Source organism: Streptomyces sp. NPDC052042 (assembly GCF_044548345.1).
GTDB lineage: Bacteria > Actinomycetota > Actinomycetes > Streptomycetales > Streptomycetaceae > Streptomyces.
Map to the genome: position 1 here is coordinate 1 of NZ_JBIUBU010000028.1, position 57,263 is coordinate 57,263.

Consider the following 57,263-nt stretch of genomic DNA (forward strand, 5'->3'; position numbering starts at 1 on the left):
CGGTCGAAGCGGGTTTCCCGACTTCCAGATCCACGCTTTCGCGTTTCCCTTTCCGTCGAGTCCGACTCTATCAGATCCTTTCGGGCCTGATTCCCGGTCAGCGGGATTCGCCTTCCCGACCGTTGGGCCGTTCCGACGAGCGAGACTTTAGCGGAATCACGGGCCCCGACGCTAATCGGGGTCGCGTTCCCAGGAACGCGGATTCCTCATTTCACACATACACACAAAAGGCATGACGACAGATGTCGTCGACCGAATGCGGTTACTGCGGAATGGCTGTCCGGGGACCGACCGTGTCGGAGCTCGCGTCGGACAACTCGGAGCACCTTACGGATGTGGGCGTGCCATGTCAACCCGAGGCTGGTCAAGGCTGTGCGGGAGCCCGGTGGGCTTCCCGTTCGTACCCGATGGGGCTCCTGTGGTGAGTGCACGGCGGCCATCGAAGGGCCCCGCCTGGGCCGGGGTCAAGGCCCCGCCGGTGGGGACCAACGTTGGCTACCGCCCTGGTACGTCCCTGGTACGGGCGTGGACAGCCGACGCGGGCCCACCGCCGTGCGACGACACGGTGGTGGGCCCGAGAGGGTGGTGCGCGAAGCGCGGAGTTGACCGAGACGGCCGGTCGGCGGTCAGCCGTTGCCCGAGGCGAGTTCGCGGCTGCGGTCGCGGGCGGCTTCGAGTGCGGCGATCAACGCGGCGCGCACACCGTGGTTCTCCAGTTCGCGGATGGCGCTGATGGTGGTGCCGGCCGGGCTGGTGACGGCCTCGCGGAGCTTGACCGGGTGCTCGCCGCTGTCGCGGAGCATCACCGCGGCGCCGATGGCGGCCTGGACGATGAGCTCATGAGCCTGGGCGCGGGGCAGGCCGAGCAGGATGCCGGCATCGGTCATCGCCTCGACGAGGAAGTAGAAGTAGGCCGGGCCCGAGCCGGAGAGGGCGGTCGCCGCGTCCTGCTGGGACTCCGGGACGCGCAGGGTCTTGCCGACACCGCCGAAGATCGTCTCGGCGGCCGCGAGGTGCTCGGTGGTGGCGTGGCTGCCCGCGGAGATGACGGACATGCCCTCGTCGACGAGGACGGGGGTGTTCGGCATGACGCGCACGACGGGAGTGTTCGGGGCGAGTCGGTCCTCGATGAACGCGGTGGTGATGCCTGCCGCGGCACTGATCACCAGGTGTTCGGCGGTGACGTGCGCGGCCAGTTCGTCCAGAAGCCGGCCCATGTCCTGAGGCTTCACCGCGAGGATCAGGATGTCGGCGCACTTGGCGGCCTCGGCGTTGCTGACGGAGTCGACGCCGTAGCGGTCATGCAGTTCCCGGGCGCGCTCGGAGCGGCGGGTGGTGACCAGCAGGTCCATCGGACGCCAGCCCGCCCGGATCATGCCGCTGAGGAGGGCCTCCCCGATCTTTCCGGTGCCGAGGACGGCGACTGTCTGGGTCATGTGGTTCACCCTCCGGGCTGTGCTCGCGGTGCTCATTGCGTTCGTCGGTGCGGTGGTCGGTGGCCGTGATGGTCCTGGCGTCATCCTCGCACCGTGAAGGGGATCCGTTACCGGCGGACCGCCACGACCAGCTCGACCACGTAGCTCTCCTCGACCGTGCCGTCCGGGAAGAGCTCCGAGAGCCGCTCGTGCTCCTCGTCGAGGAACCGCCGCGCGGCCTCGTCGCCGAGGACGAGGAAGGCCGAGTGGGTGCTGAGGTTGGCGAGGTGGGTATCGAGGGAGACCGTCCGGGCCCAGGGCACCCGGCGGTGTACCTGCCCGAACGCGGGAGGAAGTCCCGGGGATGGGTCCGGAGAACCGTGGGCGCTCGTATCGGCGCCGAGGAAGCGGCGGAGGCGGACGTCCTGCTCGGCGATCCACGGGACGGAGTGGTCGGAGGCGTTCCACCAGAGGGCCAGCGCACCGCCGGGACGCAGGACCCGCAGCGCCTCGGCGGCGGCCGGGGCCGGGTCCGTCCAGTGCCAGGACTGGGCGTACGTGATCAGGTCGGCGGTGGCGGCGGCCAGGGGCAGGCGGTTTCCGTCGCCGCGCACGACCGGGATGTGCGGGAGTGTCCGGCGGAACTGGCCCGCCATGCCGGGGCCCGGTTCGACGGCGAGGACCCGGGCACCCCGGTCGTGGAGCAGCCGGGTGGCGATGCCGGTGCCCGCGCCCACGTCGACGGTGCGGGCACCGCGCAGTGGGCGGCCGGCCAGTTCCTCAACGGCGTCGAAGAGGGCGGGCGGATATCCGGGGCGGGCCGCGGCGTACCGGGCGGCGGCGCGGTCGAAGGAGAGTGCGCGGGGCGGGGCGGCGCCCTCGGCGTTGTCCGCGGAGGCGCCCGCGGTGTCGGAAGGCTGCATGGGGGAATCGTGACCCACTCGGACCTCTTCCGTCCGGCAATGACGGGGGGACCGGGCCGTGACCGGGACTACCTGCGCTTCGGGCGCTTGCCCTTGGCTCCCTTGCGGGCGGCCGGGTTGCCGGTGCGGGCCGAGCGACGCTTCGCGAAGCGGGCCAGGGCCTCCTCGTACTCCGTGCGGCGCAGCCGCTCGCCCGGCGCCTCCACGAACGTACGGAGGAAGTACGCGAGCAGCGAGCCGGCGAAGCCGATCATCTTCAGCCCGCGCAGGCTCGCCTCGCGCGCCGGATCGGCGGGCCGTCGGCTGAACCCCTCCCAGGTCTTGCGGAAGGCGATGGCGCTGCAGATCGCGAACATCACGACCACCAGGATCCCGACGGCGTTGCCGACCTCGGCGATCGCCAGCCCCTGGTAGGCGAAGCGGAGCACGAAGCAGGCGGCGACGGTGGCCGCGAGCGAGCCGACCGCCGCACCGGCCCGCCGCAACCCGTAGCCCCCGTCGTGGTCGACCCAGGTCGTACCGAAGAACGGCAGCGGCTCGGGCTGCGGGCCGGGCGGGGTGGACGCGGCGGGGGCGGCTCGGCCGGAGCCACCGGACCTGGTGGCTCCGTCGGCGCCGGGTGCTTCGCTGTTGTCGCTCACGGAATCGATTATCCCCGGGCCGGTTCCGCCCCCGCCCCGCCGGTCGGGCCCGGGTCCCGACCGGCCCGCGAGCCCGGTCGCCGCCGGCCCTGTTCCGGGGCGCGGCGCCGGTCGCGGCCCCGGTCAGTCGCAGCGCGGGGCGATGTAGCCGTCGCTGCCGGTGCGGACGTAGGCGTCCGACACGAACTGGCCGTTGGCGATGTTGTTCCAGATGTTCGAGGTGCCGTACGGACCCGTCACCCGCTCCCCCGCCTTCTGGCAGTAGACCGGAACCCTCATTCCGTACGGGAGCGTCCGCACGATGCCGTACTGGGTGCCCGGCCCCCTGCGGACGTTGACGCGGTATCCGGGGGCGATGGGATAGCGGGGGACATCGTCGCCCGCCAGCGTCGCCACGTCCTCGGCCACGCCCTCGGCGGCGACGGTGTCCGTGGTCGTCCCGGTGTGTTCTTCCGTGTGCTCTTCCGCGGCCATGTGGCCCTCCCCCGTCGAGAATCGGTGTGTACGACGTGTACGACGCGCAGGCTACAAGGCCCCACCCTTGTCGCACGCGCCATCGACTAGGCTCCGTGCGTCGCGCTTGCGGACGAACACACGGGGGTGGGCGATGCCGCCGCTGCGAGGTGCCGGCGCCGATCCGGAAGCGGAACATCCGGAGTACGCCGGCCAGTACCGACTTGAGGCACGTCTCGGCGCGGGCGGCATGGGCGTCGTGCACCTGGCGCGCTCCGCCTCGGGGCTCCAGCTCGCCGTCAAGGTCGTGCACGAACACTACTCCGCGGACCCCGAGTTCCGGGCGCGTTTCCGGCAAGAGGTCGGGGCGGCGAGGCGGGTCAGCGGGGCGTTCACCGCACCGGTCGTCGATGCCGATCCGGACGCCGCGCGGCCGTGGATGGCCACGCTCCACGTGCCCGGCCCCACGCTCTCCGACCAGGTGAAGCGGAACGGCCCGATGGTCCCCGCCGAACTGCGCAGGCTGACGGCGGGTCTGGCCGAGGCGCTGCGCGACATCCATCGGGCCGGGGTGATCCACCGTGATCTCAAGCCGAGCAACGTCCTGCTCTCCGACTCCGGGCCCAAGGTCATCGACTTCGGGATCTCCCGCCCGTACGACAGCGATCTGCACACCGAGACGGGCAAGCTGATCGGCTCGCCGCCGTACATGGCGCCCGAGCAGTTCCAGCGGCCGCGCGAGGTCGGGCCCGCCGCCGACGTGTTCGCGCTGGGGGCGGTGCTCGTCCACGCGGCGACCGGGCGGGGGCCGTTCGACTCCGACAGTCCGTACCTCGTGGCCTACCAGGTGGTGCACGACGAGGCCGACCTGGCGGGGGTGCCCGCGGATCTGGCCCCGCTGGTCGCCCGCTGTCTGGCGAAGAACCCCGCGCAGCGACCCACCCCGGGCGAGGTCATGGCGGCGCTGCGGCCTCCCTCGTACGAGCCCGCCGCGTTCATACCCTCGCAGCGGCGCCGTACCGGGGACCGGCCGGAGGAGGCCGGGGAGGGAGAGGCCGGCGGCTCGGCAGCGGGGCCGTGGGCCGGGCCCGGCGAGGCCGGTGCCGGCGAAACCAGGGCGGGTGCCGACGACGCCGACACGCACGTGAGCGCGCGTTCGACCGGACGGGACGGCTCGACGGCCACGCGTGGCGGGACCGGGCGGCGGTGGCCGGTGGCGGCCGTCGCGCTGGCCGTCCTGGGCGCCGGTGGGGTGTGGGCGGTCGCCGCGACGGGCGGGGCGGATGACCGGGCGGACGACGCGAAGGCCCCCGCGGTGGCCGTGTCCGCGCCATGGCGGACCCCGCTCTCGGCCACGCCCCCGGCCAAGGGGGGCGGTACCACGCCGGTCTGCCACGCGGCAGGGGGCGGCGAGCCCCCGGCGAAGGACGGCGACGCGGAGAACTCGGGCCCGTCCACCGCGCTGTACTGCGCCGCGGACGGGCTCGCGGCGGCCCGGCTGGCCCCCGAGGACGGCCGGGTGCTGTGGTCCCGCCGCTCCGCCAAAACCGCCCCGCCGGCCTCCGCGCTCTCGGTCTCCGGCGGTCTGGTGCAGACGGCGGTGCCGGGCCGGAAGGTCCGCGCGTACGACCCCGCGAAGGGCGAGCCGGTCTGGGAGGCGGACCTCTCCCCGTACCTCGGCGTCCCCTTCGCCGCGGGCGACGTACTGCTGCTGACCGCGGAGGACGGCACGACCGAGGCGCTCGACTCCGCGACCGGTGTGTCCCGCTGGCGTCACCCGATCGCGGGCCACCGGCGCCCCGACTACGCGCTGTACGACGACGGGCCGGGACTGGCCTATGCCTTCGAGCACTCGGCCTACGGCTCGACCACGCTCGTCACCGCCGTCGACCCGAGGACGGGGCGGGCCGCGTGGCAGCGGCGGCTGGACGGCATGCTCACCCCGGTGGGGGTCGCGGACGGTGCGCTCGTGCTGACGTCCATGAACGGAGACGCCCAGACGGTCGGGCTCGTCCGCTACGAGCCGGAGCGCGAGCGCGTGACACGGGTGGAACTGCCGTTCCGGATGAACGAACCGGAGGCCGTGGTGGGCGGGGACACCGTCTATCTGCTGGCCCGCGGCGGAACGCTGGTCGCCGTCGGCCTGCGTCCGGACGACGACGGCAGCGGTCGCGGCGGAACGGTTCGCTGGCAGCTGGAGACCGCGGCGGGGCGTACATCGGTCCCCGTCCTCGCCACCGGTGAGGGGAAGGACCGGCCGGACCGGTTGTACTTCTCCGCGGCCGACGGGCGGCTGCTCGCGGTGGACGCCGAGCGGGGCAAGCTTCTGGGGCAGACGGGGCCCCGGCTGCGGAACGGCACGCTCACCTACGCGTCGGAGCTGCCCGCGCCGGTCGCCGTGGGCCGGACCGTGTTCGGCACCGCGCCCGACGGGTCCGTGTTCGCCGTCGACGGCGAGGACCCCGCTCGCTGGTGAGAGCGGGGTCCTCGGGGCTCTTCGGGTGTCCGACCGACGCGCACGTGGGCGCGGGTGCGTCCCACAGGTGCGCGGACGCGGGCGACGGGTGTGCGGACGCGGGCGAACGCCCGCGGGTACGTACGCGCGGGCGGCGTACCGGTGCCGGACGGTGCCCGGCTCAGCCGAGCTTGGACACGTCCCGCACCGCGCCCCGGTCCGCGCTCGTCGCCATCGCCGCGTAGGCCCGCAGCGCCGCGCTGACCTTGCGGTCCCGGTCCCGCGGCGCGTACACACCGTCGAGCGCCTCGCGGCGGGCGGCCAACTCTGCCTCGGAGACAAGGAGTTCGATCGAACGGTTGGGGATGTCGATCCGGATCCGGTCGCCGTCCTCGACGAACGCGATCGTGCCGCCGGACGCCGCCTCCGGGGAGGCGTGCCCGATGGACAGGCCCGACGTACCGCCCGAGAAGCGGCCGTCGGTCACCAGCGCGCAGCTCTTGCCGAGGCCGCGGCCCTTGAGGAAGGACGTGGGGTAGAGCATCTCCTGCATGCCGGGGCCGCCGCGCGGACCCTCGTAGCGGATGACGACGACGTCGCCCTCCTTGACCCGCTTGTTGAGGATCTTGTCGACGGCCTCCTCCTGCGACTCGCAGACGACCGCCGGGCCCTCGAAGGTCCAGATCGACTCGTCGACGCCCGCCGTCTTCACGACACAGCCGTCCACGGCGAGGTTCCCCTTGAGGACCGCGAGGCCGCCGTCCCTGGAGTACGCGTGCGCCAGGTCGCGGATGCAGCCGCCGGCCGCGTCCAGATCGAGCGACTCCCAGCGCTCGGACTGCGAGAAGGCGGTCGCGGAACGGACGCATCCGGGGGCCGCGTGCCACAGCTCGACGGCCTCGGGGGACGGGGAGCCGCCGCGGACGTCCCAGTCCTTCAGCCATTGGGCGAGCGAGTCGGAGTGGACCGCGTGCACGTCCTCGTTGAGCAGGCCGCCGCGGTGCAGTTCGCCGAGGATGGCGGGGATGCCGCCGGCCCGGTGCACGTCCTCCATGTAGTACGTGCCGCCGGGGGCGACGTTGGGCGCGACCTTCGAGAGGCAGGGGACGCGGCGCGAGATCGCGTCGATGTCGGCGAGATCGTAGTCCAGTTCCGCCTCCTGGGCGGCGGCCAGCAGATGCAGGATCGTGTTGGTGGAGCCGCCCATGGCGATGTCGAGCGCCATGGCGTTCTCGAACGCGGCACGGCTGCCGACGGAGCGGGGCAGGACCGACACGTCGTCCTGCTCGTAGTAACGCTTGGTGATCTCGACGACCGTACGGCCGGCCTTCTCGTACAGCGCCCTGCGGGCGGTGTGGGTGGCGAGGACGGAGCCGTTGCCGGGGAGGGAGAGGCCGAGGGCCTCGGTCAGGCAGTTCATCGAGTTGGCGGTGAACATGCCGGAACAGCTGCCGCAGGTGGGGCAGGCGTTCTCCTCGATGCGCAGGATGTCCTCGTCCGAGACGTTCTCGTCGACGGCGTCGCTGATCGCGTTGATCAGGTCGAGCTTGCGGACCGTGCCGTCGACGAGGGTGGCCTTGCCGGCCTCCATCGGTCCTCCGGAGACGAAGACCGTCGGGATGTTGAGGCGCATCGCGGCCATCAGCATGCCGGGTGTGATCTTGTCGCAGTTGGAGATGCAGATCAGCGCGTCCGCGCAGTGCGCCTCGACCATGTACTCGACGGAGTCGGCGATCAGGTCGCGGGAGGGCAGGCTGTACAGCATTCCGCCGTGCCCCATCGCGATGCCGTCGTCGACGGCGATCGTGTTGAACTCGCGCGGCACGGCGCCCGCTGTCTGGATGGCCTCGGAGACGATCCGGCCGACCGGAGCCAAGTGGGTGTGGCCGGGGACGAACTCGGTGAAGGAGTTGGCGACCGCGATGATCGGCTTGCCGATGTCCTCGCTCGCTACGCCCGAGGCTCGCATAAGGGCGCGGGCGCCCGCCATGTTGCGGCCGTGGGTGACCGTGCGGGACCTCAGCTGGGGCATCGTCTCTCGCTCCTTCGACATGAAAAGACTGTCTCCGAGCGTACGCCCACGACTCCAAGATCTGGACATTCCGTCCGCTATACGGGACGGCGTGCCCGCCGGGTGTCACCGGCTCACGGGCGGAGCGGCGGCCGGGTGGCCCGGCTTCAGGGCCGGTGGGGCGGTTCGGTCGACGAACCGTGCGGCGGTTCGGTGGGGAGCCGGTGCGGCGGTCCGACCGGGGCCCCGTGCAGCGGCTCGGCCGAGGGCGATGCCAGGTGAAGCCGGGTGAAAGCGAGCGCCTCCGCCAGATCGGCCTCGCGTTCTGCGGAGGACATGGCCCGGCGGGTGTTGACCTCGATGACGACATGGCCGCCGAAGCCGGTGCGGGCCAGGCGCTCCAGGAGTTCGGCGCAGGGCTGGTCGCCGCGTCCGGGCACCAGGTGCTCGTCCTTGTTGGAGCCCTTGCCGTCGGCGAGGTGGACGTGGGCGAGCCGGTCGCCCATCCGCTCGACCATGGCCATGCCGTCCGCGCGGGCCGTCGCGGTGTGCGAGAGGTCCACGGTGAAGTGGCGGTAGTCGTCGTTGGTGACGTCCCAGTCGGGGGCGTACGCGAGCATCTCGCGGTCCCGGTACCGCCAGGGGTACATGTTCTCGACGGCGAACCGCACATCGGTCTCGTCCGCCATGCGCCAGACCCCGTTGACGAAGTCACGCGCGTAACCGCGCTGCCAGCGGAAGGGCGGATGGACGACGACGGTCGTCGCCCCGAGACGCTCCGCGGCGGCGCGGGCGCGCTGGAGCTTCACCCAGGGATCGGTGGACCAGACGCGCTGCGTGATCAGCAGACAGGGCGCGTGGACGGCCAGGATCGGTACGCCGTGGTAGTCCGAGAGCCGCCGCAGTGCCTCGATGTCCTGGCTGACGGGGTCGGTCCAGACCATGACCTCGACGCCGTCGTAGCCGAGACGCGCGGCGATATCGAAGGCCGTCGACGTCGACTCCGGGTAGACGGAGGCCGTGGACAGGGCGACCTTCGCATCCGGGACGCGCACCACTGGTTCTGCCACTGGGACAGCGTACGGGCACGGGCACGCCCGGCCGAGGGTCCTCGGCGGAAAGTGACGCGGTACATGGCCGAGGGGCATGGCGGAACGCGGCGCACGTCCCGGGCCCCTCACCCGGCCCGGGCGGACCGCCCGCTGGCTCCGGGCCCACCCGGCCCCCGGTCCGGATCGGCCCACCCGGCTCCCGGTCCTCCGCCCGTCCGGCTCCCGGCCCGGGGTGGGCGGCCTAACCGGCTTCCGAGCCCGGATCGGCCGCAGCTCCCGGATCGACCACCGATCCCGGATCGCCCCCGGCAGGGATCAACCGGAGCCCTGGCTCACCGCTCCCGGCCGGGCCCGTCCCCCGGCCCGGCGCGCCGCCGGGCCGGTTCAGCGCGGTGCGTTCCGCCGGCAGATGGTCCAGACGGCGCAGGATGACGCCCTCGCGCAGCGCCCACGGGCATATTTCGAGCTCGTCGATCCCGAACAGGTCCATGGCGCCCTCCGCCACGAGCGCCCCGGCCAGCAGCTGCGGGGCCCGGCTCTGGGAGACACCGGGCAGGGCGATGCGCTGCTCGACGGTCATCTCCGCCAGCCGCGGCACCCACTCCTCCAGCGCCTTGCGGGTGAGGCCGCGCTGGACGTACAGGCTGTCGGTGGAGCGCGCGGACCCCGCGATCCTGGCGAGCTGCTTGAACGTCTTGGACGTGGCCACGACATGGTCCGGGCGTCCGAGGCGAGTGAATTCCCCCACACTTCGGGCGATGCCGGTCCGTACGTGGCGGCGCAGCGCCTTCACGTCCGCCGGGGATGGCGGATCGCTCGGCAGCCATCCGGCGGTCAGCCGGCCCGCGCCCAGCGGCAGCGACACCGCCGCGTCCGGCTCCTCGTCGAGGCCGTACGCGATCTCCAGCGAACCGCCCCCGATGTCCAGGACCAGCAGCCGGCCCGCCGACCAGCCGAACCAGCGGCGCGTGGCGAGGAACGTGAGCCGCGCCTCCTCCGCACCGCTGAGCACGGTGAGGTCGACGCCCGTCTCGTCCCGCACCCGGGCCAGTACCTGGTCGGCGTTGCTCGCCTCCCGCACCGCGGACGTGGCGAAGGGCAGAACGTCCTCGCACCCCTTGTCCTCGGCGGCCTGGAGCGCGTCGCTGATCGTGGCCACCAGCCGGTCGACGCCGCCGGGGCCGATCGCCCCGTCCTCGTCGAGGAGTTCGGCCAGGCGCAGTTCCGCCTTGTGCGAGTGCGCCGGCAGCGGGCGGGCGCCGGGGTGTGCGTCCACCACCAACAGGTGCACTGTGTTCGAACCCACGTCGAGGACTCCGAGTCTCATACCAGGAACGCTACCGGCAGTGCGGACTTACCCTGGGCGCGTGCCAAAGACGAAAAAGGCGAAGCCGGGCAAAAACACGAAGCCTAAAAACGCGAACAAGCAGGACACGAAGCGTCAAGGAACGAAACAGGAGCTGCGGCGGCAGGAAGCGAACGAACCGGTCCGGTCCGAGAGCGGGGCCCGGACCGAGGGTGAGGTGCGTCCCCAGGACGAGGTCGGCCTCGACTTCGCCCGCGCCTGGGTCGAGTTCCCGGACCCCGGCGACGACGAGCAGGTCTTCCGCTGCGACCTGACCTGGCTGACCTCCCGGTGGACCTGCGTCTTCGGCAGCGGCTGCCAGGGCATCCAGGCGGGCCGGGCGGACGACGGGTGCTGCACGCTGGGCGCGCACTTCTCGGACGAGGAGGACGAGGAGCGGGTGGCGGGCCACGTCGAACGGCTGACCCCCGAGCTGTGGCAGTTCCACGACATCGGCACGGGGACCGGCTGGGCGGAGGTGAACGAGGACGGGGAGCGCCAGACCCGGCGCTGGAAGGGTTCGTGCATCTTCCAGAACCGACCCGGCTTCGCCGCCGGCGCGGGCTGCGCGCTGCACATCCTGGCGCTGCGGGAGGGCCGGGAGCCCCTGGAGACCAAGCCGGACGTCTGCTGGCAGCTCCCGATCCGGCGTACGTACGAGTGGATCGACCGGCCGGACGACACCCGTGTCCTCCAGGTGTCGATCGGCGAGTACGACCGCCGGGGCTGGGGGCCGGGCGGGCACGACCTGCACTGGTGGTGCACCTCGGCGACATCGGCGCACGGTGCCGGGAAGCCGGTGTACGTGTCGTACCGCCCGGAGCTCACGGAGCTGATGGGCAAGGCGGGGTACGACCGGCTGGTGGCGCTGTGCGAGGAGCGGATGGCCTCGTCGCTGCCGATGGCACCGCACCCGGCGGACCCCGTGGCCCCGTGACCATGGCGGACCGGGCAGACCGGGCCGACCGGGCCGACCGGGCAGACCGGGCCGACCGGGCAGACCGGGCAGACCGGGCCGACCGGGCCGACCGGGCCGACCGGGCCGACCGGGCCGACCGGGCCGACCGGGCAGAACCGATGGACCGGGCCGACCGGGCCTGACGGCCGCCGCCCCGGCCGGGCCGACCGGCCGGGGCGGGGACCGCCACGGGGCACCGCGGGCCCGGCGACCGAGGCAGACCGGATCCGTCGACCGGGGCGGGAAGCGGCGGACCCGGGCGGGCCGCTCCGGGAACCGTCCGCGCCGAGCTGCGCCGGGGCGGACGGGAGGGAACATGCGGGGACAGGCGGGCAGTCCGGGCGGCCCAGGATGCTCGTCCCGCCCCGTCCTCAGCGCCTCCGCGCGGAGGCGCCCGGTTCGTCGGGCGGCGACGCGTCGGAGGGGTCGGGGGACGGCCCGGGATCGGTGGGGCCCTGATCCGTCGGTGACGGCGCGGGGTCGGTCGGTGTGGGTGACGGATCGTCCGGCGGCGTGGGCTCCGGCGAGGCCGAAGGCTGCTGCGGGGGTGCGGACGGGCCGGAGGGGTCGGGCCGATCCGGACGGCCGGGGCGCACCGGGCTGCCGGGCGACGTCGCCGTCGTCCCGTTCCCCCGGATGGCCACGACGGAGCCCGACGGGGCGAGGGCCACGCGCGCGCTCCAGCGCCCGGGGGGTTCCGTGAGCGGGTCCACCACCACCCGTACGGTGACGCTCTCGCCCGCGGCGAGGGTGCCCGAGGAACTGCTCAGGCGCAGCCAGGAGACATCCACGCGGGCCGACCAGTCGACCGCGGATCCGCCCGAGGCGGTCAGGCGGATCAGCGTCTTGGTCCCGGACGAACGGGCTTCGACGGTGAGCCCGCCGCCCCGGCCCGGCGTCCGCCCGGAGCTGATCACCTCGGCCGAGAGTTCGGCCGCGCGACCGCCGTCGGATCCGGGAAGGGGCCGGGGCCGGGCGTTGCCCGCGTTCTCGTAGCGGCCACGCGGGGCGTCGAGTTCGTGGCGCAGGTCCGTCTCGGTCGCGGCGACCGAGGAGCCGTCGGCCGCCTCGCCGGTCTGCGGAGCACCGCGGTAGGCCGTCCACAACGCGATCACCGGGGCGGCGACGACCGTGGCCACCACCGTCGTCGTCACGACCCTGGCTCGCAGCCGGTCGCGGCGGGCGGCGTGGTCCTTCGGGTGCAGGGGGAAGCCGGACCGGTCGAAGCGGGGTCCGCCGAACCGGTTCCGCCGGGCGTGAACCATCGCGATGTATGCGGAGGAGCGGGGCGCCGGAACGACCGGCAGCGCGGTGGCCGGGGTGACCGCCGCGCCGGGCCAGGGGCCGTCGGCGCCGACCCGCTCGGCGGCCCGGCGGCAGCGGGGGCAGTCGTCGACATGGCGGACGAGCTCGCGGCGCAGGGTCGCCGAGAGCAGGACGCGATGGCCGCCGGTGAGCCGGGCGACGGTGGGACAGTTGCCGGACTCGACGACGGCGAGGGCGGCGCGGGTGCGCTCCACCTCGCAGGCGGCGGCGGCCAGGAGTTCGCGCGCGGTCGCCGGTTCGAGCCCGAGCACGGAGGCGACGGCGCTCGGGGCGAGGCGGTGGCGCACGAGGAGTTCGAGCGCCTCGCGCTGTTCAGGGGTGGTGCCCGCAGCCTCGGGCCAGGCCAGTTGGGCGAGTTCACGACGGTGCGCCTCGGCGGCGGCCCGGGAGTCGGCGGCGCCCCCGGCTTCGACGACGGCGCTGGAGTCGTCCGCACGCTCGGCCTTGGCGGCGCGCTCCCGGCCCGCCGGCGCACCACCCGGCGCGAAGGCATCGGAAACAGGGTCGGGGAAGGGGGTGGCAAGGGCCTCGGGCGCGGCAGCCGTCGCGACGACGGCAGGGGACGTACGGCGCCCGGCGCGCGCCCCCTGGCCGGTCGGGCCGTCCGGCTGCTTGCCCGGAGGGCCGCCCGCCCGCTTCGTCTCCCGCCGCACCTCCCGTCCGCGCCTCGGCTCCTGCCTCGCGGACGCCTTCCCGGCCTTGCGCTGGTGCGCCCGGTGGCCCTGCCTCCGCTCGGCGAGCATGCGCAGGCACATCCATCTGGCCAGCGCGTACAACCAGGATGTACGTTCCTCCTCCCCCTCCGGACACCGCCCTTCCTGCCGTTCCGCGATCGCCAGCACACCGCCGAGCGCCTCCGTGGCGGCGTCGTGGTCGCAGAGCACGGAGAGGCAGTAGGTGAACAGACCGTCGAGATGCGGCTCGTAGCGCACGGGGGGCCGCTGCGGCACAGGCTGCGTCGAGGAGTGGGGCGCACGGTACTGCAACCGGTGTGCGCCGGTGGTGTGCGTGGGGGGCTCCAGCCTGCTGCTCGTCATTCGGTGACCGTAGGCAGCAGAGAGCACCCCTTGGCATTTCTTCAGCACATTTACCCCTTACGGGTGAACGTATCGCTCAAAAGGGGACAGGAATCCCTGATTCGGCGCGCTGGAACCTGATATACCGCCAGCCGTGACGCCCAGGCTGGTGAGCGCACGCCCGCGCACACCGCGCTTCCCGGATCACGCCGGTCGCCACCGGTCGCCGGTCTCCCGCGGGGCTCCGCCGGACGGGGCCGAAGGTCCGCCCCCGAGCGCTGCCGCATCCGGCCCGACGGCCGCCCCGAGCACCGCCCGACGGCCGCCCCGGGGCGGCCGTGCACCGATGCCCGGGGCCGCGAGGCGACCCCCCGGCGCCGCGGGCCGGACCGCCCCCGGCGGCGTTGTCGTACCCCGCCTATACGGTTGGCGTCATGGCTGCCCGTACGAAAACCGCCAAGGACCGGCCGTCCTACCGCTGCACCGAGTGCGGCTGGACCACCGCCAAGTGGCTCGGCCGCTGCCCCGAATGCCATGCGTGGGGGACGGTCGAGGAGTTCGGCGGCGCCCCCGCCGTGCGGACCACCGCGGCCGGACGGGTCAGCGCCGCCGCACTGCCGATCGGCCAGGTCGACAGCAGACAGGCCACCGCCCGGTCGACCGGCGTCGGCGAGCTGGACCGGGTGCTCGGCGGCGGGCTCGTCCCGGGCGCCGTCGTCCTGCTCGCGGGCGAGCCGGGCGTCGGGAAGTCGACGCTGCTGCTGGACGTGGCCGCCAAGGCGTCGAGCGAGGACCACCGCACGCTGTACGTCACGGCCGAGGAGTCCGCGAGCCAGGTGCGTCTGCGCGCCGACCGGATCCGGGCGATCAGCGACCATCTGTACCTCGCCGCCGAGACGGACCTCTCGGCGGTCCTCGGCCATCTGGACGCCGTCAAGCCGTCGCTCCTCGTCCTCGACTCCGTGCAGACCGTCGCCTCCCCCGAGATCGACGGGGCGCCGGGCGGTATGGCACAGGTCAGGGAGGTGACCGGGGCGCTCATCCGGGCGTCCAAGGAGCGCGGCATGTCGACGCTCCTGGTCGGCCACGTGACCAAGGAGGGGGCGATCGCGGGGCCTCGGCTGCTGGAGCACCTCGTCGACGTGGTGCTGTCCTTCGAGGGCGACCGCCATGCCCGGCTGCGGCTCGTACGGGGCGTCAAGAACAGGTACGGCGCGACCGACGAGGTCGGCTGCTTCGAATTGCACGACGAGGGCATCACCGGCCTCGCCGACCCGTCCGGGCTGTTCCTCACCCGCCGCGACGAACCGGTGCCCGGCACCTGCCTGACCGTCACCCTGGAGGGCAAGCGCCCGCTCGTCGCCGAGGTCCAGGCGCTCACGGTCGACTCGCAGATCCCCTCGCCCCGGCGCACCACCTCCGGGCTGGAGACGTCCCGGGTGTCGATGATGCTGGCCGTGCTGGAGCAGCGCGGCCGGATCAGCGCGCTCGGCAAGCGCGACATCTACAGCGCGACGGTCGGCGGCGTGAAGCTCTCCGAGCCCGCCGCGGACCTCGCGGTGGCCCTGGCACTGGCCAGCGCGGCGAGCGACACCCCCCTTCCCAAGAACCTGGTGGCGATCGGCGAGGTGGGCCTCGCGGGCGAGGTCAGGCGGGTCACGGGAGTCCAGCGCAGACTGGCTGAGGCGCACCGCCTGGGCTTCACACATGCCCTGGTTCCGACCGATCCGGGGAAGGTTCCGACCGGTATGAAGGTCATAGAAGTCGCCGATATGGGGGATGCACTGAGAGTCCTCCCCCGCCGGTCTCGCGCACAGGCCCCCCAGGAGGAGAACGCACGCCGGTAGACTTTGCCCTGGTCTCGCCCGTCCGTACGAACGGTATGAGGAACGTAAGGGCACCGCCAAACCGCGACCGGAGGAGTGCAGTGGCAGCCAGCGACCGGGCAACATCGCCCGGAAAGTCCGGCCAAAGCACCGGTGGCGAGTCGCTGATGCGCGCCTCGCTGTCCGCCGTCGCGCCCGGAATGGCGCTGCGCGACGGCCTGGAACGCATCCTCCGCGGCAACACCGGCGGACTGATCGTGCTCGGCATGGACAAGACCGTCGAGTCGATGTGCACCGGCGGATTCGTGCTGGACGTGGAGTTCACCGCGACGCGCCTGCGCGAGCTGGCCAAGCTCGACGGGGCGCTCATCCTCGACAAGGACATGACCAAGATCCTGCGCGCGGGTGTGCAGTTGGTCCCGGACGCCTCCATCCCCACGGAGGAGACCGGCACCCGCCACCGCACGGCCGACCGGGTCTCCAAACAGTGCAACTTCCCGGTCGTCTCGGTCTCGCAGTCGATGCGCCTGATCGCGTTGTACGTGAACGGCGAGCGCCGGGTTCTGGAGGAGTCCGCCGCGATCCTCTCCCGGGCCAATCAGGCGCTCGCCACCCTGGAGCGGTACAAGCTCCGCCTCGACGAGGTCGCGGGCACGCTGTCGGCGCTGGAGATCGAGGACCTGGTGACGGTCCGGGACGTGGCGGCCGTCGCGCAGCGGCTGGAGATGGTCCGCCTGATCGCGGCCGAGATCGCGGAGTACGTGGTGGAGCTGGGCACCGACGGCCGGCTTCTCTCGCTCCAGCTCGACGAGTTGATCGCGGGTGTCGAGCCGGAGCGCGAGCTGGTCGTGCGCGACTACGTGCCGGAGCCGACCGCGAAGCGGTCCCGTACGGTCGCCGAGGCGCTGACCGAGCTCGACGGACTCACCCACACCGAACTGCTCGAACTTCCCGTGGTGGCCAGGGCGTTGGGATACAGCGGCTCGCCGGAAACACTCGACTCGGCGGTCTCGCCACGCGGTTTCAGGCTGTTGGCGAAGGTGCCCCGGCTGCCCGGCGCGATCATCGACCGGCTGGTGGAGCACTTCGGCGGTCTGCAGAAGCTGCTCGCCGCCAGTGTGGACGACCTCCAGACGGTCGACGGGGTCGGCGAGGCCCGGGCGCGCAGTGTGCGCGAGGGGCTTTCCCGGCTGGCCGAGTCGTCGATCCTCGAACGGTACGTCTGAGCACGGGCGCCTGAGAACGGCACGTCCGAGGCCGTCCCGTTCCCGCGGGAACCGTCCGGCGCCTCCCGGGACCGCGCACCCCGTGCGTTCCCGCGCCCCCCTGAAGGCGCGCGCTCCCACATTCGCGCCTCTGGGCATTCGTGCCTCTGGGCCCCGCGCGGCGGTGCCCGAACCCCACCGCTGGCGAACCCAGCCCTCCCGGACCGTCCTCGCGCAGCCCGGCCCCCGCGGTTCACCCCCTGGCCGTTCAGTCCTTCCTGAGGACGAACGAGGCCCGCTGCACCGGCTCGCCCGGTGCCTTCGCCTCGACCAGATACGTACCGGGGTGCGCGGAGCGCGCGGGCGAGGTCGCGCAGTGCGCGTCGCTCTTCTTGCGGTCCCACTCCACGGTGTGGACGACGGCCGCGCCCGCCGGGATCCGCAGCAGCACGCGCCCCGGAGTGCGCGGGCAGTCCTTGGAGGACCAGATCTGGCTGTCGTCACCGCCGGCCTCGGTGATGGTGAGCACCGCGCTCCTCGGCCCGAAGTCGGCCTTGCAGTCGGCGGAGGACGTGTTCTTGGCGACCAGCCGGAACTTCGGCTTCTCGTCCGGGGCGTAGCTGATCTCGGTGTTCAGGCTCAACTCGAGTGCGCCCGGCGTGCACACGGGGAGCGTGGAAGCCGCCGGGAGCCGCTCGGCTGTCGTCGCCCCGTCCTCACCCGCGACGCCTCCGGCCCCGGTACCCGATCCGCTGCCGGTGCCCGTGCCGCCGTCGCCGCCTTCGGACCCCGCGCCCGTGCCCCCGCCACCCGATCCGCCGCCGGAGTCGCCCGACTCGTCGCGTCCGCCGGGCTGTTGCGTGATCGCCGAACCGGACGGCGTGGGGCCGGGCGTGATCGACTGGACGGGAGACGAACCGCCGGAGCGCGAGTCGTCGATGCTCCCCTTGCGGCCGCCGGAAGTGACGGCCCATGCGATCAGCGCCGCGAGCAGCGCGACGAGCGTCAGCGCCACGGCCCTCCGGCGCCAGTAGATGGAGGAGGGAAGCGGCCCGATCGGATTACGCAAAGATCCCACGTTGCAAACTGTACGAGAGATCCGCACCAACTCCCGCCCCACCCGCCGCCGGACCGCGAAGTTTTACGGATCATCATCCCGGTTCGAGCCCGGCTTCTCCACTTCGGGATCACCGGGAAGACCGCCTCAACCCGTTGACTACCCTCTGTCGGATGGATAGTTCAGCCACTGCCCCGCTCTACCGGGACGTCACCGACTTCGCACATGACATGCCGTCATGGGTGCAACATCTGGCCGAGGTGTGGACGGAGTTCGGTCTTCTGGTCTTCGGCGTCCTGTTCATCACAGGGTGGTGGCGCGCCCGCCGCGCCGACGAGGGCACCCTCGCGCTGGCGGTGCTCGCGCCCGTCGCGACGGCCTTCGGCTATGTGGTCAGCGAGGTGCTGAAGTCGGTGGTGACCGAGGAGCGCCCGTGCCGCACGGTGGCCGGGGCGATGGCCTCACTGGTGCCGTGTCCGCCGGTGGGTGACTGGTCGTTCCCCAGCAACCACTCCGCGATCGCCGGTGCGGCGGCCGTCGCCCTGGCGATCTCCCGCCCCCGGCTGGCCTGGCTGACCGTGCCCATGGCCCTGCTGATGGCCTTCTCCCGCGTCTTCGTCGGGGTGCACTATCCGCACGACGTGGCGGTCGGGCTGGTCATGGGCGCGCTGGTGTCGGCGGCGGTGGTCCTGGTGCTGCGCCGTCCGACGCGTTCGCTGGCCGTGACGGTACGGACCAGCGGGACGCCGGTGGCCGCCCTGCTCTCCGGTCCGGGCATGGGTGCGGGCGCCGTGCCGCGTACCGGCGGCCGCAGAAGGGCCGGCGGCCGAGGAAAGCGGCGTGCCGGGCGGCGCTGACGGACCCGGGGGACCGTTGTGCCGGGCGGCTCCGGCCGCCCGGCACCCCTTTGGGCCGGTTGCCGGACACCGGGGGGACAAGACGGGTGGCATTATCACCCCAAGGGCCCTCAGGAGGAGCGACACCACCGTGCGCGGAACCATCGTCTGTTCTTCCGTGCCAGGATCGTCCGTGCGATGACTGCCATGACTGCGACACAGACGTCCCCCGCCTCCCTCCACACTCCCGTCATCGGGTGGTTCGAACAGCACGCCCGCGATCTTCCCTGGCGCCGCCCCGAAGCGGGCGCCTGGGGTGTGATGGTGAGCGAGTTCATGCTGCAGCAGACCCCCGTCAACCGGGTCCTCCCCGTCTACGAACAGTGGATGACCCGCTGGCCGCGCCCGGCCGACCTGGCCGCCGAACCGCCCGGAGAGGCGGTCCGCGCCTGGGGCCGGCTCGGCTACCCGCGCCGCGCCCTGCGCCTGCACGGCGCCGCCCAGGCCATAACGGAACGGCACGGCGGCGACGTACCGAGCGAACACGCCCAGCTCCTCGCGCTGCCGGGCATCGGCGAATACACGGCGGCGGCCGTGGCCTCGTTCGCGTACGGACAGCGCCATCCGGTGCTCGACACCAACGTCCGCCGGGTGTTCGCGCGGGCCGCGACCGGCATCCAGTACCCGCCGAACGCCACCACCGCCGCCGAGCGCAAGCTGGCCCGCGCGCTGCTCCCCGAGGACGACGAGCGGGCGGCGCGCTGGGCCGCCGCGACGATGGAGCTCGGCGCCCTCGTCTGCACCGCCAAGAACGAGGACTGCGCCCGGTGCCCGATCGCCTCGCAGTGCGCGTGGCGGCTGGCCGGGAAGCCGGCGCACCAGGGGCCTCCGCGACGCGGCCAGGCATACGCCGGAACGGACCGGCAGGTACGCGGGCGGCTGCTCGCCGTGCTGCGCGACGCGGTGACACCGGTCCCGCAGTCGGCGCTGGACGCCGTCTGGGACGAGCCGGTGCAGCGTGCCCGCGCACTGGACGGCCTGGTCGCGGACGGCCTGGTCGAACCGCTGGCGGGCGGCCTCTACCGGCTTCCGCTGAGCTGAGCCCCCGCCGTTCCCCTCCCTGAGCGCCCTCCGCCGCTGTTACACAACCGATGGACAGCCGTGCGTCGGCGTATGGCTGCTCCGCACAACCTCGTGACAACGGCTCCGTAACGTCGTCGACGTCGCCCCGACCGATCAACGGGCGACAGCGGTCGAAACGGGGCTCCACGGGGACGGAGGCGGTTGGAATGGCACAGGGCGAGGTACTCGGCTTCGAAGAGTACGTGCGCACCCGGCAGGACGCGCTGCTGCGCAGCGCGCGTCGGCTGGTCCCCGATCCGGTGGACGCGCAGGACCTGCTGCAGACCGCCCTGGCCCGTACGTTCGGCCGCTGGGACGGCATCGCCGACAAGTCCCTCGCCGACGCCTATCTGCGCCGCGTCATGATCAACACCCGTACCGAGTGGTGGCGGGCCCGCAAACTGGACGAGGTCCCCACCGACCAGCTCCCCGACGCCAGCGTCGAGGACGGCGCCGAGCAGCGCGCCGACCGCGCCCTGCTGATGGACGTGCTGGGCGTCCTGGCTCCCAAGCAGCGCAGTGTGGTCGTGCTGCGACACTGGGAGCAGATGAGTACGGAAGAGACGGCTGCCGCACTCGGTATGTCGGCCGGTACGGTGAAGAGCACGCTGCACCGTGCGCTGGCGCGCCTGCGCCAGGAACTGGAGAGCCGCGAGGCGGCGAGCAGGGAGGCCCTGCACGCCGAGGAGCGGCGTCCGGCGGCGGCCGATCGTGCTCCAGCCGTCGGCGCCCCGGTGCGCACCCGGGTACGGGAGCGGGCGGGCAGGCGTATGGACGAACGGGGGCGGGAGCGGTGCGCGGCCTGACAGCCGACGGCGACGGCGGCAACAGCGATGAGGGTGACCTCGACGGGAGAGCCCCCGGGGGGGCCGCCGCCCGGGGCCCCCGGCTTGGGTGGGTGACGGGCTCCGGGGTCCTGTGCGGGTTCACCGCTCTCGCGCTGTTCGCGGCCGGGTGTTCCAGCGGCGGCACCGGCACCCGCGACGAGGGCCCGGCGGGCACCCAGCCGGTCGCCCAGGTCACGCCGAGCCCCGGCGCGGCCATGACGAAGCCCGCGTTCCGGGTCGACCCCGTCGCGCTGGTCAAGGACGACCCCAGGGTCAGCGAGCGGGTCAGGACCGACCTCAAGCCCTGCACCGGCTCCGAGTATCCGGTGGACACCTCGTACGGGACGCTGACCGGCGGGCCCTCCACCGATGTCGTGGTGAACGTGATGACCTGCGCCGACTCGGTGGGCGTCGGCACGTACGTGTACCGCAAGGAGGCCGACGGCGCGTACCGGAACGTGTTCGCGATGGAGCAGCCCGCCGTGTACGGCACCATCGACCGCGGCGATCTGGTGGTGACGGCCCAGGTGTACGCGAAGAAGGACGCGGTCGCCTACCCCTCGGGCGAGGATGTGATCACCTACCGCTGGGCGGACAACCGGTTCAACGAGCACGACCGCGTGCACAACGACTTCAACCGTGCCGTCGGCAGCGGAACGGCCGGACTTCCGGAATCCGCCGAGCCGGCGGAGAACTGAGAGCAGTTTCGATGGCAGAGACCCACGTCCTGTTCGTCGAGGACGACGACGTCATCCGCGAGGCCACCCAGCTCGCGCTGGAGCGCGACGGCTTCACGGTCACCGCGATGCCCGACGGCCTGTCGGGCCTCGACGCGTTCCGGGCCGACCGCCCCGACATCGCCCTGCTCGACGTGATGGTGCCGGGGCTGGACGGGGTCAGCCTGTGCCGCCGGATCCGCGACGAGTCGACGGTCCCCGTGATCATGTTGTCGGCCCGGGCGGACTCGATCGACGTGGTGCTGGGCCTGGAGGCCGGTGCCGACGACTACGTCACCAAGCCGTTCGACGGGGCGGTCCTGGTCGCCCGGATCCGTGCCGTGCTGCGGCGCTTCGGCCACGCCTCGGGAGGGCAGCCGGGCGGCGAGCTGGAGCCGCGTCCCGTCGGCGGGGTGCTGGTCTTCGGCGACCTGGAGGTCGACACCGAGGGCATGGAGGTCCACCGGGGCGGCGAGCAGGTGGCGCTGACCCCGACCGAGATGCGGCTGCTGCTGGAGTTCTCCGCCGCACCCGGCACGGTGCTCTCCCGCGACAAGCTCCTGGAGCGCGTTTGGGACTACGGCTGGGGCGGGGACACCCGGGTCGTGGACGTCCATGTGCAGCGGCTGCGCACCAAGATCGGCCAGGACCGGATCGAGACGGTCCGCGGGTTCGGCTACAAGCTCAGGCCATGAAGCGGCCTGCGCTGCGGACGAGCGTCCGTTGGAAGATCAGCATCGCGATCGCCGCCGTCGGCGCGCTGACCGCGGTAGCGCTCAGCTTCGTCGTCCACAACGCCGCCCGGGTCTCGATGCTGGAGAACGCGCGCGAGGTCCAGCTCACCCGGCTGACGTACGCGCAGCTGCTGTACGAGGCGAAGAAGCCGCAGAAGGGCGACCCCCGTTTCGGCGCCAAGCTCAACGACCCGCTGATGCCGAGCAGCCTGCGCGCGGAGGTCAGGAAGAACCGCCGGGCCACGCATGTCGAGATACTGCGGAACGGGGTGCCCGACGTGTGGGCGGCGGTCCCGGTCGGCAACGACGACGTGCTCTCGCTGCACACCCGTTTCACCGGCCGCAGCGCCAGGATCATGGGCGATCTCGACCGGGCGCTGATCATCGGCTCGGTGTCGGTGGTGCTCGGCAGCTGTGCGCTGGGCGTGCTGATCGGCGGGCAGCTGTCGCGCCGGCTGCGCAAGGCCGCCGCGGCAGCGGGCAGGGTCGCCGAGGGCAATACGGACGTACGGGTGCGGGAGGCCGTCGGCGGGGTCGTCCTGGACGAGACCGACGAGCTGGCCCGCGCGGTGGACGCGCTGACGGACGCGCTGAACGAACGGATCGAGGCGGAGCGCCGGGTCACCGCGGACATCGCGCACGAGCTGCGGACCCCGGTGACCGGTCTGCTGACGGCGGCCGAGCTGCTGCCGCCCGGCCGCCCCACCGAGCTGGTACGGGACCGGGCCCAGGCGCTGCGCACCCTGGTCGAGGACGTGCTGGAGGTGGCGCGGCTGGACAGCGCGTCGGAGCGGGCCGAGTTGCAGGAGATCGCGCTGGGCGAGTTCGTCAGCCGCCGGATCGCGCTGCTCGATCCGGCGGTACGGGTGCGGGTCGTCCACGAGTCCTGGGTCAGTACCGACCCGCGCCGTCTGGAGCGCATCCTCGGCAATCTGCTGGGGAACGCCGCGAAGCACGGCGCCACCCCGGTGGAGGTCACGGTCGAGGGCCGGGTGGTGCGGATCCGGGACCACGGGCCCGGATTCCCGGCGGCGCTGCTGCGCGAGGGCCCGAGCCGGTTCCGTACCGGCAGCAGTGACCGGGCCGGGCGCGGGCACGGCCTCGGGCTGACCATCGCCGCCGGTCAGGCACGGGTCCTCGGGGCCCGGCTGACCTTCCGCAACGCGGCCCCGGAGGGGGCGGCGCAGGGGACCGGTGGGGCGATCGCCGTGCTGTGGCTGCCCGAGCACGCGCCGACGAACACCGGCAGCTTCCCGGTCCTGCGTCTGTCCGAGCAGCGCACGGACGGCGACGCGGCGGGGAGCGGTACGGCGGGCAGGAAACGGACCGGCGTCTGAGACCGGACGCGGCGGGCTCCCGGGGTCTGCGCCCCGTAGGCCCGCCGCGCGCGTATCGTGGCCCCGCTGCCACGACCGAGGGAACCCGGTCATGGGCCGGAAGGCGGCCGGGTCAGACCCCGACGCCCTTCTTGTGCAGGAACGGGACCGGGTCCACCGCGGAGCCGTAGTCGGCGGTGTGGCGGATCTCGAAGTGCAGGTGCGGGCCGCTGGAGTTGCCGGTGTTGCCGGAGAGCCCGATCCGCTCACCAGTCGTCACGGACTGGCCGACGTGCACGTCGATCTCCGACAGATGCGCGTACTGCGAGTACGTGCCGTTGCCGTGCTTGATCACGATGGCGTTGCCGTACGCGGGGCCGTCGCCGCCGCCGTTCGACCCGGCCTTCACGACGACGCCGCTGTGCGCGGCCCCGACCTTCGTGCCGACCGGAACGGCGAAGTCCTGGCCGGAGTGCTTGTGGGCCCAGCGGCTGCCATCGTTGCCGAAGCTCGCGCTCAGCTCGTAGCGCTTGACCGGCTTCTCCCAGCTCGCCGCCTTCTGCACGGCCGCGTTGCGGGCCGCCACGCGTTCGGTCTCGGCGGCCTTGGCCGCCTTGCCCTGCACAGCCGCCTGCTGGGCGACCGAGCGGGCGGCGGTGCTGTCGATCAGGCGCGCGGCATCGGGGGAGCCCACCGCAGCCGCGAACGCGGCACCCGCACCGACCATCATCGTCGACCCCAGACCGGCTGCCACCACGGCACCACGGACACGGGACAGGGACGGGCGGCGGGAGTGCAGGAACGGAACGCGCTTCGACATATGCGGAAATCCTCCGAGATGACGGGAAACCGACGCTTCGGCCGGACTGGCCGTTCCTTGGTAACCCGCACCCTCGCCGGTGCTCAAACCCCTCATCTACGAACAAAAACCGTAGATGAAGCCTGGCGAACCACCCGCGACCCGCCCCGCCCGCCACCGAATCCCACCCCGCCGGGACCGCCACTCGGAGCATGCCCAATCGCAGCTCGAAGCCCCCATAAACGCACTAAACCTACTTATCCAGGTTTCTTTTCCCCGGCTCCGTACCCCCCCTCCTCGCACGAGGGGCCACACCGCCGTGTGGATCACGGCCTGCTCCCCTATCGGTCGTAGTAGGCCCGAATCGGGCTGTGTGCCTTGTCACCGCCGGTGGGCCCGAAGCCCGTCCGTCTCGGGACCTTCGCCCCCCGCCCCTACCGCCGGCCGACGGCCTCGCGCCCAGGGCGTGGAGGTGCCACGGACGGGGCCCACGGCAGCACAGCGTCACGGGGACGGCGCCATGGGTACGGCTGCTCGACGCCACGGGCACGCTGCCCAGCGGTCATCAACCCGTCTCGGCCCGGTGCGGCGCGCCTTCGAGCGCGTAGCGCGGCCCAGCCCGGCTCGACTCGGCGCATTCGGCGCGGCGTAACGCGGGCAGCCCGGTGCGGCGCGGCACAGCGCGGCCCGGCCCTCCTCGGCGCGGTGCATCCCGGGCAGCCCGGCCCGTCTCGGAGCGCGCCGCCGGCCTCGGCCGGGTACCGCCCACGGTCACCGGCACTCGCCGTGCGCGCCTCCGACGGTCCCGGACGCCCCTACGGAACGGACCGCCCGGGTGCCACCGGGGCGGGGCGCGAAAAGGGGCTGCCCCCGACCGTTCTCCACGGTCCGGGGCAGCCCCTTCAGTCGTTCAGACGCCCGATCGCGTCCTCACGGCGTTCTCACGCGTCCTTCGACAGGTTCGGACCCGCGCCGCCCGCCGCCTGCTCGATCGGCGGGACGTCAGGCAGCGCCGACTTCTCCTCGCCGCGGAAGGTGAACTTCTTGTCGTCACCCTCGCCCTCGATGCCGACGACCACGATGTGACCGGGCCGCAGCTCGCCGAAGAGGATCTTCTCGGAGAGGATGTCCTCGATCTCGCGCTGGATCGTCCGGCGCAGCGGCCGGGCGCCCATGACGGGGTCGTAGCCCCTCTTCGCCAGCAGCAACTTGGCGTCCGAGCTCAGCTCGATGCCCATGTCGCGGTCCTTCAGACGCTCGTCCACCTTGGCGAGCATGAGGTCGACGATCTGGATGATGTCTTCCTCGCTGAGCTGGTGGAAGACGACCGTGTCGTCGACACGGTTGAGGAACTCGGGGCGGAAGTGCTGCTTGAGCTCTTCGTTGACCTTGTTCTTCATCCGCTCGTAACCGGTCTTGACGTCGCCCTGAGCGGCGAAGCCCAGGTTGAAGCCCTTGGAGATGTCCCGGGTCCCGAGGTTGGTCGTCATGATGATGACCGTGTTCTTGAAGTCCACGACCCGACCCTGGGAGTCGGTCAGACGACCGTCTTCCAGAATCTGGAGCAGGGAATTGAAGATATCGGGGTGGGCCTTCTCGACCTCGTCGAAGAGGACGACGGAGAACGGCTTGCGGCGCACCTTCTCGGTGAGCTGGCCGCCCTCTTCGTAACCCACGTAACCGGGCGGAGAACCGAAAAGACGGGAAACGGTGTGCTTCTCGCTGAACTCCGACATGTCGAGAGCGATCAGCGCGTCCTCGTCGCCGAAGAGGAATTCGGCGAGCGTCTTGGAGAGTTCGGTCTTACCGACACCGGACGGGCCGGCGAAGATGAACGAACCACCGGGGCGCTTCGGGTCCTTCAGGCCGGCTCGCGTACGGCGGATCGCCTGCGAAAGGGCCTTGATGGCGTCCTTCTGGCCGATGACGCGCTTGTGGAGCTCGTCCTCCATGCGCAGCAGACGCGAGGACTCCTCCTCGGTCAATTTGAAGACGGGAATGCCGGTCGCGGTGGCCAGGACCTCGGCGATCAGCTCGCCGTCGACCTCGGCCACGACATCCATGTCGCCGGCCTTCCATTCCTTCTCGCGCTTGGCCTTCGCGGCGAGGAGCTGCTTCTCCTTGTCGCGCAGGGACGCGGCCTTCTCGAAGTCCTGCGAGTCGATCGCGGACTCCTTGTCCCGGCGGACGGCGGCGATCTTCTCGTCGAACTCGCGGAGGTCCGGCGGCGCGGTCATCCGGCGGATACGCATCCGGGATCCGGCCTCGTCGATCAGGTCGATCGCCTTGTCCGGCAGGAAGCGGTCGGAGATGTACCGGTCGGCCAGGGTCGCGGCCTGGACCAGCGCCTCGTCCGTGATGGAGACGCGGTGGTGGGCCTCGTAGCGGTCGCGCAGACCCTTGAGGATCTCGATCGCGTGCGGCAGCGACGGCTCCGCGACCTGGATCGGCTGGAAGCGGCGCTCCAGCGCGGCGTCCTTCTCCAGGTGCTTGCGGTACTCGTCGAGCGTCGTGGCGCCGATGGTCTGCAGCTCGCCGCGGGCCAGCATCGGCTTGAGGATGCTGGCGGCGTCGATCGCGCCCTCGGCGGCACCCGCGCCCACCAGGGTGTGGAGCTCGTCGATGAACAGGATGATGTCGCCGCGGGTGCGGATCTCCTTGAGGACCTTCTTCAGGCGCTCCTCGAAGTCACCGCGGTAGCGGGAGCCGGCGACCAGGGCGCCGAGGTCCAGGGTGTAGAGGTGCTTGTCCTTGAGGGTCTCGGGCACCTCACCCTTGACGATGGCCTGCGCCAGCCCCTCGACGACGGCCGTCTTGCCGACGCCGGGCTCGCCGATGAGCACCGGGTTGTTCTTGGTACGGCGGGACAGCACCTGCATGACCCGCTCGATCTCCTTCTCGCGCCCGATGACCGGGTCGAGCTTGGATTCGCGGGCGGCCTGGGTGAGATTCCGGCCGAACTGGTCGAGCACCAGGGATGTGGAGGGCGTGCCTTCCGCGGGTCCGCCCGCGGTGGCGGCCTCCTTGCTGCCCGAGTAGCCGGAGAGCAGCTGGATGACCTGCTGCCGCACCCGGTTGAGATCGGCTCCGAGCTTCACGAGGACCTGGGCGGCGACGCCCTCGCCCTCGCGGATCAGGCCGAGCAGGATGTGCTCGGTGCCGATGTAGTTGTGGCCGAGCTGGAGGGCCTCGCGGAGCGACAGCTCCAGGACCTTCTTGGCCCGGGGCGTGAAGGGGATGTGCCCGGACGGGGCCTGCTGGCCCTGGCCGATGATCTCCTCCACCTGCTGGCGGACCGCCTCGAGCGAGATCCCGAGGCTCTCCAGGGCCTTAGCGGCGACACCCTCACCCTCGTGGATCAGGCCCAGGAGGATGTGCTCGGTGCCGATGTAGTTGTGGTTGAGCATCCGGGCTTCTTCCTGAGCCAGGACGACAACCCGCCGCGCGCGGTCGGTGAACCTCTCGAACATCGTTAATCGCTCCTCAGAGCGGTCAGGCAGTAAGGGGTCGGTCCCCTCCCTGTCCTTCCGCAGCTTAGTCCCGCAAGCGGGGACCGCTCATTCCAACTGCCGGCACCGGCCGGATCACCCCGCTCCCACGAGGACGGAGTCGCCCTTCCTCAGCGCCCGAACGCCGACATCTGCTCCAACCCGATGGTGCGAGACGATGTTCCCGCAGGCCAGACAGATACGCCTTTCGCCACTACGCCGTTGGCGAACGGGAGATGTCCGGGCCTGCGTGTCGCCCCTCCCCACTAGGGAAGTCATACCCGCAATTACAGACAGTCCATGCGACGCGCGGCGGTTCCCTCCGCTATGGGCGAACATATTTGCGCGCCCTACCCCCTCCGCACACCCCCGTTCCGGATGCACCGAGCACCCGATCGCGCACGCTGCGTAACCTCGAACGGGACTCCTGCGTTCCTCCGGCATGTCCGACACCTCCCCGCTCACCGCGCCGCCGTCCGACGACGGGCGGCGCGGGCATGAGGAGGAGGTCGCACGCTGGGCCCGGTGGTACGAGCACAAGCTCGGCCGGGCCACGGAGGGCATCGCACCGGTGCGGCTGCCGACCGGGCTGCTGTCCGACGTTCTCGGGGTGCCCGCCGCCGTGGGCCGCGCGGTACTGCGGCGCGTGGACGGCACCGGGCCGGCGGCGTCGACCCGCTCTCGGACGAGCTCGCTGGTGGCGCCGCGAAGTGCCGAAGAAGTGCCCGGACTGCTCGACCGGCTGGAGTGGGGCGGAGTCACCCTCTCCCCGAGGGCCGTCGGCAGGAGTGGCCGGATCGACGCGCCGGTGCCGCCCGGCGGGACGGCCCGCCGGTCAGGGGCCGCCGCGTGGCTGCGGCCCCCGGGCTGCCGCGCGACGGAGGGCCGGAGCTTCCGGACCTCGTCGGCCCCGGGAGCAGCGGTGGGGATGCTCCCGATCTCATGCGGCTCGTGGACGCGGTGGCCGCCGAGTGCCACCGGGCCCGGTTGACGCGCGCCCGAGCCGGGCGGCCGACCAATGGGTCGGCAGCTCAGCTGTTGGCCTTCTCGTAAGCCTCACGGATGTCGGCGGGGACACGGCCGCGGTCGTTCACGGTGTGGCCGTTCTCGCGCGCCCACTTACGGATCTCCGCGGTGTCCTTGTTGCCGCCGGCGGCGGCGCGGCCCCTGCCGCGACCGGACGTCGCGCGGCCGCCCGTGCGTCGGCCACCCTTGGTGTACGGCTCGAGAAGGCTGCGGAGCTTGTCCGCGTTGCTCGTGGTGAGGTCGATCTCGTACGTCTTGCCGTCGAGAGCGAAAGTGACCGTCTCGTCCGCCTCGCCGCCGTCGAGGTCGTCGACAAGAAGGACCTGAACCTTCTGTGCCACCGGATTTCCTTTCATCGAAAATGCAGTACGCGGAAAGGAAACCGCTTTTCTCCGGAAAACACAAACCCTCGGCAGAGGTTCAGGATCGCGAGAAGCCGGGAAACATGCGCGATTCGGACATAGGGCCACGGCTTCTTGTGGCGGTCACAGGTGCAGAAGCATCCGACTGTTGCCCAGGGTGTTCGGCTTCACTCGTTCGAGACCCAGGAACTCCGCGACACCCTCGTCATAGGAACGGAGCAGCTCGCTGTAGACATCTCCGTCGACCGGAGTCTCTCCGATCTCGACGAAGCCGTGCTTCGCGAAGAAGTCGACTTCGAAGGTCAGACAGAAAACCCTGCGTACGCCCAGCCAGCGGGCGGTCCGCAACAACTTGTCCAGCACTTGATGTCCGACTCCGACACCCCTGAGACTGTGGTCGACCGCGAGAGTGCGCACTTCGGCCAGGTCTTCCCACATCACATGCAGTGCACCGCATCCGATGACCCGTGCGTCCTCGTCGCGTTCCGCGATCCAGAACTCCTGGATGTGCTCGTAAAGCGTCACCGTCGCTTTGTCGAGCAGGATGCCTTCCTGTACGTACCCGTCGAGGAGACGGCGGATGGATGCCACATCACTGGTCCTGGCACGCCGGATGGTGACTGCCGTGTTTATAACCGACGGCTTGGTATGGAAATCGCTATGCGGAAGCTCTGAGGACATACCCCGACGCTATCGCCCGGTGGCCGGCCCGGCGTCATCGACCGGAACATCGACCCGATCTCCGGCCCGCCGTCCGGCCTGATCGACGGCCGGTTTCCCGGTCTCCTCACTCCCGCGCCCGCCCGTCGGTCCGTTCCCCGGCTCGACCCCGGGTTCGCCCACCGGGGACCGGTCCGGAACTCCGGGCGGGGTTTCCTCCCGCTCGCCGGGCAGCTCGCGCGCCGGGGCGTCGGGCAGTTGCGGGCGGACGATCCGCATGGCGTCGCGGAGCGCCTCGCGCTGTTCGGCCGACATCATGCCGAAGAAGGCGACAAGGGCGGCCGCCGGGTTGTCGCTGCGCGACCATGCTTCGTTCATCAGTGCGGCCGAGTAGGCGGCGCGGGTGGAGACCGCCGTATATCGATAAGCGCGGCCGTCGACTTCCCTGCGCAACCAGCCCTTCTGATGGAGATTGTCCATTACCGTCATGACGGTGGTGTAGGCGATGGAGCGTTCCCGCTGAAGGTCCTCAAGAACTTCTCGCACGGTGACCGGGCGGTTCCATTGCCAGACCCGTGTCATCACGGCGTCTTCCAGTTCTCCCAATGGACGGGGCACAGTGGCATTTTAGTGCCGATTGCCCGAAATGCCCGGCTCTTCGTGCGGCCCATGCGCGTCTTCGTGCGACTCGTGGACGCGAAAGGGCGTACGGCTCATGGAGAGCCGTACGCCCTTTGACGCACTACCGGGGGTTCGCGCACCCCCGAAAGACGGAGCACCGGACGCGGAGCGCTCAGGCGCCGCCCCGGGGAGCCTGCTGGACCGACTCGGCGCGGTTCATCGCCGCGTCCACGGCCGCGTCTTCTTTGGCCTTGTTGGGACCACCCTGGCTCTTGATGATCGTCACGACCAGGCCGATGAAGAAGACGGCCATCACCACGGGGGGCACGAGCGCCGATACATAGTCCATGGCTCCCAGAGTAGCGAGGCCGGCGCGGACTTCCGCGCGCACCCTCCGGGCGCGCGGCGGGCCGCCCGGCCTCGCCGAGCACGGCTATCCGGCGGCCCGCTGCCTCGGTGGCTGCGGGGTCGGGCGGCGGCGCGGCGGGAACACCTCGGAGGGCTTGGGCGCCGCCGGACGCTTGGACGGCGGGGCGGGCCGCGGCTGCTTCTCCGGCGTCCCGGGCCGTTCCGGTTCCGCGTCCCCCACCCGGCCGCCGGGCAGGGCGAGCAGGTGACTCCGGGGCGCGGGGGGCGCCGCGGAGACGGCACGCCCGGCGAGGCGGGCCCGCACCGAGCGTTCCGCGAGCACCTGGCAGCGCGCCAGGAGCGAGGCCGCCGCCGGCCGGTGCCGCAGGGCACGCAGCGCGGCGAGATCGTCGGAGCGCGGGTCGTATCCACCCGTGAGGGCGTCCTGGAGGAGTTCCAGGTATCCGCTGGCGGAACCGGGGAGGGCGTCACGGTAGCGGGCGAGGTCGGCGAGGAGGAAGGCACGCAGCCGTCCCGCCTCGCCCACCGCCTCGTCGACCGCGCTCGCCAGCCGCAGGCAGTCCTGGACATCCTCGTCGGGCAGGGGGGCGGGGTGCAGGGCGACGGCGAGGGCGCGTCGGAGCACACGCAGCTCGTCCGCGCCGAACGCCATACCGCCGCGTGATCCGTAAGGCGTGGGCATGGCGCGACAATACGTGCTAAATGGACAAAATCCGCTTAACTGGGTGTTGGCGGCGCGGCGGAGGCCCCCCTGCCGCCGCGCCGTTCTCGCAGGTGAGCCGGGTGCCGGCTACATCCGGGAGACGTTCCGCTCGTAGACCAGCCGCAGGCCGATGAGGGTCAGCCACGGCTCGTGCTCGTCGATGGCGGAGGACTCGCCCAACACCATCGGCGCAAGACCCCCCGTCGCGATGACCGTGACGTCGTCGGGGTCGGCCGCCAGCTCCCTCTTCATCCGTGCGACGACGCCGTCGACCTGTCCGGCGAAGCCGTAGATGATGCCCGCCTGCATCGCCTCGACCGTGTTCTTGCCGATCACACTGCGCGGCTTGGCCAGCTCGATCTTGCGGAGCTGGGCGCCCCTGACGCCGAGTGCCTCGACCGAGATCTCGATGCCGGGCGCGATGATCCCACCGGTGTACTCTCCGCGCGCGGAGATCGCGTCGAAGGTGGTGGCGGTGCCGAAGTCGACGACGATCGCCGGACCGCCGTACAGATCGACGGCGGCGACTGCGTTGATGATGCGGTCCGCGCCGACCTCCTTCGGGTTGTCCATCAGGATCGGCACCCCGGTCTTGACGCCCGGCTCCACGAGGACCGCGGGCACATCGCCGTAGTAGCGGCGAGTCACCTCGCGCAGTTCGTGCAGAACGGCGGGGACGGTGGAACAGATCGCGATGCCCTCGATGCCGTCGCCCAGTTCTTCGCCGAGCAGGGGGTGGGACCCCATCAGGCCCTGGAGCAGGACCGCGAGTTCGTCGGCGGTGCGGCGGGCGTCGGTGGAGATCCGCCAGTGCTCGACGATCTCCTCCCGGTCGAAGAGGCCGAGGACGGTGTGGGTGTTGCCGACATCGATGGTGAGCAGCATCAGGCGTCGGTCCCGTCGGTGTCGGTCCGCACGGCGTCGGCGTCGGTGCCGGCCGCTGCGGCCTCCGTGTCGGCGGTGTCCCGGAAGTCCAGGCCGATGTCCAGGATCGGCGAGGAGTGGGTGAGCGCGCCGACGGCCAGGAAGTCGACGCCCGCCTCCGCATAGGCGCGCGCGGCGTCGAGGGAGAGCCGCCCGGACGACTCCAGGACCGCACGGCCGTCGACCAGGGCGACGGCCTCGGCGGTCTGGAGGGGGGTGAGGTTGTCCAGCAGGATCAGGTCGGCGCCTGCGTCGAGGACCTCGCGGACCTGCTGGAGGGTGTCGACCTCGACCTCGATCGGTACGTCGGGGAACGCGTCCCGCACCCGCTTGAACGCCTCGGCGACCCCGCCCGCCGCGATGACGTGGTTGTCCTTGACCAGCGCGGCGTCCGACAGGGACATGCGGTGGTTGACGCCGCCGCCGCAGCGCACCGCGTACTTCTCCATGGCACGCAGGCCGGGGGTGGTCTTGCGGGTGTCGCGGACCTTGGCCTTCGTGCCCTCCAGCACGTCGGCCCAGGCGCGGGTGGCGGTCGCGATGCCGGAGAGCCTGCACAGCAGGTTGAGCGCGCTGCGCTCGCCGGTCAGCAGGTCGCGGGTGCGGGTGGTGACGGTCAGCAGCTTCTGGCCGGGGGCGACCCGATCGCCGTCCTCGACGTGCCGCTCGACCGTGAACTCCTCGGTGCAGACGATCGACAGGACCGCCTCGGCGATGCGCAGACCGGCCACCACACCCGCCTCTCGGGCGGTGAAGTCGCCGGTGGCCATGGCGTCCTCGGCGACCGTGGCGACGGTGGTGACGTCGACACCGCCGTCGAGGTCCTCCGCGAGGGCGACGTGCGCGACGTCCTCGACCTGGACCGGGTCGAGTCCCGCGTCGGCGAGGAGCTGGGCGAGGTCGGGGTCGAGGCCGCACTCCCATTCCTCGGTGCCGTCGGCGCCGCAGCCACAGCCGTCCCCGCAGCCGCCGCCCGCGGACGGTGCGGGCGCCCCGATCTGGATCAGCGGTACGTCCACGGGCGTGGGGCGCGGGTTTTCTTCGGGCGTGCTCACGGTTGCGACTCCTCGGTCACGTCGGCGGGGGGTGGATCAGGCGGCGGAATGGCCGGCGGGGCGGACCGGGGATGTTACCGGGCATACCGCCGTGCGGTCCGGCGCCCGCAGGGGGCGTACGGGCTCGAACGCCTCGGTCTCCGTCCGGCGGACGACGAGCCGGCGCTCCGGCGTGAGCCGGACGACGAGGTGACGGCGCCAGTTCGCGTCGTCGCGCTCGGGCAGGTCCTCGCGCCAGTGGCAGCCGCGGGTCTCCTCGCGGCGGCGGGCAGCGGCGACCAGGACGCGCGAGACGAGCAGCAGGTTGGTGGCCTCCCACGCCTCGACGCCGGGCTCGGCGGGCTTGAGGCCGTCGGCGGGGTCCGGTGCGGCTGCGTCCGGGGCGGAGGCATCAGCGGTGGAGGCACCCGGGGCGGCAGGGCCGGGCGCGGAAGTGTCGGAGGCGGCTGCCCGCGCGGCCCCGTCGTGCAGGGCGTCGAGCGCCTCCGCGGCAGCGGCCAGGCTCTCGGCGGAGCGGAGGACTCCGGCGCCTCGGGTCATGATCCGCTGGATGGTGCCGCGCGCCTCGGGGTCGAGCAGCGGGGACAGGGCGGGGAGGGCGTCAGAGGGCGCGGCAGTGGCGCCGGGCCGATTGCCGGTCTCCTCGGATTCGGGCCCCTGCCCGGTGCCGTTCGTCCGCTCGGTGTCTCTGGACCACCCGGTGCCGCCGGCCCGCTCGGTGCCGTTCACCTGCCCGACGCTCCTTGACCACTCGGCACCGTTCGCCTGCCCGGCGCCGTTCGTCGGCCACTTGGCACCGTTCGCCTGCCCGGTGCCGTTCGCCTGCTCGACGATGTCCGCCGCGATGCGTTCGGCGAAGACGAGACCCTCCAGGAGGGAGTTGGACGCCAGCCGGTTCGCGCCGTGCACGCCGGTGCAAGCGACCTCCCCACAGGCGTACAGACCCGGTACGGTCGTGCGCCCGCGCAGGTCGGTGCGTACACCGCCGGAGGCGTAGTGCGCGGCCGGTGCCACAGGGATGGGCTCGGTGACCGGGTCGATGCCGTGGGCACGGCAGGCGGCCAGGATCGTGGGGAAGCGCCGCTCCCACATGGCGGCCCCGAAGTGGCGGGCGTCGAGGTACATGTGCTCGGTGCCGTGCGACTCCATCCGGCGCGTGATGGCCTTGGCCACGATGTCGCGCGGAGCCAGTTCCGCCAGTTCGTGCTGCCCGGCCATGAAGCGCGTGCCGGAGGCGTCGACGAGATGGGCGCCCTCCCCCCGCACCGCTTCCGACACCAGGGGCTGCTGGCCCTCGGAGTCGGCACCGAGGTAGAGGACCGTGGGGTGGAACTGGACGAATTCGAGGTCCGAGACCTCCGCCCCGGCCCGCAGCGCCAGGGCCACGCCGTCCCCGGTGGAGACCGCGGGGTTGGTGGTGGCGGAGAAGACCTGGCCCATGCCGCCGGTGGCGAGGACCACGGCGGGGGCGTGGACCGCGCCGACGCCGTCGTGCCGGCCCTCGCCCATGACGTGCAGGGTGACGCCCGCGGTACGGCCGTCGGCGTCGGTGAGGAGGTCCAGGACGAGGGCGTTCTCGATGGTCCGCAGGGCGGCCTCGCGGACCGCCGCGACCAGGGCCCGGGAGATCTCGGCGCCCGTGGCGTCGCCGCCCGCGTGGGCGATGCGGTTGCGGTGGTGGCCGCCCTCCCGGGTCAGCGCGATGTCGCCGCCGTCCGTGGTGTCGAAGCGGGCGCCGGTCCCGATGAGCCTGCGTACGGCGTCGGCGCCCTCGGTGACCAGGACCCGTACCGCGTCCTCGTCGCACAGGCCCGCGCCCGCGACCAGGGTGTCGTCCAGGTGCTGTTCGGGGCTGTCGCCCTCGCCGAGGGCCGCGGCGATGCCGCCCTGCGCCCAGCGGGTGGAGCCGTCGTCGAGGCGGGCCTTGGTGACGACGACGGTGGCGAGGCCCGCGGCGGCGCAGCGCAGCGCGGCGGTGAGACCGGCCACGCCCGAGCCGACCACCACGACGTCGGCGTCGATGGACCAGCCGGGGGCGGGGGCGGTCAGCCGTATTCCGGTCACGTGGTGGCTCCGAAGGTCAGCGGGATGTTGTCGATGAGGCGGGTCGCGCCGACCTTGGCGGCGACCGCGAGGATCGCGTCGCCGCTGGTGCGGTCGTCGGGGATCTCGGAGAAGTCGGACGGGTCCACGAGCGCGAGGTAGTCCAGGACCAGTGGCGGCTGTTCGGCGGCCGCGTCGTCGAGGACCAGCCGCGCCGCGGCCCGCACCGCCGCGGGCCCGTCCACCGGACGGGCCAGGGCCACCGCCTGGGTGTCGGCGGCGGCGCGGATCTCGCCCAGCGCCGTGAGCGCGGCGGCCCGGTCGGTGGTCGCCGCGGTGGTCTGCGCGCGGGCGTGCAGCGCCTGCTGGGCGGCGAGCCGGTCCCGCGCCGCGAACAGGGCGCGGGACAGGGCGAGGGCGGTGCGGCGCTCCTCGACGTCCAGGAAGCGGTTGCGGCTGGAGAGCGCGAGGCCGTCCGGTTCACGGACGGTCGGCACGCCGACGATCTCCACGGGGAAGTTCAGATCGCGCACCATGCGGCGGATCAGCGCCAGCTGCTGGGCGTCCTTCTGCCCGTAGAACGCGATGTCGGGGCGGGTGAGGTGGAGGAGCTTGGCGACGACGGTGAGCATGCCGTCGAAGTGCCCCGGGCGGAAGGCGCCTTCGAGCCGCTCGCCCATGGGCCCCGCCGAGATCCGGACCTGTGGTTCGCCGCCGGGGTAGACCTCGTCGGCGGACGGCGCGAAGACTGCGTCCGCCCCGGCCGCGCCCGCCACGGCGAGATCGGCTTCGAGGGTGCGGGGGTAGCGCTCCAGGTCGGCCGTCTCGCCGAACTGGAGCGGATTGACGAAGACGGTGACGACGACCTGGCCGTCCGGACCCGCCGCCGCGCGGGCGGCGCGGATCAGGGTGGCGTGGCCCTCGTGCAGGGCACCCATGGTCATGACGACGGCTCGGGGGCCCTTGAGCGGGGCGAGAGCGGTGAGTTCGGCGGCCGTACCGAGCAGGGCGACCGAGGCCGAGCGGGACGTCGGCGGGGTGGCCGGAGCCGCCGGGGCCGAAGGGTCGTCGGCGCAGGTGCGGGCGGGCGCGTCCGCCGGCGTACCTGCGGGCGTGTGAGCGGCTGCGCGGGCGGTGGTGTGCATGGTGGTGGCAGGGGGTGTGTCGGGTGCGGGGGTGGGACCGGGTACGGAAGGAACGGGGGTGGTTCCGGGTGCTGAAGTTTCGACTCCGGGCATGGAAGTGATTCCAGGTACGGAAGTGGATCCGGGTACGGAAGTGGATCCGAGGCGGCCGGGCATGCTGGTCATCAGGGCTCCCGTGGTCCGCTGCCGCCCGTGCTGCCGGGGTCGTCGGCCAGCACCCCGAGCAGGTTCTCGGCCGGTTCCGGCTTGAGCATGCCATGGGCGAGGGCGCGGTCGGCGGTGGCGCGGGCCATCGCGATGTATCCGGCCACGGTCTGCGGTGCGTGCCTGCGCAGCTCGTCGATGTGGGCGGCGACCGTGCCCGCGTCACCGCGGGCCACCGGGCCGGTCAGGGCCGCGTCGCCGGAGCGCAGGGCGTTGTCGAGCGCGGCGCCCAGGAGCGGACCGAGCATCCGGTCGGGGGCGGCGACGCCGGCCGTACGCAGCAGCTCCATCGACTGGGCGACCAGGGTGACCAGGTGGTTCGCACCGAGGGCGAGCGCCGCGTGATAGAGCGGGCGGGCCTCCTCCGCGATCCACTCGGGCTCCCCGCCCATCTCGATGACCAGGGCCTCGGCGGCCAGCCGCAGCTCCTCGGGAGCGGTCACGCCGAAGGAGCAGCCGGCCAGCCGCTGGACGTCGACGGAGGTGCCGGTGAACGTCATCACCGGGTGCAGGGCCAGCGGCAGCGCACCGGCCCGCAGGGCGGGGTCCAGCACCTTCGTCCCGTACCGCCCCGAGGTGTGGACGAGCAGTTGTCCCGGCCGCACCGCGCCCGTTCCGGCCAGGCCCTCGACCAGGCCGGGCAGGGCGTCGTCGGGCACGGTCAGCAGGACCAGCTCGGCACGCGCCAGTACCTCGGCGGGCGGCACCAGCGGGACCTCGGGGAGCAGGGCGGCGGCCCGGCGTACGGACGCCTCGGAGACGCCCGACACGGCGACCGGACGGTGCCCCGCAAGCCGAAGGGACGCGGCGAGGGCGGGTCCGACGCGGCCCGCGCCCACAACGCCGACCGTGAGGCGAGCGGGGCGGTCCCTCGCGTCGAGGTGTTCCTTGGGAGGTGTTGCGTTCACTCGGCGGTGACCTTCCGTTCCAGTCCGCAGGGGGTACCGGACGATTCCTCTGAATGCTACGCCAGCGTCGCGTCCGGGCTCCCGTCCGTCCACAGCCTGTGGGGAACGCCGCACGGGGCGCGGCCGGTCGGGACGGGCGCGGCCAAAGCCCCGCGCGCACGTCCCCCGCACGGGAAAGCACAGGTGCACGGGAAGGCACAGGAAAAGCGTGCGGGGCCGAACCGCTCCCTGCGTGATGATCGCCCCATGACGGATCCAGTGGGCACGACGGACGCGACACGCACATCACACACGACGCGCACGGCGCAAACAGCACACGCGATACACACAACAGGCACGGAACAAGTGACACAAACTGCACGGGTGGCACATGCGACGGATGCGACGGACACGACGCGCGCCGCCGACACGGCGTCCGCCGACGAGCGGCCGTCGGCGGACGAGCAGCGGCTGCGCAAGCTGCGGGCCTGGCGTTCCGCCGAGCGGACCCTGAACCGGCTGCCGGTGCACCTCTCCGTCGGCGAACGTCTGGCCGTGCTGGCGGCGGAGGCCGGGACCGTCACCGATCTCGGCCAACCCTCCGACGTGTACGGAGACGGTGTGGTCGCCGAGCTGGAGCAGCGGGTCGCGGAACTGCTGGGCATGGAGGCCGCGGCGTTCTTCCCGACCGGGACGATGGCACAGCAGGTCGCGCTGCGGTGCTGGGCCGGGCGGACCGGTGACCCGACAGTGGCGCTGCACCCCCTGGCCCACCCGGAGGTGCATGAGCGCGACGCACTGGGTGTGGTGAGCGGGCTGCGTACCGTCCACCCGACGTCCCAGCCTCGCCAGCCCACGGCGGAGGAGGTCCGCGACCTGCCCGAGCCGTTCGGCACGCTGATGCTGGAACTGCCGCTGCGCGACGCCGGTTTCGTCCTGCCCAGTTGGGAGGAGCTGGAGACGGTCGTCGCGGCGGCGCGGGAACGCGACGCGGTGGTGCATGTGGACGGCGCGCGGCTGTGGGAGTGCGCTCCCCACTTCGGGCGGGAGCTGCCGGAGGTCGCGGCGCTCGCGGACAGCGTGTACGTCTCGTTCTACAAGACCCTCGGCGGGCTCTCCGGGGCCGCGCTGGCCGGTCCTGAGTCCCTGATCGAGGAGGCCCGCGTCTGGCGCCACCGGTACGGCGGGCAGCTCTTCCAGCAGTTCCCGGCGGCGCTCGCCGCGCTGATCGGCCTGGACCGGGAGCTTCCCCTGATCCCGTCGTACGTGGCACAGGCGAAGGTGGTGGCCGGGGCGCTGGCCGAGGGCCTCGCGGCGGCCGGCGCCGGCTGGTTCCGGGTGCATCCGGAGCCCCCGCACACACACCAGTTCCAGGTGTGGCTGCCGTACGGCGCCGAAGCCCTGACCGAGGCGTCGGTGCGGCAGGCCGAGGAGACGGGCGTGGCGCTCTTCCAGAGCTGGCGCTCCGCGCCCGTCGGCCCACCCGGGGTCGCGTTCACCGAGGTCACGGTGGGACGGGAGGGGCTGGAGTGGACGGCGGCCGATGTCCGGGAGGCGGTGGCCGCGTTCCTGGACCGGGTGGCGTCCTCGTAGACCCGGCCGAGCCGCTCCGGGGCGTCCCGGTTCGGGTCCTGGTCCCGGCTCACCCGGCCCGGACCTCGCGGCGCCCTCGTAACCGCGACCGGCCCCTCACCGCGTTCGCTTCTCCGCGAGGGCCGCGCCCCGTACCCCGTGCCCCGCCCCCGGTCGGATCACCGCACCGGCCGGGGGCGGCGGGCGAACATCGTGCGCAGGGCCCGCAGCACCGCCCGCCGGGATCCGCCCGCGAACCGCCCCGCGGACCGGACACGAGCGGACCGGACGCGCACCGGACGTCCCGCGATCACGGCGGCGAACCGGCGCGAGTCACGCGCCCCGCGCAGCACCGCCCAGTCGTACCGGCCCGGCGACGGCGGCGGCGCCTCCCCCCCCGCACGGCCGCGCGATAGTTGTCGAACATGTGCTGCTGAATGGCGTCCATCGCCTCAGCGTGGGCCCGGCCTGCCCGTACGGCCCGTCATTTGACGACCACCGTCAAACGGGAAAGTGACTTCCGGGCGCACCCCGCACCATGGAGGGGTGAGCGTGCACATCGACATCAAGGGCCTGGCCCCCGAACGAATCGTCTTCGAGACCTCTCCCCTCGCCGAACTCGGCCTGGCCCTGCACGCCCTCTCCGAACCCGGTCACCACCCGGGCCTGCACGGCTGGGCGACGGCGACGGCCAGTTCGTTGGAGCCCGATCTCGCCGACCGGCTGCACGAGGCCGACTTCCTGTGGCGCCACACGTTCTCGGACGTCTTCCTGGCGTTCGCCGGAGTGCGGGGCAGCGACGGAAGAACGGGCGCCGACCTCACCGAGGACCTGGACATCCTCGACCGGATGGACGACGAGCGGTTCGTGTCCGCCGCCCTGGAGTTCACCTGCACCGGTCTGTACGGGCTCGGCGCCCCCTCCCCGCTCGGCAACCCGACGATGCGCGCCCGCGCCCTGGAGATGGCGGCGGCGCGGGGCCCCCGCCAGGTGGAGTTCGCCCAGCAGCTGCTGGCCGACCCCGAGCCCCTGCGCCGCTGGGTCCGGCGCCTCTTCGAGGACTGCGACCAGGCGTTCTTCGCCGAGACCTGGCAGCGGGTGCGGGTCCAGCTGGTCGCCGACGCCCGGCACAAGACGGACCTGCTGCGCCGCAAGGGGCTCGCCGAGGCGCTGGAGGCGGTGTCCACGGCGCTGACCCTCGACGAGGGGCGGACCCTGATCAGCGCGGACAAGCTGTGCGACGGCCGGACCAGCGCCGCGGGCCCCGGCCTCACGCTCGTCCCGTCCACCTTCGGCTGGCCGCACCTCAACCTGCTGTACGCGCCGGGCTGGCGGCCGGTGATCCACTACCCGGTGCACCAGCCCGAGCTGCCCTCCCCGGCCTCCGTGGATCTGCTCCAGCTGCGTATGGAGGCGCTGGCCCACCCCATGCGGATGCGCCTGTGCCGCCATCTCGCCCGTTCCGCGCACACGACCGGCGAGCTCGCCGACACACACAACATCACGGCCCCCGAGGTCTCCCGGCATCTCGCGGTGCTGAAGAAGGCGGGACTGGTCACCACGCGTCGGCGCGGCCGGTACGTACTGCACCAACTGGATCTGACCACGGTGGCCCGGCTCGGCAGCGACTTCCTGGAGGGCATCCTGCGCTGAGCCCGGTTCGGCCGGTCTGTCGGTCGGGCGGTCGGGCGGTCGGGCGGTCGGGCGGTCGAAGCGGATGTGTTTGATCCCGGTCCGGACGCGCCCCGGTCCCGATCCGGACGCGCCGCGTCCGGTGCCGCGACGCGCCGTCCGTGTCCGGGCGGGACGGTCAGGCCCCGGCCCCGCCACCGGCCCGGACCAGCCCGGTCTCGTACGCGAGGACGACGACCCGCACCCGGTCGCGCAGGTCCAGCTTGGTGAGGATGCGGCCCACATGCGTCTTCACGGTCGCCTCGGAGAGCACCAGGCGTGCCGCGATCTCGCCGTTCGACAGCCCCTGCGCCACCAGCAGCATCACCTCGCGCTCGCGATCGGTGAGCTTGCCGATGCCCTGGTGCTTCGGTTCGCTCCGGCCGCCCGGCAGCATCGGCGAGAAGCGGTCGAGCAGGCGGCGGGTGGTGGACGGGGCGACGACGGCGTCACCGCTGTGCACGGCGCGGATGGCGTTGAGCAGCTCGGCGGGCGGCACGTCCTTGAGCATGAAGCCGCTGGCCCCGGCCTTCAGCCCGGAGAAGGCGTACTCGTCGAGGTCGAACGTGGTCAGGATGAGCACCTTGGGCGCGTCCGGCTGGGCGCAGATGCGCCGGGTGGCCTCCACACCGTCCAGCCTCGGCATCCGGACGTCCATCAGCACCACGTCGACGGCGGTGGAGCGCAGGATTTCGATCGCCTCCGCGCCATCACCGGCCTCGGCCACGACCTCCATGTCCGGCTGGGCGGCGAGCACCATCCGGAATCCGGTGCGCAGCAGCACCTGGTCGTCGACGAGCATCACGCGGATCGCCATGAGTGTCTGTCTCCTGTCTGTCCCGCATCATCTGCCTGGTCCGCATCATCCGTCTGTCCCGCATCATCCGGGGCGAAGGGGTGGGTGGGCCATCCGGAACGAAGGGACGGGGGTGGGCCGCCCGGAACGTCAGTGGGCCGGTTTGAGCGGCAGCAGCACACTGATCCGGAAGCCGCCGCCCGGCCGCGGCCCGGCGTCCAGCGTTCCGCCGACCATGCCGACCCGCTCGCGCATCCCGATCATCCCGTGCCCCGCCCCGTCGGCGCCCCCGTCCTCGTACATCTCGTGCGACGCGCCCCGCCCGTCGTCCTCGATCAGCAACCCGAGCCCGTCGTCGAAGTAGACCAGCCGCACGCTGGCCCCGGCATCCGGGCCGCCGTGCTTGCGAGTGTTGGTCAGCGCCTCCTGCACGATCCGGTACGCGGTCAGCTCGACCCCGCTGGGCAGCGCGCGCGGCGTTCCCTCGATCTTGAAGTCGACGGGCAGACCGGTCTGCCGCACCTGTTCGACCAGGACCTCGATCTGACCGACGTCGGGCTGCGGAACGTACTCCCCGCTCTCCTGCGCGTCCCCGGTCCGCAGCACCCCGAGCAGCCGCCGCATTTCGGCGAGGGCCTGCCTTCCGGTGTCGGAGATGGTCTCCAGGGCCTGTTTGGCCTGGTCGGGAGCCGTGTCCATGACGTACGCGGCTCCATCGGCCTGCACCACCATCACCGAGACGTTGTGCGCGACGACGTCATGGAGTTCGCGGGCGATCCGGGCCCGCTCGGCGGCCACCGCGACCTTCGACTGGGCCTCGCGCTCCCGCTCCAGCCGGGCGGCCCGCTCCTCCAGCTGGTTGAAGTAGGCCCGCCGGGTGCGCATCGAGTCGCCGAGCACCCAGGCCAGCACGAACGGCACGGTCAGCACGACGATGACGAAAACCTGCTGGAGCCAGCCGGACTGCTCCGTGTCCGCCGGCCAGCGCAACTGGGCGAGGCCCGCCGCGCCCAGGCTGCATCCCAGCGCCAGTCGTGAAGCCCAGCGCTTCCCCACCGCCGCCACGGTGAACACGATCACCAGCATCGCGAAGTTGGCACTGTTCGGCACGACCCCGGTCAGCAGTTGGGCGACACCCATCGCGACGGCCAGCAGCAGCATCTTCTCCGGGGCGCGACGGCGCAGCGCTACGACGGTGCACAGGCCGAGGGCGATCAACGCGATGGCCAGCGGCTCCCCGCCACCCTCCGCCCTCGCCACCGCCGACAGTCCGGAGAGCCCGAGGAGGAAGACAGCCCAGAAGGTGTCGACGCCCGTCGGGTGTCTGCGGAGAAAGGCGTAGAGACGCTGCACATGATCCAGCGTAGGGAAGGCGGAAGGTGCCCGGGTCAACCGAAGGGCCGATCCGCCCTGCGGGCCCGTACTCCCCAAGGTGGAGACTTGGCACGTGACGGGCTTGAAGGGCGTAACGGGTGAGTGGCGCAGGTGGCGTGAGGCGGCGCAGACCGCTCTGTACGGGGACGCGGGGTTCTACCGCAGGCCCGAGGGGCCGGCCGGTCACTTCCGTACCTCCGTCCACGCGTCCCCCCTGTTCGCCTCCGCCGTCGCCCGGCTGCTGGTGCGCACGGCACGGGAGCTGGGCACCGGGGAGGTCGACCTGGTCGACCTCGGGGCGGGGCGTGCCGAACTGCTGACGGGGGTGCTGGCGGCACTACCCGCCGAGGCCGCCGACGGACTCGTCGTACGCGCGTACGCCGTGGAGGTCGCCGCCCGCCCGGCCGGGCTCGATCCCCGGATCGAGTGGTGCGCCGAACCGCCGTCGGGGGTGCGCGGTCTCCTCTTCGCCAACGAGTGGCTGGACAACGTTCCGACCGAGGTCGCGGAGACCGACAAGGACGGCGTCGACCGGTACGTCCTGGTGCGGGCCTCGGACGGCGCGGAGAAGCTGGGCGAGCCGGTGGCCGGGGCCGACGCGGAGTGGCTGCGCCGCTGGTGGCCGTCGTCCGGGCCGGGCGGCCGGGCGGAGATCGGCCGCCCGCGCGACGCGGCGTGGGCGCGTGCGGTGTCCGCACTGGACCGCGGGCTCGCGGTGGCGGTCGACTACGCCCACGCGCGCGGGACGCGGCCGCCCTTCGGCACCCTCACCGGCTTCCGGTCGGGCCGCGAGGTGCGGCCGGTGCCGGACGGCGGCTGCGACCTCACCTCGCACGTGGCGCTGGACGCGTGCGCGGCGGCGGCCGGGGGCGGCACACGGCCCGGCGCGTCCGCCTCGTCCAAGCCCACGCCCACCTCGTCCAAGCCCACGATCACCTCGTCCGAGCCGACGATCACCTCGTCCGAGGTACTGACGCAGCGCGAGGCGCTGCACCGCCTCGGCATCGACGGCGGGCGTCCGTCCCTGTCCCTGGCGTCCACCGACCCGGCCGGGTATGTGCGGGCCCTGGCCTCGGCGGGCGAGGCGGCCGAGCTGACGGCCCGGGGCGGCCTGGGCGACTTCGGCTGGCTGGTGCAGCGCGTGGGGCGGTCGGCGCCCGGGACGTGAACGGATCAGTGGGCGAGCGTCTGGGCCCGCCCACCCCGCGTGCACGGGCCCTCGCTCCGGCCCACACCCCGTACGCGCCCACGGTCCCGCACCGCGTAGGCGTTCCGCACCCGACCCCGCGCCCCGTACCCGATCCCTGTTGCCCGTGCCCTGCCCATCGCCGAGCCCGCCCCCGTGCCGCTCGCCGCCCGGCCGTCCCGCCCTGTCTCCGTCCTTGCCGCACCGCCGTCCCGCCGGCCGCCGGCCTCGCCGCCCGGCCGTCCTGCCGCCCGCCGCCCAGTGGCCCAGCGCCCCGCGACCCCACCGTTCAGGGAATACTGGCCGTATGACGGAGACGACGGTCGGCATCGGCGGCGCGGCGGAGAGCACCGACATGGTGCTCAACATCGGCCCTCAGCACCCCTCCACCCACGGCGTGCTCCGACTGCGCGTCGTTCTCGACGGCGAACGCGTCCAGCACGCCGAACCGGTCATCGGCTATATGCACCGCGGCGCGGAGAAACTGTTCGAGGCCCGCGACTACCGGCAGATCGTGATGCTCGCCAACCGCCACGACTGGCTGTCGGCGTTCTCCAACGAGCTGGGCGTCGTCATGGCCGTGGAGCGCATGCTCGGCATGGAGGTTCCGGAACGGGCGGTCTGGACACGCACCCTGCTCGCCGAACTGAACCGGATCCTGAACCATCTGATGTTCCTCGGCTCGTACCCGCTCGAACTCGGCGGGATCACCCCGGTGTTCCACGCGTTCCGCGAGCGCGAGGAGCTCCAGGCCGTGATGGAGGAGGTCTCCGGCGGCCGGATGCACTACATGTTCAACCGGGTCGGCGGCCTCAAGGAGGACCTCCCCGCCGGCTGGCTCGGCCGCGCCCGGGACGCCGTCGCCTCGGTCCGGTCCCGGATGGACGTGTACGACAACCTGGTGCTCGGCAACGAGATCTTCCGGGGCCGCACCCGCAACGTGGGCGTGCTGTCCGCCGAGACCGTGCACGCGTACGGGGTGTCCGGGCCGATCGCCCGCGCCTCGGGCGTCGACTTCGATCTGCGGCGCGACGAGCCGTACCTCGCGTACGGGGAACTCGGCGACACCCTCAAGGTCGTCACGCGCACCGAAGGCGACTGCCTGGCCCGCTTCGAGTGCCTGCTGGAGCAGTCGCACAATTGCCTGGACCTGGCGGATGCCTGCCTGGACCGCATGGCGGACCTGGCGCCCGGGCCGATCAACCAGCGACTGCCCAAGGTCCTGAAGGCCCCCGAGGGCCACACCTACGCCTGGACCGAGAACCCGCTCGGCATCAACGGCTACTACCTGGTGTCCAGGGGCGAGAAGACCCCGTACCGGCTGAAGCTCCGCTCCGCCTCGTACAACAACATCCAGGTGCTCGGCGAAATGCTGCCGGGCACCCTGGTCGCCGACATGGTGGCGATCCTGGGCTCGCTCTTCTTCGTCGTCGGCGACATCGACAAGTAGAAGCCTCTGCGTCCCGCAGACGTCTTCATCGCCTCGTGGGCGACTCTACGAACCGGTGCCTACGGGACATCCACGTTCGCGTCCTCTTCATCGCCTACGTGATCGCGAAACCACTCGACCACGCGATCGAATCAGCACAGCCACGCAGCCGCACAGCCACGCGGCCACGCGGCCACGCGAGCGCACACCTACGAGATCGCGGTGCGCAGCTCCACCATGTCCAGCTGCTCCGTCTCGTCGTGCGCGGTCAGGTCGATGACTTTGCCGACGGCGCCGTGTCCGGCCGTGCCCGTGCGGTGCGCGGCCAGCGCCTCCTCGCCCACCACGTCCGCGAGGTCCTCGTTCTGCACGGACTCGATCGCGGCGTCGGTCTTCTGCGTACCGAAGAAGTCGAAGGCGCCCTGCGGCACCTGGGGGCGCCGGGGCGTCGGCTCCGGGGCGACCGTGCTGGCCGCCGACACCGGGCGCCCCGAGGGCAGCGCGGCGGACGGCCGGGACGCAGGCAGCGGGGCCGACGGGGGGAGCTGCTTCGCCGGGGAGGCGTCGGAGGCGTCGTCGGCGGACGTGGCCCCCGCTTTCTCGCCCCGCTGCTCCTGCGGCTGGGCCCGCTCCGCGCGTTCCCGCTTTCTTGCGCCGTCGGCGCTGCGCCGGGTCTCCTGGAGCGCCCTGTTGCGCGACAGGTCCTCCAGCGCCTGGGCGGCACGCAGGTAGGCGGCCGGGGTCGGGGTGCTGGACGCGGGCGACAGCTCCCGGGGGGCCGAGGCTTCGAGCGCGAGCTGTCTGCGTCCTTCCAGCGCGCTGGCACGCCCCGTCTCGGCGTTGGCGTAGCGGAGCAGCAGCGCGGCATGCTCCCCACGCAGATTGGCCAGCTCCACCCGCTTGCGCCGCAGCTTCGCATCCAGCCGGGTGCGCAGCTCGCGCGACTCCTCCAGGTCGGACTCCAGCTCGGCCACGCGCTCCTCGGCCCGCCACTCGTCACCGGATCGGGCCCGCTTCAACTCCGCGATACGGCGCCCGGCCTCCCGGTCCCAACTGCGCATCAGATATGCGCCGGTCACGGCTGCGGCCGCGGCAGCGGTCACCAGGCCGCGCAGGACCAGGGGCTCGGTGAGCAGCCAGGCGCCCGCGGTACAGAGGACCGAGACCCCGGCGACGGCCGCAGGCGGAAGGATTCTGTGCAGCGGTGTCGAATGGCGATGACGTCCACGTGGCATGGCCTGAAATTTACCGTGTGCAGGAGGAACTTGGGGGGCCGCCCGGCAATCTGTTCCCTGCCGGTTACCTGACAGCCCCCTTCCCGCCCCGAATCCGGCCTTCTGCACCTACTTACCGATGAGCCCCTTCGCCCTCAGATAGTCCTCGGCCACGTCGGCGGGCTTTGCGCGCTCCGCGTCGACCTTGCGGTTCAGTTCCGCGAGATCCTCGGTGGTCAGCGCCTTGGTGATCTTGCCGAGTGCGTCGGCGACGTCCTGCGAGCCCGCGTCCTTCGCATTGACGACCGGAAGAACGTTGTCGGCGTTCTGGAGCTTCTTGTCGTCCTCCAGGAACACCAGTCCATAGCTGTCGAGCACCGCGTCCGTGGTGGTGGTGAGGACCAGTTGGTCCTTGCCGTCCTTGACCGCCTGCTTGGACTGCGGCGTGCCGACTCCCGTGGGGTCGATGCCGGTGACATTGATGCCGTACGTCTTTTTCAGACCCGGTGCACAGAACGGCCGCACCTCGCACTCGTCACCTGCGGCGATCTTCACCGCCACCTTCGATCTGCCGAGATCTGAAAGGGACTTGAGCTTGTGCCGGGCAGCGAATTCCTCGGTCACCGCGAAGGCGTTCTGGTCGACGGCCGCGCCGGCCGGGAGCACCTTCAGTCCGCGCGGGGTGGCGAGCTTCTCCAGCGCCGCCACGGTGGCGGTGGCGTCTCCCGAGGCAACGGGCTTCTTCGCGGCCTCCTTCGCACCGTTCACCTTGGCGTTGAGGAATTCGGCGATCGTCGCGGCATATTCGGGAACGACATCGATCTCGCCCTTCTCCAGGGAGGGTTCGTAGAGTTCCCGGTTGGCCACGGTGGTGACCGAGGTGCTGTATCCGGCGTCGCTCAGGACCCTCGCGTACAGCTCCGCGAGCACCTTCGACTCGGTGAAAGAGGCCGCGCCGATGACGAGCGAGCCCTTCTTGCCGCCCCCGGAGTCACCGGATCCGCCGGAGGACGCCGAACCGCCCTTGCTCTTTTCCAGGCTGTCGCCGCCACAGGCGGCGAGCGAACCCGCCAGCGCGACCATGCCGATGACCGCGCCCGCTATGCGCGAGGTCTTACTCATAAGTGTTCTCCAATTCACAGCGACAGGGCTGTACGAGTACAAGGACAGGGCTGTACAGGGACAGGGCTGTACAGGGACAGGGCTGTACAAGGGCCGGGCCGTAGGGCGAGAGGGATACGAGAGGGTGGAACAGGGCGCAGCCGCGCGTACGGGCTCCCCGAACGCGGGCACACGCTCCCCCGATGCGAGGCACGGGCCCCGCTCCCGGGGCACGGCCCCGATCCGAGGCACGGCCCCCGGTCCCGGGCACGGGCCCTTGCTCCGGGGCGCGGACGGCGGCCGGCCGTCATGCCGCCCCGCGGCGGCGCAGCGGTGACAGCGCCCGTCCGAGCACCACCACAACCACCTCCACCAGCAGTGCGAGCGCCGCGACCAGCACCGCCCCCGCGACCACCTGCGCCGTGTCATATGTGAGGAAACCGGCCGTGATGATCCGGCCGAGACCGCCCTGGCCGACCATCGCGGCGATCGTCGCCGTGGCGACCACCTGGACCGCCGCCGAACGCAGGCCGGTCATGATCATCGGGTAGGCCAGCGGAAGCTCGACCCGTACGAACAGCTGCCCGCCGGACATGCCCATGCCCCGCGCCGCCTCGGTCACCGACCGGTCGACCTCCGCCATCCCGACGTAGGCGTTGGTGAGCAGCGGCGGCACGGCGAACAGCACCAGCGCGATGACCGTCGGTACGTACCCGGCGTTGCGCAGCGGCGAGACCATGAAGAGGGCCAGCACCGCGAAGACGGGTATCGCCCGGCCGACGTTGGAGATGTTGACGGCCAGCGCGCCCCCTTTCCCGATGTGGCCGAGGTACAGGGCGACCGGCAGCGCGATCGCGCAGGCCACGGCGAGCGCGAGGCCGCTGACGCAGAGGTGCTCGACGAGCCGATGGGCCGCCCCGCTCTCCCCCGTCCAGTTCGCCCCGGTGGTGAGCCAGGCCCACGCCTGACCGAGAACACCCATGCCTCAGACCGCCTCTTCCGTTTCCGTGTCGCGTCCCGACGCGGCGGCTCCGGGTGCGGCAGATGCCGATGTGTTCTGCGCCGATGCGCCCTGCGCCGATATGCCGTGCACGGGGACGGCGCGTATTCGCGTCCATGGGGTCAGCAGGCGCTGGAGCCCCAGCAACAGCAGATCGGCGGCGACCGCGAGCAGCACGCACAGGACCGAGGCGGTGAGCACCTGGGCCTTGAAGAAACTGGGCAGGGCCTCCGCTATCAGGTTGCCCAGGCCGCCCCGGCCGACGACCGACCCGACCGTCGTCAGGGCGATCGTCGAAACCGTGGCGATCCGTACACCGGCCATCAACGCCGGCATCGCGAGGGGAAGCTCGACCTCCCGGAGCAGCCGGACCGGGCCGTACCCCATTCCCTTCGCGGCCTCCTTGACCTCCTGCGGAACCGCTTCGAGGCCCGCCAGGACGTTCCGGACGAGAATGGTCAGCGAATACAGCACCAGCCCCGTGACGACCAGCGCCGTGGACAGGCCGAAGAACGGCAGCAGCAGCGAGAACATGGCGAGCGAGGGAACGGTGTAGAGCACCGTCGTCAGCCCGAGGACCGGTCCGGCGAAACGCGGGCCGCGACGGGCGAGCAGCGCCAGTGGAAAAGCCACGAGCAGTCCGATCAGCACCGAAGCCACCGTGATCCAGATGTGCTGGACCGTCGCATCCACCAACTCCTGGCTGCGGGAGCGGAGATACTCCCCGCAGATCCAGTCATTCGTCACCATGCAGTTCTGTGCGGCTGCCATCCGCCCCCACCTCCCCTTTTACCGCCTCGTGCCGAAACGCCGAGCCGGGCCCGCACACCGGCGTGCCGAAGCGCCCCGGGTACCGAAGGGCCCGAAGTGCCGCGGCACTCGACGTACCGAAGTGCGCGAAGCACCGACGTTCCGAGACCCTATCCCCGACCACTGACACTCGCCGAGGCCGTTGTATTCCAGCAACATGTCCTCCACAGAACACCCGCGACAATGGGGAACCATGATCCGTTTCGAGCACGTCACCAAGCGGTACCCGGACGGCACCACCGCCGTCGACGACCTTTCCTTCGAGGTTGCCGAAGGCGAACTGGTCACGCTCGTCGGACCGTCGGGATGCGGCAAGACGACCACCATGAAGATGGTGAACCGGCTGATCGAACCGACCGAGGGCCGGATATTCCTCGACGGTGACGACATATCCGCCATCGACCCCGTCCGACTGCGCCGCCGTATCGGGTACGTGATCCAGCAGGTGGGCCTGTTCCCGCACCGCACGATCCTGGAGAACACCGCGACGGTCCCCCATCTCCTGGGCTGGAAACGGGGAAAGGCCCGCGACCGCGCAGCGGAACTCCTGGACCTGGTCGGGCTCGACCCCTCCGTTTATGGCGACCGCTATCCGGAACAGCTCTCCGGCGGCCAGCGTCAGCGTGTGGGCGTGGCGCGGGCACTGGCCGCGGACCCGCCGGTGCTGCTGATGGACGAGCCTTTCGGCGCGGTCGATCCCGTCGTACGGGAACGGCTGCAGAACGAATTCCTGAAACTGCAGGCGAGGGTCCGCAAAACCGTCCTGTTCGTCACGCACGACATCGAGGAGGCCGTTCGCCTCGGCGATCGGATCGCCGTCTACGGACAGGGCGCCATCGAGCAGTTCGACTCCCCGGCGACCGTGCTCGGCGCACCCGCCACCCCCTATGTCGCGGACTTCGTCGGCGCCGACCGCGGCCTCAAGCGGCTCTCCGTGACCCCCATCGAGGAGGGAGACCTCGACCAGCCTCCCGTCGTCCACCTCGACGACTCCCTGGAGCGGGCGACCGAGCGGCTGCGGGCCGAGGGGGCGCGCTGGGCGGTCGTCCTGGACGGTGACGACAATCTGCACGGCTGGATCCCGTCCGACCGTCCCGGCACCGCGCACGCCCCTGGATCCGGCTCCGGCACCGCGCACGCCCCTGGATCCGGCTCCGGCACCGCGCACGCCCTGCGGTCCGGCTCCGGGGCCCCGCACGGCCCGGACGGCACGGTGCGCGCACACGCCCGGCGGATGGAGGCGTGGCTCCCGGTCGGAGCCCCGCTCAAGCAGGCGTTCGCCACCATGCTCCAGCACGACGCCGGCTGGATCGCCGTCATCGACGAGGAGGAGAACGGCCGGTTCCTCGGGGTCCTCACCCCGGCACGGCTCCACGAGGCACTACGCCGCTCCATCGACGCCGACGCCCAGGACGTACCCCGGACCCAGGTGGCCGTCGAGTCCGTGGCGAGCCTGGCCGAGACCGCCGCGCGGTGAGCCGAGTGCCGCACAGCGGATGCGGAGCCGCGCGGTGAACCCGCAGGCGCCGCCCGCGCGCCCCGTCGAGGCGCCGGAGCGGCCCGCCGAACCGGCCCCTCACCCGGCCCCGTACGGTCCCTGTCGACGCGACCCGCCCCGCGCCCCCGCCGAAGCGCCCCGGTTCCTCGACGCGGCCCCTCCCCCCGGCCCGTCCGGGTCATCCGCCGGCGCGTGCCCGGTCCCGGCCGCCGGACCGCTCAGTTCTCGCTGAGCCGGCTGCTCATCCAGTCCAGGGCCGAAGGGATCTCCCGCCGCCAGGTGTTGAAGTTGTGCCCGCCGCTGTCGAGCACGATCGACGAGACCTGGGCGGGTGCCTTCACCTTCGCGATGAACCGCTGTGTGGACCGGTAGTTCCCCTCGCCCTGCCTGGAGGTCGTGACCAGGAAGGACGCGTCGGGCTGCGGCAGGTGGTCCAGACTCCACATCAGGTCGGCGCGCTCGCGCGCCCGCTGGTCGCCGTGGAAGAGGTCGCCGGTCGTCGCGTCCTCGGCCGCCTTGTAGTACGCGGAGAGTCCGGCGCTCGCGGCGAACCGGTCCGGGTGGTGGAAACCGATCTTCAGCGCGCAGTAGCCGCCGGTGGAGTTGCCCATGATGCCCCAGTTGCGGGCCCGGGTGCCGACCCGGTACTCCTCCGCGACCGCCCGCGGCAGGTCCTCGGCGAAGAACGTCTCGGTCTGCGGCCCGCCCTTGATGTCCACGCACTCGGTGTCCCTCGGCGGCGCCACCGTCGGCCGCAGCATCACCAGGATCATCGGCTGCGCCCGGCCGGCCTCCACCCGCGCGTGCGCCGTCTGCGGGTACTTCAGACCCTTGAGAAGATTCTCCGCCGTGCCCGGGTAACCCGTGAGGACGACGACCGCCGGGAACTTCCGGTGGGCGTACTCGGGCCGGAAGTACTCCGGCGGGAGGTACACGTACGCCGAACTCTCAATCCCCGACGTCCGGCCCGCGATCACGACCTTGTCGATCCGCCCGCCCGTGGTGGGCCGCAGGGCGCCCGGCACCCCCGAGTGCTGCGTTCCTGTCCTGACGACGTTTCCGGACGCCGATGAGCCGATCGAGTGATCCGTGACCACGCCGGGCTCCTGCTCCTGACCGAACAGATCCGCCCAGGAACCATAGAAGAGGAACGAGTTGTTGGCCGCCAGAGCGACCGAGACGAAGAGCATCACCTGGGTCACGAGCAGCAGCCCCACCCGACCGAACACCACCGACGCACCGCGCCGGGCCAGCCGCGGCCAGAACCAGACCGTGGCGGCGAAGGAGACCAGCGCCAGCGCGATGGCCGTGACCAGAAGCGTCGTACTGGTAAGACCCATGAGGGTGAGCTTTCTTGTCAGGGAATTTCCGGTGCGCGAATAAACCTTCCGCGCGGAAGTCTCGTCCTACAGTTCGCACATCGTCCTCAAGCCCCCGGCCGAAGGACTCCGGTAATCTCTCGCGGAACCACGGGAAGCGATGTCTGTCACAGTAGATGGGGATAAATCAGGATCGGTTCCGAGTCCCGTACGCAAGTTCGTACGGGGCCCGCGCCCCGAGTCCGTCCCGGTGCTGATCGGTACCGCCTGCACCCTCGTCGGCCTGATCGATGTCGCCGCGGGTGTGTTCCCGCGTTTCCGGCACAGCCGGATGCACGCGCTCGCCGAGGTGCTCCCCGGCGCGCTCGGGCCCTTCGCCGCCGCCCTCTCGCTGAGCGCGGGCGTCCTGCTGCTGCTCCTCGCCCACGGACTCAAACGGCGCAAGCGGCGGGCCTGGAGAGCCGCCGTCTTCCTGCTGCCGGCCGGTGCGCTGGCGCAGTTCCTCTACCGGCACTCGGTCACCGGCACGCTCGTCTCGCTGGCGCTCTGCGCGCTGCTGGTCCGTCACCGCGGCGAGTTCGCCGCGCTCCCGGATCCGAGGAGCCGCTGGCGGGCGCTGGCCAACTTCGTGCTGCTCGGCGCGGGTTCGACGGGGCTGGGCCTGATCATCGTCAGCTCCCACCCCCGCCGGATCGTGGGCAGCCCCAGCATCGCGGACCGGCTCCAGCACGTACTGTACGGGCTGTTCGGCGTCGAGGGGCCCGTGGACTACACCGGAGACACCTCCTGGACCGTGGCGTACTCGCTGGGCGCGCTCGGCCTGCTCACCGCCGTCACTACCGTCTATCTCGCCTTCCGCCCCGAGCACCCGGCCGCGCGCCTCACCGAGGACGACGAGGCCCGGCTGCGCGCCCTGCTGGAGAAGCACGGCGGCCGGGACTCACTCGGCCATTTCGCACTCCGCCGGGACAAGGCCGTCGTCTTCTCCCCCAGCGGCAAGGCGGCCGTCTGCTACCGGGTCGTGTCCGGGGTGATGCTGGCGAGCGGCGACCCGATCGGCGACGTGGAAGCGTGGCCGGGCGCCATCGAACGCTTCATGGACGAGGCCAGGGCCCACTCCTGGACCCCGGCCGTGATGGGGTGCAGCGAGACCGGCGGCCAGGTCTGGACCCGCGAGACCGGGCTCGACGCGCTGGAGCTCGGCGACGAGGCGGTGGTGGACGTTGCGGATTTCTCGCTCGCCGGGCGTGCGATGCGCAACGTACGCCAGATGGTGAAGCGCATTGAACGGCTCGGCTACGAAACCCGGGTCCGGCGCGCACGCGACATCGACGAGGCCGAACTGGCCCTCATCCGCCGGGCAGCCGACGACTGGCGCGGCACCGACACCGAGCGCGGCTTCTCCATGGCGCTCGGCCGGATCGGCGACCCGGCCGACGGGGACTGCGTCATCGCCACCGCCCACAAGGCCGACGAGCCGGGCGCCGAGTCGCCCTACGGCGACCTGAAGGCCGTGCTCCACTTCGTTCCGTGGGGCCGCGACGGCATGTCCCTGGACCTCATGCGCCGCGACCGCTCCGCCGACCCCGGCATGAACGAGCTGCTGATCGTCGCCGCCCTCCAGGCCGCCCCCGGACTGTCCGTCAACCGGGTCTCGCTGAACTTCGCGATGTTCCGCTCGGCACTCGCCCGCGGCGAGAAACTGGGCGCGGGACCGGTGCTGCGGCTCTGGCGCGGGCTGCTGATCTTCCTGTCGCGCTGGTTCCAGATCGAATCGCTGTACAAGTTCAACGCCAAGTTCCGGCCCCGCTGGGAGCCCCGCTTCGTGGTCTACCGCACCGCCGGGGACCTGCCGCGGATCTCCCTCGCCGCCATGCAGGCGGAGGGCTTCGTGAACCTCGCCCTGCCCCGCCCGTTCGCGCGCCGCTTCCCCCGCCCCCAGCCCCTCCCCTGCGCCCACCCTCCGGCGACGGGCCGGGAAGAGCACGCCCGCGCGGCATAACGGCATGCGGTACGGGGCCTACGCTGGTCGCATGAGTACGTTGCGTGGACGTGGTGGCCGAGGGACGGTCCTGGGACTGCCGGAGTGGGACCGCTGCGCGGTCATGGGTGTCGTCAATGTGACCCCGGACTCCTTCTCCGACGGGGGCCGCTGGTTCGACACCACGGCCGCGATCAAACACGGTCTCGATCTGATCGCCCAGGGCGCCGATCTGATCGACGTCGGCGGCGAGTCGACCCGACCCGGCGCCAGCCGGGTGGACGCCTCGGAGGAGCTGCGCCGGGTGGTCCCGGTGGTCCGGGGCCTGGCCGCCGAGGGCGTCACGGTCTCCGTGGACACCATGCGGGCCGAGGTCGCCGAGGAGTCGATCGCGGCCGGGGCCGTCCTCGTCAACGACGTGAGCGGCGGCCTCGCCGATCCGGCCATGGTGGGGGTCGTCGCCGACGCCGGGGTGCCGTTCGTCGTCATGCACTGGCGCGGTTTCAGCGAGACCATGAACAGCCGGGCCGTGTACCGGGACGTCGTCGCCGAGGTCGTCGCCGAGCTGCGGGAACGGATGGACGCCGTGGTCGCGGGCGGCATCGCCCCGGAACGGATCGTCATCGACCCCGGCCTCGGCTTCGCCAAGGAGGCCGAGCACGACCTCGCCCTGGTCGCCCACCTCGACGATCTGCGCGCCCTGGGCCGCCCGCTGCTGGTCGCCGCCTCCCGCAAGCGCTTCCTCGGCCAGGTGCTGGCCGGCGGAGGCCCCACGCCGCCGCCCGCCCGGGAACGCGACGCCGCCACCGCGGCGATCTCCGCGCTCTCCGCCCACGCCGGTGCCTGGGCCGTCCGGGTCCACGAGGTGCGCGCCACGGCCGACGCCGTACGGGTCGCCCGCGCCGTCGAGGGAGCCGCGTGAACGGGCCGCGCGACGAGCATGCGGAGGCCGCCGCCGACATCGCGGCCGTCGAGCAGGCCAACACGGCCTTCTACGAGGCGATGGAGCGCGGCGACCTCGACGCGCTCTCCACGCTCTGGCTGCCGGGCGAGGACCTCACCATCTCCTGCGTCCACCCCGGCTGGCCGGTGCTCACCGGGCGCGGCGAGGTGCTGCGCAGCTACGCCCTGATCATGGCGAACACCGAGTACATCCAGTTCTTCCTGACCGACGTCACGGTCTCGATGACCGGCGACACGGCCCTGGTGACCTGTACGGAGAACATCCTCAGCGGCGGGCCGGCGGAGGACGGCAACGCGCTCGGCCCGCTCGTCGGCCAACTCGTCGTGGCCACCAACGTGTTCCGCCGTACCCCCGACGGCTGGAAGGTCTGGTCCCACCACGGCTCGCCCGTACTGACCGAATCCGACGAGGACGAGGACGGGGGCGGCGGAGCCCCCTCCTGACCGGAAGGACCGCGTCCGCACCGGCGGACCGCCTTCCGGGCGCGGCCGTCCCCGCCTACCCGCCTTCGGCCCCGACCGCTCCGCCGCCCCGCCCAGACCGCGAGCACGTCCTGACCGTGGCCGATCCCCAACCGGAAAACACCGGGAAAAGTCGGATTCCTGCCGGAAAACGCCAGAAGAATTCCGCATACCGACCAAGAGACACCGGCCCCGGGGAGGGTTGGAATCCACGTCTGCGGGTAGTAGCGCCTACCAGCCCCGTGGAGTTCTGTCCATAGCCCCCGCGGGGGAGCACTGTCGGTGCTCGAAGGTAAATTCGGAAGAGAGCACCTCGCCGTCCGCACGCGGCCCGTGTCTCTACGCCCAACGACAGCAGGAGTGATTCGCGTGGATCGTGTCGCGGTGCGCGGCCTCAAGGCCCGTGGACACCATGGCGTCTTCCCCCGGGAACGGGAAGAAGGCCAGACGTTCATCGTCGACCTGGTGCTCGGCCTGGACACCCGTCCCGCGGCGGCCGACGACGACCTGACGAAGACCGTGCACTACGGCATCGTCGCCGAAGAGGTCGTCGAGGTCGTGCAGGGCGAGCCGGTCGATCTGATCGAGACGCTCGCGGAGCGCATCGCCCAGACGTGCCTCAAGCACGAAGGAGTCGACGAGGTGGAAGTGGTGGTGCACAAGCCGGACGCGCCGATCACCGTCCCCTTCGACGATGTCACCGTCACCATCACCCGGAGCCGAGTATGACTGCTTTTTCCACCAAAGGGCAGAGCGACCCGACCGTACAGCCGGTCCCCGCCTCCGTGGTCGCGCAGGTGGACGCCGCGGACAGCACCCTCTCCAACCCCAAGCGTGCCGTGCTCTCCCTGGGCTCCAACCTCGGCAACCGGCTGGAGACCCTGCAAGGCGCCATAGACGCCCTGGAGGACACCCCGGGCCTGCGGGTCAAGGCCATCTCCCCGGTGTACGAGACGGAGCCCTGGGGCGTCGCCCCCGGCTCCCAGCCCTCGTACTTCAACGCGGTGGTCGTGGTGAAGACGACGCTCCCCCCGTCCTCGCTCCTGGAGCGCGGTCAGGCCATCGAGGAGGCGTTCGAGCGCGTCCGCGAGGAGCGCTGGGGCTCGCGGACCATCGACGTCGACATCGTGACGTACGCGGACATCGTCTCGGACGATCCGGAGCTCACCCTCCCGCACCCCCGGGCCCATGAACGGGCCTTCGTCCTCGCCCCCTGGCACGACATCGAGCCCGACGCCCAGCTGCCCGGCGCCGGGTCCGTCGCGGACCTGCTGGCCGGTGTCGGGCGGGGCGGCGTACGGTCCCGTGCCGATCTGGAACTCCGGCTGCCCGAGTAGTCGTTAGGCTCGACGGACACAGGCACAGCC

Annotated in this window: 49 protein-coding genes and 1 pseudogene; 22 read left to right on the forward strand and 28 right to left on the reverse strand. The window is 72.1% G+C overall.

The genetic code is table 11. The features are described 5' to 3' along the window. Positions 1-626: 626 nt before the first annotated feature. The 4 genes from proC to ACIHCL_RS31015 all read right to left on the reverse strand — a co-directional run bounded on the left by proC (position 627) and on the right by ACIHCL_RS31015 (position 3,453). Positions 627-1,436, reverse strand: coding sequence for a pyrroline-5-carboxylate reductase (proC, locus tag ACIHCL_RS31000; RefSeq protein WP_399867182.1), 810 nt, complete (start codon positions 1,434-1,436; stop codon positions 627-629). 107 nt (positions 1,437-1,543) lie between these two features. Continuing rightward, positions 1,544-2,338, reverse strand: a complete 795-nt coding sequence (locus ACIHCL_RS31005; protein ID WP_399867183.1) for a class I SAM-dependent methyltransferase — start codon at positions 2,336-2,338, stop codon at positions 1,544-1,546. A 68-nt stretch (positions 2,339-2,406) separates the two neighbouring features. Further along, complete coding sequence (locus ACIHCL_RS31010) at positions 2,407-2,979, reverse strand: hypothetical protein (protein ID WP_399867185.1); 573 nt, start codon at positions 2,977-2,979, stop codon at positions 2,407-2,409. A 123-nt stretch (positions 2,980-3,102) separates the two neighbouring features. Beyond that, positions 3,103-3,453, reverse strand: a complete 351-nt coding sequence (locus ACIHCL_RS31015; protein WP_399867187.1) for an SH3 domain-containing protein — start codon at positions 3,451-3,453, stop codon at positions 3,103-3,105. 133 nt (positions 3,454-3,586) lie between these two features. Here ACIHCL_RS31015 and ACIHCL_RS31020 point away from each other — a divergent pair, with 133 nt between their 5' ends. After that, positions 3,587-5,908 (forward strand): serine/threonine-protein kinase, encoded by a 2,322-nt coding sequence (locus ACIHCL_RS31020; protein ID WP_399867188.1) that lies wholly within the window; start codon positions 3,587-3,589, stop codon positions 5,906-5,908. Between the two features lie 160 nt (positions 5,909-6,068). On the opposite strand, the gene ilvD is transcribed toward ACIHCL_RS31020, so the two are convergent. The 3 genes from ilvD to ACIHCL_RS31035 form a co-directional block, all read right to left on the reverse strand. Continuing rightward, complete coding sequence (ilvD, locus tag ACIHCL_RS31025; protein WP_399867303.1) at positions 6,069-7,919, reverse strand: dihydroxy-acid dehydratase; 1,851 nt, start codon at positions 7,917-7,919, stop codon at positions 6,069-6,071. A gap of 146 nt (positions 7,920-8,065) precedes the next feature. Next, a complete protein-coding gene (locus tag ACIHCL_RS31030; protein WP_399867190.1) occupies positions 8,066-8,968 on the reverse strand; it encodes a sugar phosphate isomerase/epimerase family protein in 903 nt (300 codons plus the stop codon). 223 nt (positions 8,969-9,191) lie between these two features. Continuing rightward, positions 9,192-10,277, reverse strand: coding sequence for a Ppx/GppA family phosphatase (locus tag ACIHCL_RS31035; RefSeq protein WP_399867192.1), 1,086 nt, complete (start codon positions 10,275-10,277; stop codon positions 9,192-9,194). Between the two features lie 40 nt (positions 10,278-10,317). On the opposite strand from ACIHCL_RS31035, the gene ACIHCL_RS31040 reads away from it, so the two are divergent. Further along, positions 10,318-11,232, forward strand: a complete 915-nt coding sequence (locus ACIHCL_RS31040) for a hypothetical protein (protein ID WP_399867195.1) — start codon at positions 10,318-10,320, stop codon at positions 11,230-11,232. Continuing rightward, entirely contained in the window at positions 11,229-11,396 is a 168-nt protein-coding gene (locus ACIHCL_RS31045; RefSeq protein WP_399867196.1) for a hypothetical protein, read from the forward strand. The genes ACIHCL_RS31040 and ACIHCL_RS31045 overlap by 4 nt, the downstream gene beginning before the upstream one ends. Before the next feature lie 228 nt (positions 11,397-11,624). Here ACIHCL_RS31045 and ACIHCL_RS31050 read toward each other — a convergent pair whose 3' ends face one another. Continuing rightward, positions 11,625-13,616 carry a hypothetical protein gene (locus tag ACIHCL_RS31050; protein ID WP_399867197.1) on the reverse strand — a complete coding sequence of 664 codons (1,992 nt, stop codon included), beginning with the start codon at positions 13,614-13,616 and terminating at the stop codon, positions 11,625-11,627. Between the two features lie 413 nt (positions 13,617-14,029). Between ACIHCL_RS31050 and radA the strand changes: the two genes are divergently transcribed. Next, positions 14,030-15,442 carry a DNA repair protein RadA gene (radA, locus tag ACIHCL_RS31055; protein WP_399867200.1) on the forward strand — a complete coding sequence of 471 codons (1,413 nt, stop codon included), beginning with the start codon at positions 14,030-14,032 and terminating at the stop codon, positions 15,440-15,442. A gap of 80 nt (positions 15,443-15,522) precedes the next feature. Continuing rightward, positions 15,523-16,647, forward strand: a complete 1,125-nt coding sequence (disA, locus tag ACIHCL_RS31060; protein WP_399867201.1) for a DNA integrity scanning diadenylate cyclase DisA — start codon at positions 15,523-15,525, stop codon at positions 16,645-16,647. 247 nt (positions 16,648-16,894) lie between these two features. Here the strand turns inward: disA and ACIHCL_RS31065 are convergent, their stop codons facing one another. After that, positions 16,895-17,704, reverse strand: coding sequence for a hypothetical protein (locus ACIHCL_RS31065; protein WP_399867203.1), 810 nt, complete (start codon positions 17,702-17,704; stop codon positions 16,895-16,897). Positions 17,705-17,856: 152 nt separating this feature from the next. Here ACIHCL_RS31065 and ACIHCL_RS31070 point away from each other — a divergent pair, with 152 nt between their 5' ends. The 6 genes from ACIHCL_RS31070 to cseC all read left to right on the forward strand — a co-directional run bounded on the left by ACIHCL_RS31070 (position 17,857) and on the right by cseC (position 23,255). Next, complete coding sequence (locus ACIHCL_RS31070; protein WP_399867204.1) at positions 17,857-18,540, forward strand: phosphatase PAP2 family protein; 684 nt, start codon at positions 17,857-17,859, stop codon at positions 18,538-18,540. Between the two features lie 177 nt (positions 18,541-18,717). Continuing rightward, positions 18,718-19,620 carry an A/G-specific adenine glycosylase gene (locus tag ACIHCL_RS31075; protein WP_399867206.1) on the forward strand — a complete coding sequence of 301 codons (903 nt, stop codon included), beginning with the start codon at positions 18,718-18,720 and terminating at the stop codon, positions 19,618-19,620. Between the two features lie 188 nt (positions 19,621-19,808). After that, positions 19,809-20,447, forward strand: a complete 639-nt coding sequence (locus ACIHCL_RS31080; RefSeq protein ID WP_399867207.1) for a SigE family RNA polymerase sigma factor — start codon at positions 19,809-19,811, stop codon at positions 20,445-20,447. Next, positions 20,435-21,166: a hypothetical protein gene (locus ACIHCL_RS31085; RefSeq protein WP_399867210.1), complete on the forward strand. Its 732-nt coding sequence runs from the start codon at positions 20,435-20,437 to the stop codon at positions 21,164-21,166. The genes ACIHCL_RS31080 and ACIHCL_RS31085 overlap by 13 nt, the downstream gene beginning before the upstream one ends. A gap of 11 nt (positions 21,167-21,177) precedes the next feature. Further along, positions 21,178-21,879 carry a two-component system response regulator CseB gene (gene cseB / locus ACIHCL_RS31090; protein WP_399867212.1) on the forward strand — a complete coding sequence of 234 codons (702 nt, stop codon included), beginning with the start codon at positions 21,178-21,180 and terminating at the stop codon, positions 21,877-21,879. Continuing rightward, positions 21,876-23,255: a two-component system sensor histidine kinase CseC gene (gene cseC / locus ACIHCL_RS31095; RefSeq protein ID WP_399867214.1), complete on the forward strand. Its 1,380-nt coding sequence runs from the start codon at positions 21,876-21,878 to the stop codon at positions 23,253-23,255. Before cseB ends, cseC begins: the two co-directional genes overlap by 4 nt. 112 nt (positions 23,256-23,367) lie before the next feature. Here cseC and ACIHCL_RS31100 read toward each other — a convergent pair whose 3' ends face one another. Together ACIHCL_RS31100 and ACIHCL_RS31105 are read right to left on the reverse strand one after the other, a co-directional pair. Further along, positions 23,368-24,054, reverse strand: coding sequence for a M23 family metallopeptidase (locus ACIHCL_RS31100; protein WP_399867216.1), 687 nt, complete (start codon positions 24,052-24,054; stop codon positions 23,368-23,370). A gap of 920 nt (positions 24,055-24,974) precedes the next feature. After that, complete coding sequence (locus tag ACIHCL_RS31105) at positions 24,975-27,503, reverse strand: ATP-dependent Clp protease ATP-binding subunit (RefSeq protein ID WP_399867218.1); 2,529 nt, start codon at positions 27,501-27,503, stop codon at positions 24,975-24,977. A 460-nt stretch (positions 27,504-27,963) separates the two neighbouring features. On the opposite strand from ACIHCL_RS31105, the pseudogene ACIHCL_RS31110 reads away from it, so the two are divergent. Further along, a pseudogene (locus ACIHCL_RS31110) lies at positions 27,964-28,574 on the forward strand (SCO3374 family protein). On the opposite strand, the gene ACIHCL_RS31115 reads toward ACIHCL_RS31110, so the two are convergent. The 10 genes from ACIHCL_RS31115 to ACIHCL_RS31160 all read right to left on the reverse strand — a co-directional run bounded on the left by ACIHCL_RS31115 (position 28,553) and on the right by ACIHCL_RS31160 (position 37,541). Continuing rightward, positions 28,553-28,888: an Lsr2 family protein gene (locus ACIHCL_RS31115; RefSeq protein WP_399867221.1), complete on the reverse strand. Its 336-nt coding sequence runs from the start codon at positions 28,886-28,888 to the stop codon at positions 28,553-28,555. The pseudogene ACIHCL_RS31110 and the gene ACIHCL_RS31115 overlap by 22 nt on opposite strands. Before the next feature lie 144 nt (positions 28,889-29,032). Next, positions 29,033-29,590: an amino-acid N-acetyltransferase gene (locus tag ACIHCL_RS31120; RefSeq protein ID WP_399867223.1), complete on the reverse strand. Its 558-nt coding sequence runs from the start codon at positions 29,588-29,590 to the stop codon at positions 29,033-29,035. Between the two features lie 9 nt (positions 29,591-29,599). Next, the gene (locus ACIHCL_RS31125) at positions 29,600-30,151 is read right to left on the reverse strand and encodes a BlaI/MecI/CopY family transcriptional regulator (protein WP_399867305.1); all 552 of its coding nucleotides are present in this window, start codon (positions 30,149-30,151) and stop codon (positions 29,600-29,602) included. A 211-nt stretch (positions 30,152-30,362) separates the two neighbouring features. Continuing rightward, positions 30,363-30,539 (reverse strand): hypothetical protein, encoded by a 177-nt coding sequence (locus ACIHCL_RS31130; protein ID WP_399867226.1) that lies wholly within the window; start codon positions 30,537-30,539, stop codon positions 30,363-30,365. A gap of 84 nt (positions 30,540-30,623) precedes the next feature. Next, on the reverse strand, positions 30,624-31,211 hold the full coding sequence (locus ACIHCL_RS31135) for a hypothetical protein (protein ID WP_399867307.1): 588 nt from the start codon (positions 31,209-31,211) through the stop codon (positions 30,624-30,626). Between the two features lie 138 nt (positions 31,212-31,349). Next, positions 31,350-32,147 carry a type III pantothenate kinase gene (locus ACIHCL_RS31140; RefSeq protein ID WP_399867228.1) on the reverse strand — a complete coding sequence of 266 codons (798 nt, stop codon included), beginning with the start codon at positions 32,145-32,147 and terminating at the stop codon, positions 31,350-31,352. Continuing rightward, entirely contained in the window at positions 32,147-33,241 is a 1,095-nt protein-coding gene (gene nadC / locus ACIHCL_RS31145) for a carboxylating nicotinate-nucleotide diphosphorylase (RefSeq protein WP_399867230.1), read from the reverse strand. Before nadC ends, ACIHCL_RS31140 begins: the two co-directional genes overlap by 1 nt. A gap of 36 nt (positions 33,242-33,277) precedes the next feature. Continuing rightward, positions 33,278-35,305, reverse strand: coding sequence for an L-aspartate oxidase (locus tag ACIHCL_RS31150; protein ID WP_399867232.1), 2,028 nt, complete (start codon positions 35,303-35,305; stop codon positions 33,278-33,280). After that, complete coding sequence (gene panC, locus ACIHCL_RS31155; protein WP_399867234.1) at positions 35,302-36,429, reverse strand: pantoate--beta-alanine ligase; 1,128 nt, start codon at positions 36,427-36,429, stop codon at positions 35,302-35,304. The genes ACIHCL_RS31150 and panC overlap by 4 nt, the downstream gene beginning before the upstream one ends. A gap of 164 nt (positions 36,430-36,593) precedes the next feature. Then, a complete protein-coding gene (locus tag ACIHCL_RS31160) occupies positions 36,594-37,541 on the reverse strand; it encodes a Rossmann-like and DUF2520 domain-containing protein (RefSeq protein ID WP_399867235.1) in 948 nt (315 codons plus the stop codon). A 345-nt stretch (positions 37,542-37,886) separates the two neighbouring features. Here ACIHCL_RS31160 and ACIHCL_RS31165 point away from each other — a divergent pair, with 345 nt between their 5' ends. Both ACIHCL_RS31165 and ACIHCL_RS31170 read left to right on the forward strand, forming a co-directional pair. Further along, entirely contained in the window at positions 37,887-39,113 is a 1,227-nt protein-coding gene (locus ACIHCL_RS31165; protein WP_399867236.1) for a threonine aldolase family protein, read from the forward strand. Positions 39,114-39,644: 531 nt separating this feature from the next. Then, on the forward strand, positions 39,645-40,745 hold the full coding sequence (locus tag ACIHCL_RS31170; protein WP_399867308.1) for a DUF5937 family protein: 1,101 nt from the start codon (positions 39,645-39,647) through the stop codon (positions 40,743-40,745). A 157-nt stretch (positions 40,746-40,902) separates the two neighbouring features. Here the strand turns inward: ACIHCL_RS31170 and ACIHCL_RS31175 are convergent, their stop codons facing one another. Then, complete coding sequence (locus ACIHCL_RS31175) at positions 40,903-41,580, reverse strand: response regulator (protein ID WP_399867239.1); 678 nt, start codon at positions 41,578-41,580, stop codon at positions 40,903-40,905. Positions 41,581-41,709: 129 nt separating this feature from the next. Continuing rightward, positions 41,710-42,912, reverse strand: coding sequence for a sensor histidine kinase (locus tag ACIHCL_RS31180; protein ID WP_399867240.1), 1,203 nt, complete (start codon positions 42,910-42,912; stop codon positions 41,710-41,712). A gap of 94 nt (positions 42,913-43,006) precedes the next feature. On the opposite strand from ACIHCL_RS31180, the gene ACIHCL_RS31185 reads away from it, so the two are divergent. Both ACIHCL_RS31185 and ACIHCL_RS31190 read left to right on the forward strand, forming a co-directional pair. Next, a complete protein-coding gene (locus tag ACIHCL_RS31185) occupies positions 43,007-44,101 on the forward strand; it encodes an SAM-dependent methyltransferase (protein ID WP_399867242.1) in 1,095 nt (364 codons plus the stop codon). 325 nt (positions 44,102-44,426) lie between these two features. Continuing rightward, the gene (locus tag ACIHCL_RS31190; RefSeq protein ID WP_399867243.1) at positions 44,427-45,569 is read left to right on the forward strand and encodes an NADH-quinone oxidoreductase subunit D; all 1,143 of its coding nucleotides are present in this window, start codon (positions 44,427-44,429) and stop codon (positions 45,567-45,569) included. A 188-nt stretch (positions 45,570-45,757) separates the two neighbouring features. Here the strand turns inward: ACIHCL_RS31190 and ACIHCL_RS31195 are convergent, their stop codons facing one another. The 4 genes from ACIHCL_RS31195 to ACIHCL_RS31210 all read right to left on the reverse strand — a co-directional run bounded on the left by ACIHCL_RS31195 (position 45,758) and on the right by ACIHCL_RS31210 (position 49,634). Beyond that, entirely contained in the window at positions 45,758-46,783 is a 1,026-nt protein-coding gene (locus tag ACIHCL_RS31195) for a hypothetical protein (RefSeq protein WP_399867244.1), read from the reverse strand. A gap of 108 nt (positions 46,784-46,891) precedes the next feature. Continuing rightward, a complete protein-coding gene (locus ACIHCL_RS31200; RefSeq protein WP_399867245.1) occupies positions 46,892-47,884 on the reverse strand; it encodes an ABC transporter substrate-binding protein in 993 nt (330 codons plus the stop codon). A 286-nt stretch (positions 47,885-48,170) separates the two neighbouring features. Continuing rightward, the gene (locus tag ACIHCL_RS31205; protein WP_399867248.1) at positions 48,171-48,845 is read right to left on the reverse strand and encodes an ABC transporter permease; all 675 of its coding nucleotides are present in this window, start codon (positions 48,843-48,845) and stop codon (positions 48,171-48,173) included. A gap of 3 nt (positions 48,846-48,848) precedes the next feature. Further along, positions 48,849-49,634 (reverse strand): ABC transporter permease, encoded by a 786-nt coding sequence (locus tag ACIHCL_RS31210; RefSeq protein WP_399867251.1) that lies wholly within the window; start codon positions 49,632-49,634, stop codon positions 48,849-48,851. A 232-nt stretch (positions 49,635-49,866) separates the two neighbouring features. On the opposite strand from ACIHCL_RS31210, the gene ACIHCL_RS31215 reads away from it, so the two are divergent. Beyond that, entirely contained in the window at positions 49,867-51,150 is a 1,284-nt protein-coding gene (locus ACIHCL_RS31215) for an ABC transporter ATP-binding protein (RefSeq protein ID WP_399867252.1), read from the forward strand. Positions 51,151-51,389: 239 nt separating this feature from the next. Here the strand turns inward: ACIHCL_RS31215 and ACIHCL_RS31220 are convergent, their stop codons facing one another. Further along, a complete protein-coding gene (locus tag ACIHCL_RS31220) occupies positions 51,390-52,511 on the reverse strand; it encodes an alpha/beta hydrolase (protein ID WP_399867254.1) in 1,122 nt (373 codons plus the stop codon). A gap of 139 nt (positions 52,512-52,650) precedes the next feature. Between ACIHCL_RS31220 and ACIHCL_RS31225 the strand changes: the two genes are divergently transcribed. From ACIHCL_RS31225 to folK, 5 genes are all read left to right on the forward strand, one after another. Beyond that, positions 52,651-54,492: a phosphatidylglycerol lysyltransferase domain-containing protein gene (locus ACIHCL_RS31225; protein WP_399867255.1), complete on the forward strand. Its 1,842-nt coding sequence runs from the start codon at positions 52,651-52,653 to the stop codon at positions 54,490-54,492. Between the two features lie 31 nt (positions 54,493-54,523). Then, complete coding sequence (gene folP / locus ACIHCL_RS31230) at positions 54,524-55,393, forward strand: dihydropteroate synthase (RefSeq protein ID WP_399867257.1); 870 nt, start codon at positions 54,524-54,526, stop codon at positions 55,391-55,393. Continuing rightward, positions 55,390-55,878: a nuclear transport factor 2 family protein gene (locus ACIHCL_RS31235; RefSeq protein WP_399867259.1), complete on the forward strand. Its 489-nt coding sequence runs from the start codon at positions 55,390-55,392 to the stop codon at positions 55,876-55,878. Before folP ends, ACIHCL_RS31235 begins: the two co-directional genes overlap by 4 nt. A gap of 387 nt (positions 55,879-56,265) precedes the next feature. Next, a complete protein-coding gene (gene folB, locus ACIHCL_RS31240) occupies positions 56,266-56,625 on the forward strand; it encodes a dihydroneopterin aldolase (RefSeq protein WP_399867261.1) in 360 nt (119 codons plus the stop codon). Next, positions 56,622-57,233, forward strand: coding sequence for a 2-amino-4-hydroxy-6-hydroxymethyldihydropteridine diphosphokinase (gene folK, locus ACIHCL_RS31245; RefSeq protein ID WP_399867263.1), 612 nt, complete (start codon positions 56,622-56,624; stop codon positions 57,231-57,233). The genes folB and folK overlap by 4 nt, the downstream gene beginning before the upstream one ends. Positions 57,234-57,263 lie beyond the last annotated feature (30 nt).

What these genes read in the sequence shown, in the direction of transcription:
- proC (WP_399867182.1), bottom strand. Translation starts at nt 1,436, where the DNA reads ATGACCCAGACAGTCGCCGTCCTCGGCACCGGAAAGATCGGGGAGGCC.
- ACIHCL_RS31005 (WP_399867183.1), bottom strand. Translation starts at nt 2,338, where the DNA reads ATGCAGCCTTCCGACACCGCGGGCGCCTCCGCGGACAACGCCGAGGGC.
- ACIHCL_RS31015 (WP_399867187.1), bottom strand. Translation starts at nt 3,453, where the DNA reads ATGGCCGCGGAAGAGCACACGGAAGAACACACCGGGACGACCACGGAC.
- ACIHCL_RS31020 (WP_399867188.1), top strand. Translation starts at nt 3,587, where the DNA reads ATGCCGCCGCTGCGAGGTGCCGGCGCCGATCCGGAAGCGGAACATCCG.
- ilvD (WP_399867303.1), bottom strand. Translation starts at nt 7,919, where the DNA reads ATGCCCCAGCTGAGGTCCCGCACGGTCACCCACGGCCGCAACATGGCG.
- ACIHCL_RS31035 (WP_399867192.1), bottom strand. Translation starts at nt 10,277, where the DNA reads ATGAGACTCGGAGTCCTCGACGTGGGTTCGAACACAGTGCACCTGTTG.
- ACIHCL_RS31050 (WP_399867197.1), bottom strand. Translation starts at nt 13,616, where the DNA reads ATGACGAGCAGCAGGCTGGAGCCCCCCACGCACACCACCGGCGCACAC.
- radA (WP_399867200.1), top strand. Translation starts at nt 14,030, where the DNA reads ATGGCTGCCCGTACGAAAACCGCCAAGGACCGGCCGTCCTACCGCTGC.
- ACIHCL_RS31070 (WP_399867204.1), top strand. Translation starts at nt 17,857, where the DNA reads ATGGATAGTTCAGCCACTGCCCCGCTCTACCGGGACGTCACCGACTTC.
- ACIHCL_RS31075 (WP_399867206.1), top strand. Translation starts at nt 18,718, where the DNA reads ATGACTGCCATGACTGCGACACAGACGTCCCCCGCCTCCCTCCACACT.
- ACIHCL_RS31080 (WP_399867207.1), top strand. Translation starts at nt 19,809, where the DNA reads ATGGCACAGGGCGAGGTACTCGGCTTCGAAGAGTACGTGCGCACCCGG.
- cseB (WP_399867212.1), top strand. Translation starts at nt 21,178, where the DNA reads ATGGCAGAGACCCACGTCCTGTTCGTCGAGGACGACGACGTCATCCGC.
- cseC (WP_399867214.1), top strand. Translation starts at nt 21,876, where the DNA reads ATGAAGCGGCCTGCGCTGCGGACGAGCGTCCGTTGGAAGATCAGCATC.
- ACIHCL_RS31100 (WP_399867216.1), bottom strand. Translation starts at nt 24,054, where the DNA reads ATGTCGAAGCGCGTTCCGTTCCTGCACTCCCGCCGCCCGTCCCTGTCC.
- ACIHCL_RS31105 (WP_399867218.1), bottom strand. Translation starts at nt 27,503, where the DNA reads ATGTTCGAGAGGTTCACCGACCGCGCGCGGCGGGTTGTCGTCCTGGCT.
- ACIHCL_RS31120 (WP_399867223.1), bottom strand. Translation starts at nt 29,590, where the DNA reads ATGTCCTCAGAGCTTCCGCATAGCGATTTCCATACCAAGCCGTCGGTT.
- ACIHCL_RS31125 (WP_399867305.1), bottom strand. Translation starts at nt 30,151, where the DNA reads ATGACACGGGTCTGGCAATGGAACCGCCCGGTCACCGTGCGAGAAGTT.
- ACIHCL_RS31130 (WP_399867226.1), bottom strand. Translation starts at nt 30,539, where the DNA reads ATGGACTATGTATCGGCGCTCGTGCCCCCCGTGGTGATGGCCGTCTTC.
- ACIHCL_RS31135 (WP_399867307.1), bottom strand. Translation starts at nt 31,211, where the DNA reads ATGGCGTTCGGCGCGGACGAGCTGCGTGTGCTCCGACGCGCCCTCGCC.
- ACIHCL_RS31140 (WP_399867228.1), bottom strand. Translation starts at nt 32,147, where the DNA reads ATGCTGCTCACCATCGATGTCGGCAACACCCACACCGTCCTCGGCCTC.
- panC (WP_399867234.1), bottom strand. Translation starts at nt 36,429, where the DNA reads ATGCACACCACCGCCCGCGCAGCCGCTCACACGCCCGCAGGTACGCCG.
- ACIHCL_RS31175 (WP_399867239.1), bottom strand. Translation starts at nt 41,580, where the DNA reads ATGGCGATCCGCGTGATGCTCGTCGACGACCAGGTGCTGCTGCGCACC.
- ACIHCL_RS31190 (WP_399867243.1), top strand. Translation starts at nt 44,427, where the DNA reads ATGACGGAGACGACGGTCGGCATCGGCGGCGCGGCGGAGAGCACCGAC.
- ACIHCL_RS31195 (WP_399867244.1), bottom strand. Translation starts at nt 46,783, where the DNA reads ATGCCACGTGGACGTCATCGCCATTCGACACCGCTGCACAGAATCCTT.
- ACIHCL_RS31200 (WP_399867245.1), bottom strand. Translation starts at nt 47,884, where the DNA reads ATGAGTAAGACCTCGCGCATAGCGGGCGCGGTCATCGGCATGGTCGCG.
- ACIHCL_RS31205 (WP_399867248.1), bottom strand. Translation starts at nt 48,845, where the DNA reads ATGGGTGTTCTCGGTCAGGCGTGGGCCTGGCTCACCACCGGGGCGAAC.
- ACIHCL_RS31210 (WP_399867251.1), bottom strand. Translation starts at nt 49,634, where the DNA reads ATGGCAGCCGCACAGAACTGCATGGTGACGAATGACTGGATCTGCGGG.
- ACIHCL_RS31215 (WP_399867252.1), top strand. Translation starts at nt 49,867, where the DNA reads ATGATCCGTTTCGAGCACGTCACCAAGCGGTACCCGGACGGCACCACC.
- ACIHCL_RS31220 (WP_399867254.1), bottom strand. Translation starts at nt 52,511, where the DNA reads ATGGGTCTTACCAGTACGACGCTTCTGGTCACGGCCATCGCGCTGGCG.
- ACIHCL_RS31225 (WP_399867255.1), top strand. Translation starts at nt 52,651, where the DNA reads ATGTCTGTCACAGTAGATGGGGATAAATCAGGATCGGTTCCGAGTCCC.
- folP (WP_399867257.1), top strand. Translation starts at nt 54,524, where the DNA reads ATGAGTACGTTGCGTGGACGTGGTGGCCGAGGGACGGTCCTGGGACTG.
- folK (WP_399867263.1), top strand. Translation starts at nt 56,622, where the DNA reads ATGACTGCTTTTTCCACCAAAGGGCAGAGCGACCCGACCGTACAGCCG.